Source organism: Kangiella aquimarina DSM 16071, assembly GCF_000374105.1.
Lineage (GTDB): Bacteria > Pseudomonadota > Gammaproteobacteria > Enterobacterales > Kangiellaceae > Kangiella > Kangiella aquimarina.
The window spans coordinates 402,244-459,914 of record NZ_KB893651.1 but is presented as its reverse complement, the minus strand read 5'-3'; the positions used below and the strand labels follow the sequence as shown (position 1 = coordinate 459,914).

The window sequence follows — 57,671 nt, the reverse complement described above, 5'->3', positions numbered from 1 at the left end:
TTTTGAAGTGATTCTGCTTAACCGCGCCAATGCGTAACTTTTTATCGTGACGTGTCGCTTTCAGGACTGTCACTTCATCATCATTAAACTCAGTCCAGTCAATCTCTTTTAATAAAGGCAATTGAACACTGAACCATTGTCTGGCAATGGCGAAGCGATCTTTTTTTCCTGCATAGCCAATATCGGTTGTATTAACTTCAGCAAAGCGACGTAATTTGTGACACACGATGTCAGTATTGATATTCCGCTTTTCGATGAGCAGTAAATGGTGTGCGCCCTCTCCCGAAGGTTCGAAGCGAAGCTCCTCGTCTACACAAAAGTCGCTAAGCTGTTGACGAAAAGTCGCTGAGGCTAAAGGAGCGCCATAGGCTCGAGGCCAGTCGTATAGTTTGAGTTCCATCTTAGGCTGCGCTGCTTTTCGATTGCAGCAAGCATACCGAATGAACGGCAATACCTTCTTTGCGCCCGACAAAACCAAGCTTTTCGGTCGTGGTCGCTTTCACATTCACCTGGTTTAATTCCACTTTGCAGACATCCGCAATAACTTTACGCATATCAGGAATTTTTGAAGCCATTTTAGGAGCTTGCGCCACAATGGTGACATCCAGATTACCTAATTCATAACCTTCGTCCTGAACCTGCTGCATGACAGCGACTAATAGCCCGCGACTGTCAGCACCGGCGAATTTCTCATCGGTATCTGGAAAATGATGGCCAATATCACCTTTAGCAATAGCTCCCAGCAAGGCATCACAGACAGCGTGCAAAACGACATCGCCATCCGAATGAGCAAGTAAACCCTGCTCACCCGGAAACTCAACGCCGCCCAAAATTAATGGGCTGTCGCCACCAAATTTATGAACGTCATAACCATGACCAATTCGAAACATAACCATCCCAACAATCGCGCTTAAAGAAAATTCGTTGTTAGGATCTTACCTGCATACTGCGTTCATGCCAAACCAATTGCTCCGCCTCAGCCAGCGGGCGCCCAATCTCTGCCAATTGTCGACGGCCCTGATCGGTAATTTGCTGGTAGGACTGGATATTCATGAAGCTCTGCACACATAAGCCGCTGGAACGATTGGCGCTCCCCATAGTGGGTAATGTGTGGTTGGGGCCAGCGCAATAATCTCCAAAAGCGACGGCACTGTTTTGCCCGATGAACAGTGAACCATAATGTTTCAAACTTTCTGCTGAAATCCGTTCATCCGCCAGTAAGAGGTGTTCAGGCGCATAGCGATTACTGAAGCGGATCATTGCCTCACTGTCATTGGCCTGCAATAAAACAATCTGCTCGCTCTGTAAAAGCGTATTCAATTCATCATCAGCAACAAGCTGCTGCTCAATGGCTTGTAGAAATTCCACATCATCGCTAACCAGTACGCTTTGTGCCTGCGGATCATGTTCAGCCTGCGCCGCCATGTCCGCAATCAGCCATTCCTGATTAGCCTGCGAATTGGCCAGAATCAGCAGTTCACTGGGACCAGCGGCAACGTCAATTTTGATTCGACTCTGCAACAGTTGCTTTGCCACGTTGACATATTGATTGCCAGGCCCCACTACCATCTGCACTGGTAACATCGTTTGATAGCCATAAGCCATTGCCGCCACCGCCTGGGCACCACCGATGTGCCAGAACTCAGTCGCTCCAGCTAAAGAGGCAGCTGCTAAAATTGCCGGGTGTACTGATGGCGAACAGGCTACTCGACGTTCACAGCCTGCAACTCGTGCTGGAATTAACGTCATTAAAGCGGTGGAAATCAGCGGAAAACGCCCCCCCGGAATATAAGCACCAATTGCTTCAATTGGACTATATTGAAAACCAAACACGCCACTATCTTCTTCAATCTGCTGGGGCTGTAATGAGTCTTTTTGTAACTGGCAAAAAGCTTCAATACGTTGCGCCGCCTGCTCAATCGAGTTTAGTAGTTGCGGTTCAAGCTCGTACTCACGATAAGGTTTCAGCGTGATTTTACGAGGCTGATAACCATCAAATCGCTTACTGAGGTTATCAATCGCCAAGTCACCACCGGTCTCAATCTCTTTTAATAATTTTGCTACCTGCTGGAACAGCTCTGGTGACTGAGTCAGGTTCGGACGCTTCCAGTTAGAAGCGCATTGTATTAAAGATTTATCCGCCATTACGCGCTCCTAGTTCATTGATGATATCGCTGGCTGCGACGCCTTTAGATTTGGCTCGTGCCAATGCAAAGAATATTAAATCGGCCGCTTCCCAGCGCACTTCATCCTGCTCATTAGCTTCGATCAGCTCTTCGCATTCTTCGCGCAATTTCTCCTGCTGCAAATCATCGCTGGCAAGAAGCTTCTGACTAAAACTAGTCAGTTCCTGACTTTGCATGCGCTGTTCGAAAACACGATCGAGTGTCGCCAAATCAAAATCCGCAGACTGACCAGCAAAACAGCTATAGCGATCAAAGTGACAGGCATTGCCTTGTTGTTGCACTTTAAAGATCAACGTATCGCCATCACAATCATAGTCGATATTGATCAACTGCTGTTGATTGCCGCTGGTAAGTCCTTTCTCCCACAATTCGTTACGTGAACGGCTGTAATAAATCCCCTTGCGCTTGCTCATTGCTGCCTGTAAGGATTGCTTATTTGAATAAGCCAGCATAAGAATCTTATCGGTTTCAATATCCTGAACAATGGTTGGAATTAATGGCGCCTTATCAAAATCCAGACAAGCCATAACAGCTTCATCCAGTTTAAGTTTGCCGGTATATATCGACATGCCTAGCTGACTGTTTGCTCCCAACTTGTTGATGAATTGAATATCATCCAGATCAGTAATACCCCCGGCAACAGTAACTGGAATTTTCGATTGCTCAACAACCTGCTTAATACGCTCGCGATCGATACCTTGCATCATGCCTTCTTTTTCTACCTGGGTATAAAGAAACTCTGAGCAGTTGCTCTGTAGCTCATCAATCATGGCGGCCACTTTATTATCAGAAGAAGACTGCCAACCGTGGGTGACCCAATCATCGCCTTTGGCATCAATGGCAAAAATCAGTTGAGCACGAGGTAGCTTTTTGACAAAGTCCTCGCGACAACTGGTGCCCAGAATGATTTTCTTAGCACCGCTAGACAGGTAGTCCCGCGCCGTTTCATAGTTACGAATGCCGCCGCCTACGCGACACGGAAATTTTTTAATCAGCTGCTTTATTAGCATTTTATTATCGCCTCTGCCTAGTGCAGCATTTAAGTCGATAATGGCTACTTCTCCATACAAAGAAAACTCTTCCAGCAATTCAAACAAGTTTTCTTTTTCAACAATTTTCCGAGAGGCATCACCCTGCTGTAGCTGCACAGCTTTACCATCGAGAAGATCAATACTTGGAATTAACATTACTTTTATCCTTTAATCATTTTGCTTTTCAATGCGAACGGCTACACCGTTATTGAACAATTCTTGTTTAACCTGCCCCACCGTAAATTCACCACGATGGAACATACCGGCTGCTAATGCAGCATCACTACCGGCCAGAAACGTTTCAGTAAAGTGTTCAGGCTTACAGGCGCCACCGGATGCGATAACCTGGATTCCCAATTGCTTGCTCACTCTACCCATCAGTTCATTATCAAAACCAATTCCAGTTCCATCACGATGCATGGCTGTCAATAAGACTTCTCCTGCGCCGCGTTGCTCAACTTCCGCAAGCCATTGCATGGCATCCAATTGAGTGGATGTATTGCCACCATTGATATAGACCCGATAATTGCCATCAGCAATTTCTTGATCAAGATCGACTGCAACAACAACACACTGCGAACCAAAACCTTTGGCAATCTGATCGATTAACTCAGGTTTTTTAACAGCCGCACTATTGAGCGCCACTTTGTCGGCACCGGCATTCAGAAACTGAGCAACATCAGTGTAGGTATTCAGTCCGCCACCGACGGTAAATGGTATCGACAGGTTTTCAGCAACGCGGGTAACGGTTTCCAACGCATTAGCTCGTTGTTCCAGGGTTGCCTTGATATCAAGAAACACAATCTCATCGGCTCCCTGTTCCTGATAACGAATAGCCAGTTCCACTGGATCACCCATGTCCTGCAGGCCTTTGAAATTCACCCCTTTCACCACACGGCCATGTGCTACATCGAGGCAGACAATGACGCGTGATTTGAGACCCTGCTCTATTTTGTTGATCAACTCAGACATTGCTTTAACACCTCTTCGCCTGCGATCCCTGATTTTTCAGGATGGCATTGGAATGCCACTAACTGGTTACTCGCGATAGCAGCAACAAAAGTTTCGCCATAAGTAACACTTGCTATAGCCTGCTCACTTTCCGTTACGCCGTAACTGTTGACGAAATACAGCGTTGTTTGATCCAGCCAGTTTTTTTCAGAGTCCACATCAGCCCAACCGACCATTGGTTGCTTTGGGCTTTTTAAACGAGTGACCTTGCCTTTAAAAATTCCGAGTCCCTTGATGCCCGGATCTTCCTCAGACTCTTCAAATAACACCTGCAGGCCAACACAAATACCGACCACTTTCTTGTCGCCCTGATACCAGTCACTGATGAGCTTATCGAGTCCACTGTTTCGCAAGTTTGACATCACAGTACCGAAGCGACCCTGTCCCGGAATAATCAAAGCCGATATATCCTTACCTTGCATATCTGCTGGCGAGTTAATGGTTACAGGTTCAAAGCCAATACGCCTCAAGCAACCGTTCAGACTGTACAAATTGCCTGCTCCAGTATTGATGACCCCAACTTTTGGCATCACTTCTACCACCATTGAGTCGCTCATAAGCTACCCTTAGAACTATTAGCACCCTGTTTTGGAGTAAGTGCTTCCCGCAGTGCAAAAGCAAGTCCTTTGAAACTGGCTTCGATTAAGTGGTGATTATTGTCAAAATACTCAGCCTTAATGTGCAAACTTATCTGCGCATTAATCGCAAAGGTATAGAAGAAGTGTTTCCACATTTCGGTCGCAATATTGCCAATCATCTCGCGTGTAAAAGGCAAGTCGGTAATGCCATAACCACGTCCACAGACATCGACCGCGACCATGATCAGACTGGCGTCCATCGGCAACAAACGCTGGCCATATCGGGTTATCGACTCCTGCTCCCGCCAGGCCTGTTGCAATGCCTGACCTAAACAAATCGCAACATCTTCAATTAAGTGGTGATCATCAACTTGTAAATCACCATTGGCTTCAAGGTTGAGATCCCAACCCGCGTGCAATGCTAGCTGAGTCAGCATATGGTCGAAAAAAGGTAGACCAGTATTGATCTTCAGTTTCTGTTGGCCATAAACATTAAGCTCCAAACGAATGGCCGTTTCTTTTGTCTGACGGACAATGGAAACTATCGAGCTTTGCTTCTTTGTGTCACTCATAACAACCTCTCTAATTCATTCACCGATGCCACGACCAGATCGGCACCCGCTTGATATAAGTTTTGTTCGTTCTCTTTATTGCTAACGCCAATGGCTAATGCACCAGCCGCCTTTGCAGCCTGAATGTCATCGGGAGTATCACCCAACATCCAGCAGATAGTGGCTCCATAATAAGCTTTGCATTGATTGATCCCCTCTGGTGCAGGTTTAGACTCAATAACGTCACAATCACTAACCAGAAATGTATTTCGAATGCCCAGCAACCCTAAGCCAATTTCTGCCTCACCACGCGGGCGCCCAGTGACTACTGCTGTTTTTATTGACTTACTGTTCTGCACAAAAATCTGTGTGCACAACTCTGAGCTGAGAATACCTTCTTCCAGTTGGTTCAAACCTGCGTCACCATTGCTGCCTAGATACAAAGTCTGAAACTGTTCTACAACCTGCTCATACTCTGGAACAGCATCATTGGTGTTTTGCTTGATCAGTTCATAAGTCAGTACCCAATCATTATTAAATCCACCCTGTGAACGTAATGTGTCGATGGCCTGTTGGGCGGGTTGCGTACCCACAAAATACTCAACCGTTTGCTTGATGGCAGCGTCATAGCTTTTGCTGGTATCAATCAAAACCCCATCCATATCAAAACAGATGAGCTCCGGTTGAAGTGCAAGGCTAAGTGCCTGGCGTAATGGCTGTAACTCATAAGGGATAGCAATACGAATCGCTGACTGCTCTGGTAAACCCTGCTTATTTAATTCAAGCCCCACCAAATCGGTTTTAATTTGAATATTATTTAGCTCACAGGCTGCTTTTATTAATTTCAAACGGTCGGGTGCATCGATAATCAGAATAAAATTTGCTTCGCTATCTAATACGTTCAACCCTCTTTGCCGTAACAATTGCACTAACTGATCGCGGTTTTGAGCAATTTGCTGGCAGAAATCAGCCACATCATTTTGAGCTTCTGGTGAGAATGCCTGACGTGCAATTTCCAAAGTAGGCCGAGGAACATTAAACGGCATCTTGCGATCTGCAAAACGTTTAATGAGGGATTCACTACCCAACAGATAACCACAACGGATACCGGCCAGTCCGTATGCTTTTGACAGTGTGCGGAGGAGAATGAGGTTATCGAATTCTTCAAGCAAAGAAAGTGACTGTTCAGCCTGTCCCGTAAATTCGATGTAAGCCTGATCGAGAAATACTTCCGCACCCTTTTCTTTAGCTTTTCGGCAAGCATCTCTGATCACATCCAACGCAAGCGTTTCACCGGTTGGATTATTGGGACTGGTTAAAACCAGAATGCTGTTCTTGGTTAAAGCTCTGAGGCTCGATTCAAGATCGATTGACTGATTATCCTGAGCTGGAATAAGTTGTGCTTTACTGTTCCATACTTTAATTCCGGACAGATACTGACTGAATGCCGGCATCGGAATGATCAACTCTTTCTGCTCAAGACTGGCAACCTTAAACATTATTTCAATCGCTTCATCACCACCATTAGTCACCATTATCTGCTCAGGTAGCAGACCAAACTGATTACTCATCTGCTGCTTGAGTTCAGTCTGGTCCGGATAACGCCAATAGTTTTGCGGTGTTAGCTTAGTCATATCAAGCCAGGCTGGGAATCGATCCGCCCGCTCATTAAAATCGAGCTTTAAAGGCTCTATTCGAGTTTCTTGCATATTCATGACCCTAATCCTTTTCCTGTTGCTTAAAGCACTTTGCGGATTGGCGTTTCCAGAATATCGGTCGCCCCCGCAGTAATCAGTTTCGGTAATAAGTCTTTAATCAACTTACGCTCAATCGCCGCTTTAATCGCAAAGCCATCAGCGTTATAAAGGCGACTAACCGTTGGAGCTCTCATTGCAGGTAACAAATCCACAACCTTGTCAATGCTGTCTTCTGAACAGTTCATCTCCAGCAACACACGCTTACGACCATTCAAGACACCGCGCATCAACAACAGAAGATCATCAATCTGTTTACGTTTCTCAGGGTCATCCAGTACGGATTTGTTGGCGATAAATTGAGTTGAGCTTTCCATAACCGTATCGACAATCTTTAAACGATTAGCACGTATAGTTGAGCCGGTACTGGTATTGTCGATAACCATGTCAGCATCTTCAGGTGGAAAGACTTCCGTCGCGCCATAAGCTCTAAGTAACTGATACGGAACCCCAAGTTGATCGAGGTATTTAGCCGAAATTTTCTTATACTCTGAAGCGACAATGATTTTCCTTTGCTTCACTTCGTTCCAATCCCACTCTTCGGGTATGCAGGAAACCAGCTTCACAGGGTTAAATCCTAAGTCCTCAAGCACCTCAACATCAGCCTCCTGTTCCAGAATCCAGTCCATACCTGCAAACCCAATATCGTGTTGGCCCAACGCTACCATCTCTGGAATGTTCTGACTTTTCAGCAACTTCACCTCAATATCACAGCCAAACAGTTGCGGACGGTAGTTACGGCTATCACCGACCAGCGTCAGACCAATATCCGACAGCAACTCAGAAACCTTGTCATACAACTTACCTTTTGGGATTACCATTTTTAAAGCCATGTCATTTCTCCTAATATCTAAAATTTAAATTTTCAAATCGTTAAACCAATAAAAAACCCCGTTGACCTTTCGGAGCAACGGGGTTCTTAAATCTGGGTGTCTTAGCTGTTTCTTACAAAAGTCTCAAACATAAGCACCACCACCGTCGCTCGCGCAGTGTATGATGATGGTGATGATGTAAGCTCTTGTTTAAAAACATCTTTTTGTCTCGTTTAATCAGTTAATTTATCAGTTTTAAAAATTGTAGGCATAAAAAAAGCCCCGCTGGTTGGCGGGGCTTCTTAGAAATTCTTAACAGCAAATTTCACACATAAAGCAACACCGCCAATCGGTCTGAATGGTGGTGATGGTGGTGAATTTGCGTCATTACTGTATTCATGAGGCTGATTAAAACCTATTCAGTGATTAGAGTCAACAGTGTCATTAATATTTAATAATGGTTCTGATGGTAGCTTGTATGGGCTCACACCCAGCCCTCACCACAATTGGTGAGCCAAGGCCCCTAACAGGCTTGCTCCAATAATTCCCCTTAGATTGAGCTGAGTAGTAACCAAGACATAGCAATTCAAAACAGGAAGTTTTGAATAGTAAAATTCGGGCCAAGGATGGAACGTATTTTACGGTGCGTTAAGTGGCTTGGTGAATACGAAGGAAGTTGAGCAGAGCGAAACCTCAATCTCGGGGCGCGCTTCTTTTTGCCTTCTTTTTCTTACGCGAATAAGAAAAAGAAGGTCGCTGAAAAGCGAAACAACAAATTAAACTAATGACCTTTAATTAAAAGAGTAACTTAAGATTAAAGGGTGTACTTAGGACTACCCAAAACAATAAAGAATCACATTCCCGCCAACCAAACCGATGCTAACATCATGTCTTCCGGCTGAGTGACTTTGATATTTTTACGAGTGCCAATGACTAACGCGGGATGCATGCCTTGAGCTTCAATGGCGGAGGCTTCGTCGGTGATTGCTAAACCCTGTTCCAATCCTGTTTCTATGGCGTCAGCCAGAATTTGCACAGGAAAGTATTGAGGGGTCTGTGCCAGCCAGATCTGTTCGCGGTTAAGCGTTTTGTCGATCGTTTGATTGGCATTTGCTAGTTTAACCGTATCCACTGAAGGTATAGCCAGAATAGCACCATGTTTTGATTCTTTGCCTGCCTGTATCAGTGCATCGATGCTTCCTGCATCAAGGCAAGGTCTGGCTGCATCATGCACCATTACCCAGTCATCTTGCTGATGCTGCTGTTGAATTGCTTTTAAACCATTAAGCACTGACTCTGCTCGAGTCGCACCACCTTCAACGGTGATAATTTTAGAGTGATTTGCAATTTTGATCTTTGCCCAATGATTGTCATTAGGGTGTAAGGCGACTACAACTTTATCAATGGAAGGATGTTCAAGAAACTTGGAAAGACTGTGCTCAAGAATGGTTTTACCATCGATTTCAAGATACTGCTTGGGTAATTCAGACTTCATGCGAGTACCAATCCCAGCAGCTGGAATCAGAGCCCAAATCTTGGTTTTATTGTTATTCATAGGGTTTGAGTCTTAACGCTAGTCTTTGGGGGTCTCTTGACGAGAGCCCTCTCTTGAATCGAGGATGCGGAAAAAAGTTTCGCCTTCTTTGATCATACCCAGCTGATAACGGGCACGCTCTTCGATGGCATCAGTGCCTTCTCTTAAATCATGGATTTCAGCGAGGATTTTTTGATTACGTAGCGCCAGTTCAGCGTTTTCTGATTTGACCAGTTCAATTCTGGCTTCTTGCTGCTTTATTTCGCGAAAAGAGGTTTGCCCGAACCACATTCGGTATTGAAGGCTGGTCAAAATAACCAATAATGTCAGGGCTACCCATTTCATAAACGTAACAATGCCAGAAAATATGGGGCAAATAAAGCAATAATGATAGTACTTACTTGCCCCATAAGGCTATAGTTTATTAGAACTTGAAGGCTTTCTTACCAGGGTAAGGTGCTTTTTCACCCAACGCTGACTCGATGCGCAACAATTGATTGTACTTGGCAACACGATCAGAACGGCACAATGAACCCGTTTTAATCTGACCAGCAGCGGTAGCAACAGCCAAGTCTGCAATAGTGGTATCTTCAGTTTCACCAGAACGATGAGAAATCACAGCGGTATAGCCAGCTTTATGGGCCATATCGATGGCTGCCAAGGTTTCAGTCAAGGTACCAATCTGATTTACCTTGATAAGGATCGAATTGGCAACGCCCTGCTCAATACCTTTTGACAAGATCTTAGTGTTAGTCACGAACAAATCATCACCCACTAACTGGCACTTGCTGCCAATCTTATCCGTTAATAATTTCCAACCTTCCCAGTCACTTTCGTCCATACCATCTTCGATTGATACGATTGGGTAACGCTCAACCCAGTCGGCCAAGTAATCAGTAAATTCTGCTGAAGTTAACACCTTGCCTTCACCACTTAAGTGGTACTTACCATCTTTATAAAATTCGCTCGAAGCGATATCCAAAGCTAAAGCAACATCGTCGCCTAGTTTGTAGCCAGCACGATCAACCGCTTCAACAATGGCCTGAATCGCTTCTTCGTTCGAACCCAAGTCAGGAGCGAAACCACCTTCATCTCCTACCGCAGTGTTCAAACCCTTTTCCTGTAATACTTTACGTAAGTGATGGAAAATTTCCGCTCCCATACGCAAGGCTTCAGAGAACGTTGGTGCGCCAACCGGCATAACCATAAACTCTTGAATATCAACGTTATTATCGGCATGCTCACCACCATTGATGATATTCATCATTGGTACCGGCATGGCAAAGTTACCGTCACGGTTGATATGTTCATACAAAGGCTTGCCTAATGCCTGAGCAGCGGCCTTGGCGTTTGCAAGTGACACCGCAAGTATCGCGTTTGCTCCTAATTTCTCTTTATTTTCAGTACCATCCAGATCCAGCATGACCTGGTCAATGGCAGCCTGATCAGTTGCATCTTTGCCCACTAAGGCTGACTTGATTTCATTGTTAACGTGACCAACGGCTTTTAAAACACCTTTGCCAAGATAACGAGACTTATCACCATCACGCAATTCCAATGCTTCGCGTGAACCGGTTGATGCACCTGATGGTGAACATGCCATAGCGCGAACGCCATTTTCCAGCACCACTTCTGCCTCAACTGTAGGATTGCCGCGTGAATCCAATACTTCGCGACCGATGATATCTGTAATTTTCAAGCCAATACCCTCTTAAATTGTTTCAACCAAAACGAAATGAGAAAATTAATCACTAAATAAAAAACGAAAGACATAAAAAAACACTCCTGAGAACAGGAGTGTTTGAGATTTATAGCAAGTTGCCCTTGCCAAATTCGTGGATCGAGTCCTCAATATAGCCAGCCTTCTTAACCACGTCGTCCAGCTCTTTCATGACCCGCAGCATTTCTTCGATACGATACATCGGGAAAGAGTTAGGACCATCGCATTTGGCGACTTCTGGATTTGGGTGCGACTCCATGAAAACACCAGAAACGCCAGCGGCGATAGCAGCACGTGCCAACACTGGGATCACATCACGCAAACCGCCTGAAGAAGAACCTTGTCCACCCGGCAATTGAGCAGAATGAGTCGCGTCATAAACCACAGGACAACCGGTATCGCGCATAATCGACAGTGAGCGCATATCAGAGACTAAATTGTTGTAGCCAAAGGATACGCCACGCTCACACACCATAATGTTTTTGTTACCGGTTTCACGAGCTTTATCCACCACGTTTTTCATATCCCATGGTGAGAGAAATTGACCTTTCTTGATATTGACCGGGATACCAGGCTCACACACTTTACGAATAAAGTTGGTTTGACGGCACAGAAACGCGGGGGTCTGCATGACGTCTACTACGTCTGCTACTTCCTGAATTGGCGTATCTTCATGGACATCGGTTAATACCGGCACGCCCACCTGATCTTTAACTTTTTGCAGAATACGCAGACCTTCTTCCAGACCAGGCCCACGGAAACTTTTACTGGATGAACGGTTCGCTTTATCGAACGATGACTTATAAATATAGGGAATTCCAAGACGATCCGTCATTTCCTTCATGAAGCCTGCCGTATCAATCGCCAGTTGTTCACTTTCGATGACACAGGGCCCACAAATTAAGAAAAATGGCTGAGCCAGTCCTACTTCCCAATCCAGTAATTTCATACTTACACCTTAATTAAAGAATCTAACCTTGATAACTTTTTGATTAACCAGCAGTTTGTTTTGCATGGTAATCTTTCGCCGCATTCACGAAAGCACTGAATAATGGGTGCCCGTCGCGAGGTGTCGACGTAAACTCTGGGTGGAACTGACAGGCTACATACCAAGGATGATCCTTCAGCTCTACCATCTCTACCAACTTCTTCTCAGTAGAGGTACATGATACCACAAGGCCAGCTTCTTCAAGCTTTGGCAGTAAGTTATTGTTAACTTCGTAGCGATGACGGTGGCGTTCGTTGATCACTTCATTTTGGTAGATATCGAAGGCTTTAGTTCCCTTCTTGATATCAGCTGGCTGGGCACCAAGTCGCATAGTGCCGCCTAAATCCGAATCGTCAGCACGTTCTTCTTTAGAACCATCACGGTTAATCCACTCAGTGATAAGGCCGATAACCGGATAGGGGCTGTCAGGATTAAACTCTGAGCTGTTAGCATTTTCCATGCCCGCTTTATGGCGCGCATACTCGATGACCGCCACCTGCATACCCAGGCAAATACCAAGGTATGGAATTTTATTTTCACGCGCGTACTGTGCGGTAGCAATTTTGCCTTCTACACCACGCTCACCGAAACCACCAGGAATAAGAATCGCATCCATGTCTTTCAATAAAACCGTGCCCTTCTTTTCGATATCCTGAGAGTCGATATAGTGGATTTTGACTGACTGGCGAGTTTGTAGACCTGCGTGCTTTAACGCTTCAGTCAATGATTTATAGGCTTCAGTTAGATCCATATACTTACCAACCATGGCGATATTCACTTCGCCCTTCGGGTTGGCTTCGCGGTATAACACCTCTTCCCACTCAGACAAATCAGCTTCTGGGGCTTTCAGTTCAAAGCGCTCAAGAATGAAATCATCAACATGCTGATTAAGAAGGATTGAAGGAATACGGTAAATGCTGTCAACGTCCTGCAAGGAAACAACAGCGCGCTCTTTTACGTTGGTAAATAGCGCAATTTTGGCACGCTCGCCGGCTGGAATCGAACGATCAGAGCGGCAGATCAACATATCTGGCTGGATACCAATCGAGCGTAATTCTTTCACTGAGTGCTGAGTAGGCTTAGTTTTCAGCTCGCCAGCAGTGGCAATAAATGGCAGCAATGTCAAATGCACAAACATGGCATTTTCCTTGCCCACTTCAAAACGTAACTGACGAATCGCTTCCATGAATGGTAATGACTCGATATCACCCACAGTACCGCCGATCTCAACCATGGCGATATCCGCACCTTTAGCACCATCGATAATTTTTTGCTTAATTTCATCAGTGATGTGAGGGATAACCTGAACCGTTCCACCCAGGTAGTCACCACGACGTTCTTTTTTAAGCACATCGGAGTACACACGGCCAGTCGTGAAGTTATTGCGTTGATGCATGCGGGTGCGCACGAAACGCTCGTAATGGCCCAGATCCATATCGGTTTCTGCACCATCTTCGGTTACAAACACCTCACCATGCTGGAATGGGCTCATGGTGCCGGGGTCAACGTTAATATAAGGGTCCAGTTTCAACATGGTCACTTTAAGACCACGCGACTCTAGAAGTGCAGCCATCGAAGCAGCCGCAATACCCTTACCCAAAGAAGAAACAACACCACCGGTAACAAATACGTACTTGGTCATAAGCCTAACCCAACTTAAATAATTGCGAGCAGCTAGCTCTGCTCAAAAACACCATAAACTACAATATAAAATTTTCACCAATAGAAAAACGGGCCTGAAGGCCTTGTATATCGTAGCTTTTCGAATTCTGACACACTTTAAATCGGCCAAGGAACTCGGCCAAATGTCGATGAGAAGAAAGGGTCTCAAGACGGGAAGGCAGTATATCAAAAAGGTCGGAGCATTGGCGAGGAGTTTTTGTAAAATTACGGGTATCAAAAAACATCAATACAGACGCTAAGGCAGTAATCATCACAGAACTCATATAAAATGTGCCATATCTTAAGTTGTTTAGAGACACTTCATGAAAATCTGGGTTGATGCCGATGCCTGCCCCGTAGTCATCAAAGACATACTGTTTCGTGCCGCCGAGCGCACGAAAACACATTTGACGCTGGTTGCGAATCAGTTCATCCGCACACCACCTTCTCCGTATCTGAAGGCGATTCAGGTCAGTTCCGGTTTTGATGTAGCTGACGATGAGATCGTGCAGCGTGCCGAAAAAGGCGACCTCATTATCACTTCAGATATTCCACTGGCAGCAGAAGTGATTGAAAAAGGCTGTCAGGCTCTTAGTCCGCGCGGTGAGCTATTCACGAAAGATAATATTCGAGGTCGGCTTAATATGCGTGATTTTATGGATACTATGCGCTCAAGTGGCATTCACACCGGAGGCCCACCACCTTTAAGTCAAACTGATCGTATGAACTTTGCCAATCATCTGGATAGGATTTTAGCGAAGGGATAAGAGAGTCGGGGATCAGCAATAGTTACTTGTGTAGCTGCTTTGCAGCATTCCAAGCTTCATCAAGCTGCTCCAGAGTCGCGGTATCTACCGTTAAGTTCTGCTGAACAAGATGGTCTTCCAACTTTCTAAAGCGAGCTTCAAACTTTCGCGCGCTTTTGCGCAAAGCAGCTTCGGCATCAACTTTGAGATGGCGTGATAGGTTTACGCAAGAAAACAGTAAGTCACCAATTTCTTCTTCAATATTCTGCTGGTCATTATTGGCAATAGCCTGCTTAAGCTCGGCTATTTCTTCTTCTAGCTTGTCAATTACTCCACTGACTTCAGGCCAGTCGAAACCGTGTCTGCCAACGCGCTTCTGCATTTTCTGAGCTAGCGACAAAGCTGGGAAGTGTTTAGGGAGGTCATCCAACAAACTGGTGTTGGATTCATCTTTGCCCTGACGCTCACGATGCTTCTGTTGCTCCCAGTGCTTTTTCAGCTCTTCATCGGTGGAGAATGCCTTATCACCAAACACATGCGGATGACGGCTGACCAGTTTGTCGGACACCTTTTCAGCAATCGACTCAAAATCAAAGCGCCCTTCTTCCTGCCCAATCTGGGCATAAAAGATGACCTGGAACAGTAAATCACCCAGCTCGCCATGCAGCTCTTCAAAGTCACCTCGCTCAATGGCATCGGCAACTTCATAAGCTTCTTCAAGCGTATACGGAACAATGGTGTCATAGGTTTGTTTGCGATCCCAGGGACAGCCAGACACAGGATCACGAAGCGCCTGCATAATAGTCAGTAAACGATGAGTTTGAGGCAGTGAGGTTAAGACAGTTGTATCGCTCATAATATGTGCTTATCCGCGTCGTCGTTCGACTTTGAAAATATTCGGTAGTTGCTTGAGCAGTGTAATAACGCGCTGAAGATCTTCAAGCTGAGATAACTCAACTTCTATGTTGATCTGGACCTGCTCGCCACGCTTACTGGTTGATAAATCAGTCACACCAGCATTTTCATTGGCCAGCACGGTTGTAATATCTTTCAACAGGCTTTTTCTGTCTAGTGCAGTAATAACCAGGTCAACAGCATAAGCATTAGTCGACTCAGCTTCCCATTGCACAGAAATAATCCGCTCAGGCTTGTCGCGCAACGCCTTCTTGGCATGGGTGCAGTCTTTGTGGTGGATGACGATTCCGCGCCCCTGTGTGATGTAGCCAATGATCTCCTCACCAGGTACTGGCTTACAGCACTTGGCAATACTGGTCAGCAAATCCCCAACACCTGACACCGACACATCATTATATGATTTACGTTTCGATTTTTTACGTAAGGTCGGTTGAATATCACGCTGTGGCTTTTTCGATTCAAGCAACTCTTTAGCACGATTAATTGCCTGCGTAATACCGAGGTTGCCAGTACCGATTTTGGTATACATTTCCACATCGCTGGCCAGATGCAGCTTTTGTGCCAGCTCCTGATGAGGCACATTTGCCAAATCATTTCGGGATAACTCTTTTTCCAATAACTGACGACCAGCGTTAGCATTATCTTCCTGATCAAGCTTATTAAAAAATTGCTGAATTTTATGGCGAGTACGGCTACTGCTAATATAACCATTATGCGGAATTAACCAGTCGCGGCTCGGAGATTCCTCCTTCTGGGTCATAATCTCGATAACTTCACCTGTATGTACCTGATAAGTCAGCGGTACAATTCTGCCATTAATCTTAGCACCCACACAACGATGCCCAATCGAGCTATGAATACGGTACGCAAAATCAATGGGAGTGCTGCCAGCTGGTAAGTCGATAACTTTACCTTGCGGTGTAAACACAAAAACACGGTCTTCAGAAACCGAACTCTGGAATTCCTGCATCAGCTCATCGGCATTAACATCCGCCAGCTCACTTTGCCATTCAAGAAGCTGCCGCATCCAGGCAATTTTTTCATCCACTCCAACCTTGGCTAAATTGGCGCCTTCTTTGTAAGCCCAATGTGCAGCAATACCCTTCTCAGCTTCTTCATGCATCTGGAAAGTACGGATTTGAATCTCGAGAATCTTCCCTTCCGGACCTACAACAGCGGTATGAATCGAGCGATAGCCATTCTCTTTTGGTGTTGCCACATAATCATCGAACTCTTTTGGAATATGTTGCCATTCACCATGCACAATTCCCAGTGCACCATAACAATCCTGCACACGCTCAACCAAGATTCTTACAGCCCGTACATCATAGATTTCTTCAAAGCCCACCTTTTTGCGGGTCATCTTCTTCCAGATGCTATAAATGTGCTTAACGCGGCCTGAAACTTCTCCTTTTATATTTTCTTCTTTGAGCTTTTTCTTTAGAAGTTGAAGAACATCCTCAATATAGCGTTCGCGATCAACTCGTTTCTCTTTCAGGCTTTTGGCGATAGAAAGGTAAGCTTCGGGTTCAAGATAGCGGAAAGCCAGATCTTCAAGCTCCCACTTAAGTTGGCCAATGCCCAGACGATTGGCCAGTGGCGCAAAGATATTCTTCGTTTCGCGAGCAAAGGTCAGTTGAATGTCACGACTGGCATCTTTGATGTGACGTAACGACACCACCCGGTCGGCAAGTTTTAATAACACCACCCGCGCATCGTTCACCATACCCAGAAGCATTTTGCGCAGGCTTTCCACCTGCTGATGATCATTCTCAGCGCCAGTCTGTTGTTGCAGGCTACGCATAGCCTCCATCTGTCCAGCACCCTCCACCAGGCCAGCAATAGTGGAGCCGACCTTATCTCTGATGGTTTCAACTTTTACCGAACCAGCAATCACAGAAGGTAATAAAACTGCAGCCGTCAAAGTATCAAAATCCGCATTGAAATGCGTTAGAACCTCAGCCAGCTCGAGACCAGCCGCCAAAGTATTCAGCTTTAAAACTGGGGTCACAGATACATTCTGCTGGGCCATAGTCACCGCTTTCTCAAGCTTCGACTTCGGCTTACCCTCAACAGTCAGTTGATTCAGCTCAAGCCACTGCTCAAACGAAAACTGAGAATTTTCAACCAGCTCAAATATATCGTGATCTTTGCGTTTCATGACAGATTCTAATTAAGTCCTTGTTTATAAACCTTCATATGAACAATATGGGAAAAGCTATATTAGCAGTATTAGTTTTTATTGGAAGTGGGTAAAAGTAATAAGGGTGTAAGGAATTGTTTTGATGCTCTTAGTTCGGGTGACAGGTTCACATTATTAGTAGGGAGCGCCTTGACACACTTATAAAACAGGCCAGTCATCATTATTAGATGATTAAACTCTCAATCCTTATCGGCTTGTAAAGAGTAAGAATAATGTTTAAATTTGCACACAGGGACTAATATTAACAACACTAGGATACTACCTTGTCAAAAAACTTCGTCTTAATAGATCTTGAGAATGTCCAACCTAAAAACATAAGTTTATTGAAGTCTCATCCTTTTGAAGTATTTGTGTTCGTTGGCTCAAATCAATCAAAGCTTTCTTTTGACTTGGCTTCTGCAATGCAAGAATTAGGTAACTCAGGCAAGTATATTAAAATAGAGGGCTCGGGGAAAAATTCACTCGACTTTCATATTTCTTACTACATAGGAGTTTTAGCCAAAGAAAATCCAGAGGCTTACTTTCACATCATCACAAAAGATAAGGGCTTTGACCCATTAATTAGTCACCTTAAAAAACATAAAATTAAAATTCAACGGGAATCAGACTTGGCGGAAATACCTGTATTAAGAATTTCTTCTTCAAAGTCAGACAAAGAACAAATAGATGCAATCGTTAAAAACCTTAAAGGTAGAGGGCAATCCAGGCCTAGAAAGGTAAAGACTCTCGCCAATACTATTAAATCCCTTTTCACCGAAAAACTTACAGAGAAACAACTTCAATCAATTATTACTGAACTTCAAAACAGTGGTTATATTACAATCGACAACAATAATATTTCATATCATTTAAAGAAGAAATAGCTTAGCACTTGGCCTTAAGCACCTTACATAAAAAGTCACTGGACCCCGTGGTTAAACCACGGGGTGACAAGATAATATGAGGTATTACATAAGTTTTAGCAGCGTACTTACCATTACCTTTACAGGCCAGAAAGAACTAAAATGCTTAAGTTTGCGGCAAAGAGTTGCCAAAGAGCGGAGTGATTTTCTCTCAGCAGACGACACCCTTCCCGACAAGGTTTTAAAGCAGATTTATTATTTCAAGACCAGACTATTGAACCTGAAAGGGAGATAAAATGGCTTTAGGCGAGGCAAAATTAAAAACTGGGGAAGGGAGTTTACTATGAGTAAATGACCGAGCCAGTTTTTAATTTTAACAAAGCATAAAGTTATTTTAGCCCCTTTCAAATAGGGCGATGGACTCAGTGTGAGAGGTATGCGGAAACATATCCATAACCCCCGCCTTCACTAACTTATACCCTCTTTCTTTAAGCTCACCGGCATCACGCGCTAATGTCGCAGGATTACAGGACACATAGACGATACGTTCTGGATTGAAGCGTGTGATGTTTTGCACCACATCCAGTGCGCCACTTCGTGGTGGGTCGATCAGTATTTTATTAAAACCCTGCTGCGCCCACTCTTCCTGTGTGAAGTCATCTTGCAGGTTAGTCGCGTGGAATTCGACATTACTCAGATTGTTATGCTTTGCATTCATCTGTCCGCGTTCAACCATGGCTTCACTACCTTCAACCCCGACCACATTTTGCGCCTGAGTGGCTAGAGGTATGGTGAAGTTGCCGAGACCACAGAATAGATCGAGAATACGGTCCTCTGCTTTGGGTTCGAGCCACTCAATAGCACGCTTGACCATTTTCTGATTGATGCTGGCGTTAACCTGAGTAAAGTCCATCGGGTGGAACAACATTTCCACATCATAATCATCAAAGCGATACGACAACCAGTCACGAGTATCCGGACCATACAGTAAATGCACCGTATCCGGGCCTTTCGGTTGCAGATAAATATAAAGGCCATGCTCTTTACCAAATTCGATCCAGAGGTTCTGATCCTTTTCGGTTAACGGCACCAGATGGCGAACAACCAATGCGACCTGGTCATCACCCATGGCGACTTCCAGCTGGGCCGTTTTATCATTGCTGTCTAATTCACTGATCATGTTTTTAAGCGGTGTAATCAGTTGACCGACTCTTGGATCAAGCACTAAACAGGAATCGATGTTGGCCAGAAAGTTACTACGCTTCTCACGAAACCCGACCAGGGCACCACCTTTCTTGGGTACATATTTCACACCAAGACGTGCCTTACGACGATAACCCAACACATCGGCCTGCAAAGGCTCAACTAACTCATAATCACCATTCTTGTGTGAGTAACCACCGAAGTGTTCAAATTGCTCGACCAGCACATTTTGCTTGTGATGTATCTGAGCTGGATTACTCATGTGTTGGAGACTGCAGCCACCGCAAATGTCTGCATGTTCACAAGGGGGAGTTACCCGATCCTCAGAAGAGCTGTGAATCTCAATGGCAACCCCTTCATCGAACTTGCCGCGTTTTTCGGTGTACTGGAAGGATACATCTTCGCCTTTAAGGGCGTTGTCTACAAAAACCGTTTTGCCTTCTACGCTGCAGATGCCACGCCCTTCGTGTGAAAAGGCATGGATACTTGCTCTTACGGGTTCGGTCGGTAACGGCTTTCTACGACGTCTTCTTGCCATGATTAACTCTCAATGTGATTAGTTTAATTCGATATAGGTGAAGCCTGCTGCTCTCTAGCCTTAAAGGCTCAACTCCAGGCTTCAAGGAATTCATTAAAATGCGGCTGGTTTTCGCTCTTTAGATAGTCACGAAGCTTTTGTTCTTCAACTTCCAGATCCTGCTGGCTTATGTTGCCACGCATCACTTCAAAGCGAAGATACACCAGATAGGTATTTAATACATCCGTCTCACAATAGTCGCGGATCGCCTTAAGGTTGCCCTGATGATAGGTTTCCCAGACTTTGGCACCACTCATACCCATTTTACCGGGGTAACCCAACATACTGGCGATTTTGTCGAGAGGGGCATTAGCGCGCGGATTATAGCTTGCAATGACGTCCATCAGGTCTAAATGTCGGCTATGGTAGCGGCTGATGTAATTGTTCCACTTGAACTGACTATCCATTTCGCCAGTATCCCAATACTTAGGAGCAGCAATGTTATGCTTGATGGCGCGATAATGCAGCACAGGCAAATCAAAGCCTGAGCCATTCCAGGAGACTATAGTTGGCGTGAAACGGTCGATGCCGTCAAAAAAGCGTTGAATGATCTCTTTTTCATCCGCCTGCTCGTCACCTAGTGACCAGACGGTCAGTTTATCGCCATGGCGAAATACCGCTGAAATGGCGACAACTTTTTGCAGATACAAAGGCTGAAATGTCGTGCCAGTCTGTTGATAGCGGAGATGCTCCATTGCAGTAACGACATCTTCATCGGACAAACCTTCAAACTCATTGAGTAAACGACCTGTTTCTATGTCTGGAATAGTTTCGATATCAAATACAAATATGTTCATAATATTGGTCTATTTTTTGCCTTTGTCCGGCCTGTAGCATTTCGGCCAAAGGCCTTTACTTGCCTATATCCATAGGGCAAGGTAGATTATGCAACGAAAGCCCCACATTATAACGACTTTGCCAGAAAAAGCTTGGAGAAATAGCCGCTTGAAATCTTTGCCTTGGTTCAGCATAGCTTCTTTGATACTTGCCCTTGTATTGGCAGTGCCCATGGCTGTGGCAGAACACCCAAGTCGCAAGGTCATATCAGTGGATGTTCTCGGCCCCTATTCCAGCCCACAGGAACAGGAGTTGTTGTTTGGACTGAGACAAACCATGGAAGAAAAGTACGATCTGGGGCTTAAACAAAACCTGCTGTTTTGGCAGAAACAACCTAACTGGGCCAACTATATCAATAACTCAGAAGCAGACTATATCATCACCGTCGGTCAGGAAGCTCTTGAACACATAATGAAGCAGCAGCCTAATCGCCCGGTTATCGCCCTTATGAATACTGCCGATAGCATTGAAGCCATGCGCCAGAATCAGCATGATGACTTTTATGCTATCACCCATGAACAACCTTTATTGCGATACTTTGCACTCATCAAAAGTCTGAATATCTACCAGGCTCAGACAGCCACATTTTTCAGTCAGGATAATTCGCAGATGAAAGGCCGCTATCAAACAATGGCTCGTTTTTTCAATCTGCCCTATAAATCCTTAATTGTTAAGCCCAGGCTGCAAACACAAGATGCTATCAATCAATTGATCAACTGTTGTCGGATCATGCTGCATGACACAGACCGAATCTACCCTCCGGGACGCTCCAGAAAGTCGTTGCTCTACAACAGCTTCCGTCATCGAGTGATAGTGATTGGTAATTCTCCCAGCATGTTGCAGGAAGGGGCGATGCTGGCATTATTCAGCAAGCCCTATACAATAGGCGAACAGACTGCTGGTTTGATTTATCAGATTGAAAATGGGCAGGTTAAAGAGCGGTATCAATACCCCGATAAGTTTGTGCTGGATGCAAACCGCCGAATTGCCAGGTTGCTCGGTTTTTCAGAATTGACTTTAGGCGAGTTAATTGGTCAGATCGAGATGTTAGAAAATGTTTATTATGAAATGGAACAATAGATGAAAGATTGGGGAATCAGTAAACGCATTATGACATTGGCGTTAACGCCAACAATTTTGGTTGCCTTATTGTTAGGAACCCTTTTCATCAGTAACCATATCAATGACAGTAAATATTCGCTGACGGCACGAGGCAAGACCATTGCAACTCATTTAGCCCTTGCTAGTGAGTATGGCCTCATTACCCTCGATGAAAAAAACCTTGCTGAAATGGCTCAGGCTGCGCGGGATAATGACAAGGACCTGATGGCTGTTGCTATTTTTGATCAGAACAACCGCGTCTTAGCATCAGTAGGTTCGGCGGAAACGCTAAGCGTAATGAGCATTGATAACCCTTATTCTCTGGCTCGCTCAGGCTCTTCCAATAATTTAATGCGTTTTGCCCGCACCGCTGAAAGCGAGCAGGGCAAACTGTTTTATGCTCCTATCATTTCAAAGTTTCCCGAAACTTATGAATCATGGCAGAACTATAGTCAGGCCAACGCACAGCTTTTAGGCTATGTCGCGGTCATGATGACTGATGAGTTTTCTGCAATCAGTCGCTATAACACCATTCTGACAACTCTATTCATTACCTTGATCGGTTTGCTGATTGGTGGTTTCTTGGCGCGCAGAATGTCGATGAGCGTTACCACCCCGATTGAGAAAATGGTTGAGGGCATTAACCGCATCAAAGACGGTCGTTTAGATACTCGTATTGAATCAGAAGCTAACGCTGAGCTGCTTACCTTGCAGGAAGGTATTAACCTGATGGCTGAAAATATGGAGCACAATCAGGACGAGATGCAACTGGCGGTTGATCAGGCTACGGAAGATTTGCGTGAAACGTTGGAAACCCTTGAGGTCAACAACCTGGAGCTGGATATCGCGCGTCGTCAGGCACTTGAGGCCAGTAGAGTTAAGACTGAGTTTCTGGCTAACATGAGTCATGAGATTCGAACGCCGATGAATGGTGTGATTGGCTTCACCGAGCTCTTGTTAAAAACTGAGCTTAACAATAAACAGAAAGACTTCCTGTTTGATATTAAGCGTTCCGCCACCAGCCTGTTATCAATCATTGATGACATCCTCGATTACTCTAAAATCGAGGCCGGTAAAATGTCCTTTGAACGCTACCCTTTCGACTTACGCGAATGTGTTGACGACATATTCCGCATGCTTGGCCCGAACGCCAACAAGAAAGGTATCGAGCTTGTATCGCTAATCTATTCAGATGTGCCTAAAGCCTTGCTGGGTGATCCCATTCGAATCAAACAGATCATCACCAACCTGGTCAACAACGCCATTAAATTTACCAAATCGGGCAGCGTTGAACTGTATGCAGAAGTAGAGTCAGAAAACAAAAAAGGACTTAAGCTTAAGATTCAGGTCAAAGACTCAGGCATTGGCCTAACTCAAGAACAACAACGCAACCTGTTCAAAGCCTTCAGTCAGGCCGATAGCTCGACCAAGCGTGAGTTTGGTGGCACCGGTCTAGGCCTGGTCATTTCCAAATCATTAGTGGAAAAAATGGGCGGTAATATTGGTGTTAACAGTAATCAGGGTGAAGGTTCAACTTTCTGGTTCACCCTGCAGTGCGAACGTACCGATGCCTTACCAGAGGATGGCCTGACGGGTGAGTTCCTGGCCAACAAATCCGTGCTGGTATTTGACCCTCACCCATCAACTCGCTTGTCTATTACTCAAATCCTTGAGGAATGGGGGATGTTGGTGCGCTCCTTTGAGAAAATTGATGATTTGATGACAGAAATTGATCTCTACAGTCAAAGTGGTAAAAGCATTGAATTAATCATTATTGGGGGCCAGCGTTTCCGTCGCCGCCAGCAACAGCTTGAATATATTTGTAACAAAGCACAGACACAACTTTACTGCCCAATCATTACGTTCACCACGGCAGGCAATGCAGATTTCCTGGAGCATCTACACTCAATAGGCGTTAATCGAGCTATGACCAAGCCGGTAACACACCGAGCTCTTTATAACTCTTTAATCGAGCTATTGAAAACACCTTCGATACATTCGGGCAAGGAACCTGCTGAAGCACCTGTTGGTGATGCCAGTTTGCTAAAAGATATCTATGTGCTGGCTGTTGATGATAACCCTGCGAATTTGCGCCTGGTCACTACCCTGCTTCAGGATCTCAATATTAAAGTTGATGCAGCAGAAAGTGGCATGCAGGCCGTATCACTGAGTAAAAACAAGGTTTACGACGCTATCTTGATGGATATTCAAATGCCGGAAATGGACGGACTGGAAGCCACCCGCACTATCCGAGCAAATCGCACAAACCTCAATACTCCAATCATCGCTTTAACGGCACACGCAATGGCCAGCGAGCGCGAGCAGCTATTAGAAGCCGGTATGGATGACTACATGACTAAACCTGTTTCAGAACAGGCCTTAGTCAATCTGCTTCTGAAATGGACTCAGGCAGCTTCGGATATCAATCCAACACCAACTGTACAGCAGGAGATCGAGGACGAAAATCGGAATCAATCTCTGGACTGGAGTTTGAGCTTAAAATTGGCTAACAATAATGAACAACTGGCCATAGACATGCTGAAAATGCTAGTAGACTCAAACTTTGATACAGGCCGTAATATTCATGCTGCCTACCAATCTCAGGACTTTGACCAATTACTACAACATGTTCACAAACTTCATGGCGCTAGCTGCTACGTTGGCACACCAAAGTTGAAGCACCTCAGTAATGTTTATGAAACGCTTCTCAAAAAGCAACAATACAACAAGCTGGAAGAGTTACACGAACAGCTATTAGCAGAACTTGAAGTCGTTAACAAAGAAGCTGAGCGATTCCTAAAACCGGAAAAAGCTGATAGCTGAGCTGTTCGAAATAACAATTAAAAAAGGGGCTGCATTAGCCCCTTTTTATATATTCTCGAAAAGTATTAAGCGATAGTTTTCACATCAATAACTGGAGACTCTCTTTGTGGAACCTCGTCAATTATTACTCCATTCAAGAAACCATTTTCAGCATCGACACCATTAATTCGGGTGTTCAAAATCAATCGCTCAGGGCTGAGGTTTGATGGAATTTCAACCGCAACTTTATGGTAGTTGGGTGTGTAGCCAAAATAGCGCTGATTACCATCTTCGGTATACTGATTAGAGCTTTCCCACAACACTGGCACTGTCATACCCACCTGCTGCTCCAACTCCTTGGCCTTCAATTTTGCCGCCAACTCATGTAAACGATGGCTTCGTTCCTTTTTAACGTCTTTACTAATTTTGCCAGGTAGACGCGCGGCCTTGGTGCCTTCACGGTCTGAATAAGTAAAGATATGAATATGTCCGAAGCCAACCGCTTCAATGTATTGCATGGTTTGTTCGAACTCTTCGTCGGTCTCACCCGGGAAGCCAACAATCACATCGGTGGTTACATTAAAACCTGGAACCTGTGTTCTTGCCTGACGGACCAGCTCGCTAAAAGATGATGTTTTACAGCGACGTGACATACGCCTTAATACGGTATCGGCACCACTTTGGATGGGAAGATGCATATGCGGCATCAATCGAGGATTAGCAAACAGCTCAAAGAAGTTTTCGCCCAGATCCCACGGCTCGACGGATGCGAAACGTATTCTTGGCATTTCGGTTTCCGCCAATATTGTTTCCACTAATTCATACAAGCTGCTATCAATGTCTGAACCATAGCCACCCACATGCACGCCAGCTAAAACTATTTCCTGTACCCCTTCTGCATGCAACTGGTTAATTTCATCAATCAGGTCCTGAATCGTACGGCTTTTCTCTTCACCACGCGCCACAGTGACAATACAGTAGGTACAGCGATAACGGCAGCCATCCTGAATTTTGATAAAGGCCCGCTCACGATTACGGGCAAATAAAGCACTTTCTCCTGGTTCAGTGGCGAATTCTGGCATTGCCGGAATCTCAAGCAACTGCTTTGCTTTCTCGACTAGAATATCTTTATCTTCATTGGCCACCACCAGGTCAACACCCATAATCTGAGCAACTTCCTCTGGCTCCAATGATGCATAGCAACCTGTAACAACCTTGCGGGCCTGTGGGTTGGCACGATGAAAGCGACGAACTGTCTGGCGCGATTTTCTGGCCGCTTCCGCAGTTACCGCACAAGTATTCAGTACAATTAAATCCGCAGCATCAGCCTCCGAAGTCAGGGACAGGCCTAAACGCTGGAACGAATTTGCCCAGTTCTGAAGCTCCGCCTCATTCAATCGACACCCTAGCGCACTCAAATGTACCTGCATAACCACCTGACTCGTAATACTGATATTAGTAAGACCCAACAGCCTTACCTGCTAAAATTTGGACGGTAATTGTACAGTTTCTAGCCTTTATTGGCACTACCTTTTACCTGTGAATTTTCCTCATGTATAAAAAAAGGCACCTTGAGGTGCCTTCATTAACCATTAAAAATGGTTTATTTTTCAACAGTATGCAAATGCACATCTCTTTGTGGATAAGGAATACTGATATTGTTCTCATCCAGCGCCTTTTTAATGGCTTCCAGGTTCTCGAAATACACTCCCCAGTAATCAGCACTATCTGCCCAGACCCGAAGCACGAAATTCACAGAACTATCTGCCAGTGCTGATACAGCGATAAATGGCTCAGGATCTTTATGAACACGCTCATCTTTGTTGATCACACCCAAAATAACATCACGAGCCTTATCAATATCATCGTCATAACCAATACCAATGGTGAAGTCGACACGACGCTTAGGCTGAGTGCTGTAATTAATCATTGAGCCTGTAGAAATTGGCGAGTTAGGAATGATAATAGTTTTGTTGTCTGGGGTGGTTAAAATAGTATTGAAAATCTGAATCTCTTTAACGGTTCCAGAGTGACCCTGCATTTCAACAAAGTCCCCTACTCTGTAAGGACGTAGTATCAGCAGAATGACCCCTCCTGCGAAGTTTTGTAATGTCCCAGATAGCGCCAAACCGATAGCCAAACCAGCAGCACCCAACATGGCAACAAAGGTCGTCATCTGAATTCCAAGCATGCCAATAACAGTGATGGCTAATGCTGCTTTCAGCAAAATACCGATCATGCTTACCAGGAAACGCTGCAATGTGACATCAAACTTTTTCTTTTCAAAAGCTTTGCGAACGCCATTCACAATCATTCGAATAATGATCAAACCAACGAGCAGAACCACAAGTGCAGAAATCACTTTAGGCGCATAATCCATCATCACTTGCCAACTACTTTCGGCAAAGCTAGTTATTTCAGCGGTATCAACAGGTAATTTCATAGCTATCCTCTTGTTTTTAATATCGTAAATTTCTGCCAGCCATTCTAGCGGAGGAAAGACAAAGTTGCGAATTTGCTCAATAAAATTTACAAAAGTGTCACGATATATGGCTTAATTAACAGCAATTACTGGCAAGTTGCCGAAACTTTTGCAACACTCTTATTTATTAAGAGCAGAAACAGGAAGCTGTCATGGTCACAAAATCCTTTATAAAGCTTAGCGTCATCGGCCTCATCCTAAGCGGATCATTATCAGGTTGTAGTACATCTCAACCAGCTGAAATCGATAGCAAACTTACTGCCTGGCAAGGTGCAGAAATTGAAACCTTAATTCAGACCTGGGGTCTGCCAACTGGAGAGCAACAGGTTAATGACCTGACCTACGCTGAATGGAATACCCGCGATATCAAAAACAAGCCATCTATGCGTGTAGGAGTTGGCGGATTTGGTGGTAACTTTTTCGGTAGCATAGGCACAACCTTATTTGGTGGTCGTGAAGAAGTTCATTGTCGAGTACAGGTTGGATATAACCAGGAGGGACGTGTAGTAACAACTAACTGGACAGGCGATCCTGAAGCCTGTGATGCCGCTATCCCTGAGCGCCAGTCGTAATCCCCGAAGCTGTCTGGCTTAATTTCTACTTAAGCCAGACGTTCAAAATACTGAATCAGTAGCTGTAACTCTGGCACATTATAATAATCATTGATATCCGGTTTATAGACTGCCCGAATCTTGCTGGCAGGCTGCGATAACCACTCCTCCACATCTATTCTAAAGGCTATAGCCTGCAGCGCATGATCTTGCTCTGGGCTTCTCAAGGTTAACTTTAAATGGTTCTCACCGACAATCCTGTGATTCAAAACTTCAAACTCACCGTCAAAAGCTGGTTCCGGAAACCCCTGTCCAAAAGGACCAGCAAAGCTAAGCTCCATTGCAGTGTCCAGTGTCAACTCATCAGGGTTCAGCTCGCCATCAGTCTCTATAACGTCCTCAATAGGCTTACCTTTTAACAGGTCGGTAACCGCTTGCTCAAACGCATTCTGAAACGGCTCTAAATTTTCTAGAGCCAGCGACAAACCTGCAGCCATGGCGTGTCCACCAAACTTTTCTATCAACTGCGGATGACGGCTATCCACCAATGCTAGAGCATCTCTTATGTGCACTTCCTTAACCGATCGAGCCGAACCTTTCACGCTGTTATCATCAGCATTGGCAAAAACAATACAGGGCTTGTTCACTCTCTCCTTAATCCGCGAAGCCAACAGACCGACTACTCCCTGATGCCAGTGTGGCTCGTATAAACAAATTGAATGAGCAAACTCTCCACTCTGCCAATCAATGTCATCTAGCTTTGATAGAGCCTCATCCTGCATCTCCTGCTCAACCTGCTGCCTGTCACTGTTAAGACTATGTAGAATCTCTGCAAGTTCAGTCGCTTGAGCTTTATCCTCAGCCAAGAGGCACTCAATGCCAATGGCCATATCATCCAATCGACCAGCAGCATTCAGGCGCGGGCCGACTGCGAAGCCCAGATCCATGGCGGTAACTTTTGCCAGCTGACGTTTAGCTAACTGCAATAATGCATTAATACCAGGACGACTGCGGCCAGCTCTTATCAGACGCAATCCGTTATGAACCAGAAGCCGATTATTAGCATCAAGAGGTACCACATCTGCAACAGTTCCTAATGCAACGATATCCAGATAGTGCGCTAAATTTGGCTCCTCTAAGGACTGACTTTCGAACCAGTTTTCTTCTCTTAATCGAGCTCTCAGCGCCAATAACACATAAAAGACTACACCAACACCTGCCAAGTTTTTACTGGGGAACGCATCGCCTGGCTGGTTCGGATTCACAATCGCATCCGCTTCTGGCAATTCTTCACCTGCTAAATGATGGTCAGTAACCAATACCTTGATTCCATGTTCTCTAGCTGCTTTGACTCCAGCTATACTAGAAATGCCATTATCTACAGTTATTATTAAATCTGGTCGTGACTCTTTGGCAACTTCAACTAACTCAGGGGACAAGCCATAACCAAACTCAAATCTATTTGGTACCAGAAAATCCACATGCTTCGCACCAAAACTGGTTAAAACCAGTTTCGTCAAAGCGCTGCTGGTCGCGCCATCTGCATCGAAATCGCCGACTATCAAAATGCGCCTTTGCTGATGAATAGCCTCAAACAAAAGGTTCACCGCGGCTTCAATTCCTTTCAATTGATGGTATGGCAAAAGTTTCGTTAGGCTGTAATCCAGCTCATCAGGATCTTCAACACCGCGAGAGGCGTATATCCGATTGAGAACCGGACTGGCAGTTAGAGGCTGAACTTCTTGGTTGAGCTGGCGTTGTCGAATGAGTTTCTGCATATTAATTATTAGTTGTTGAGAAATTGACGCTTTGATCAGGCATTCAATGAGTTGCTATTATAGAGACACATCACAACTGATTAAAACCACCTATGGATTTTTCGCAGGACAAGACCAGTGGCCGCTACACCATACGATCCTATCGCAATGGTTCTATTATCATTAATGATGCGACATATCAGGTCCCAATTGTTCTTGACCTTGAGCACATACAGGCCAACGTTTTGCCAGATAATGTCTCAAAGCTGGATAAGCAAACTTTGACTGAGCTTGATATTGCAAGTTACGAAGTCGTTATTCTTGGGACAGGGGCAAAACAGGACTTTCCTTCCTGGGATTTACTGGAAGTAGCTCAGATGATGGGAACACCGCTCGAAGTAATGGCAACCGATGCTGCCTGCCGCACCTATACTATTCTGGCAAGTGATGGCAGGAATGTACTGGCTCTGCTCTACCCCTAAGACATTAAATATAAAACGCTCCCCTATAATGAAAAAAGCCTGCTTTATCAAGAACAATGCAGGCTTTTAGTAGGCTTTCAGCAGGTTTCGAGCTAACTTATTTTTGCTCTTTCTTTAGCTGGTCGAGACGTTGACGCATAATCTCAGCTGGCAAATAACCACCAATTAAGTCACCATTTTCCAGAATAATCCCTGGGGTTCCGCGGATACCGAATTTACGAACCAGACTCATTTGCTCTGCAAATGGCGTTTGACAATTGCCTTCTCGATACTTGCGTTCAATTTTGGCTTCCGTCATAGCTGTCTGCTGATCTTTTGCACACCAAATACCTTTTAGCTTGTCAGCAGAGGAAGAATTTAAACCTGCTCTGGGAAATGCCAGGTATTGGATAGTAATGCCTCGACTTAAATAATCTTCGCGCTCACGATGCATTTTCTGGCAGTAACCACAATCAATATCCGTAAAAACACTTATAACATGCTCTTCATTAGGTGATTTGAATATGACCATATCTTGATCTTTAACTTTGGCCATTTCTCGCTTGCGCATTGGTGATTTCATCTGATCAATCTGACTCATGCGTTCCATGGAGATATTACGAATTTTTTCTTCAGAAATATCGAGCATCTTGCCATCAATCAAATACTTACCATCATTGGAGATGTAATAGAGATCGCCTTGCAATACGAAAGAATAGAGGGAATCAACTTCAGATGGAGACACATGCTCGATAACCGCTCCTGGGAAGCGAGCCTCAAGCATAGCTATGATTTCCTCTTCGCTGAGAGCTTTAGTGGCTGCAGTAGCAAGTGGCATACAAAAGCTAACGATTAAAAGAACAAACAGCTTTTTCATTGAATAAGAACTCCAAGGCGTCAATTAATATTAAGAAGGTTCACCCAAAGATTGCGAGCGCACCATTAGTTTTTTCATTCTAGCGAGCCGAAGACAAGGAATTAAGCCGATTTACAAACTTTTACACCCTAAAATGATAACCTGACTATCCTCGGGGATGGTGTTGGCTATGTAGTTGTTTGAGACGTTCTTTAGCAACATAGGTGTAGATCTGCGTGGTAGATAAGTCACTATGACCAAGCAGCATCTGCAAGGTTCTTAAGTCAGCACCATGGTTGAGTAGGTGCGTAGCAAAAGCATGGCGCAAGGTATGGGGCGACAGGTGTTTTCGAATTCCTGCAGTTTTGGCATAAAACTTTATCCGATGCCAAAAGGTCTGGCGGGTCATTCGCTGACCCCTTGTACTTAAAAATAACCAGTCAGTTACTTTTTCTTTGGATAATTCGGCCCGCCCGTATCGTATGTAGTGTGCTATCGCCTGCAATGCTTCCTCACCTATAGGTACGATACGCTCTTTATTGCCCTTGCCAATCACTCGCATCACACCCTGCTGAAATCCTATTTGATTCATTTCAACAGAAATAAGTTCGGTTATCCTTAAACCACTGCTATAGAGTAATTCCAACATAGCTTTGTCACGTAAACCAAGAGCTGTATCAAGATCAGGCTGACTGAGCAAACTATCAACCTCATCCTCACTCAGTGACTTTGGTACGGGGGGTTGTATTTTAGGGCTTTCAATCTGTTGGGTGGGATCCACTTTAATGTGATTAGACTGTAGCAAATAACGGTAAAATTTACGTGCAGAAGATAAAAACCGAGCTGTCGAGCGACTGCTATATTGCTTGCTATACCGTTCAGCAAGATATTGTTGAATATCCGAGGCGCCAGAGTTAGTTAAAGTTTTGCCCTGTTTCTGTAACCATTGGTTAAATAATTTAAGATCACTACGATAACTGGACAATGTTGCATCAGATAGACCCTGCTCCATCCAGATCTGATCGCAAAACTGTTCTATTATAGATTCGCTCATAGTGCCGTTATCACATTATTTTGTTCTTTAACTGTACCAGAATAGAAAGTTTCAGCCATAAAAAAAGCAGCCACATAGGCTGCTTTTTTATCGAGAAATCGATATTACTTTTTAATATCCAATTTTTCTTTAATACGTGCAGATTTACCTGAACGCTCACGCAAGTAGTAGATTTTCGCTTTACGAACATCACCACGACGTTTAACTTCAATGCTGTCAATCAATGGGCTGTAAGTTTGGAATGTACGCTCAACGCCTACACCTGAAGAAATCTTACGCACTGTGAATGCAGAATTAAGACCGCGGTTACGCTTTGCAATTACAACGCCTTCAAAAGCCTGTAAACGCTCACGGTTACCTTCTTTAACTTTAACCTGAACAATAACAGTATCACCGGCACCAAATGTTGGTACTTCTTTAGTCATTTGCTCAGCTTCTAATTGCTGGATGATGTTACTCATGGCTGTGTGCTCCTCATTCGAGCTCTCGCTCGTTCAAAATTAATCGTTGGAAGACTACTTGCTCAAATTTGCTTCGTATTCTTCAATAAACTCCTGTAAGAGTTTTTGTTGCTCGTCATTCAATTGCATGGCGTCCAACAAATCCTTACGTCTCAACCAGGTTCTCCCCAGAGATTGCTTCAGCCTCCAGCGACGAATGTTATCATGATCGCCACTGAGCAATATGGGCGGGACCTGTTGACCTTCGAAAACCTCAGGTCTTGTATAATGCGGATGATCCAGTAGACCTTCCGCAAAAGAGTCCTCAACTGCAGAGTCTTCATGGCCGAGTACACCCGGTTGCATTCTGACTACTGCATCGATCACAGCCATAGCTGCAATCTCGCCACCACTTAATACAAAGTCACCGAGTGAAATCTCATCATCAATTTCTGATTCAATGATACGTTCATCGATACCTTCATAACGCCCTGCTACTAATAACAGGTTAGGCTTCTCGGCCAATTCCTTAACCACTTGGTGATTAAGTCTGCGTCCCTGTGGCGACAGATATATTTTGTAAACAGGTTGTGATGGTTCCTGCAAACTCATTCGAGTTTCAGCATACCGTATAGCTTCGGTCAGTGGCTGAGTCATCATTAGCATGCCAGGGCCGCCACCATAAGGTCTGTCATCAACGGTTCTATGTTTATCCGTTGTGAAGTCCCTGGGGTTGGTTACCGCAAAGTTCACTTTACCCTGCTTAACCGCCCTGCCAACTACGCCTTGCTCCATCACGCCATCGAACATGGCCGGAAACAAAGAAATCACATGAATGTTCATGCGCTGAACCTCATGTCATTCATGACTGATAGTCTAACTCCCAGTCAACCGTAATCTGCTTAGAGTCCAGATCAACTTTCATCACGCTATACTCAGGCACATAAGGTATTAGCAAATCTTCTTTCGAAGCCGTTTTAACCACTAATACGTCATTAGCACCTGTTTCCATCATCTTTTTGACTGTTCCCAGCTCTTCTCCAGCCATATTGACTACCGTTAATCCGACAAGATCACGCCAGTAATATTCACCTTCCTCAAGCTGAGGCAGTTGAGATTCCTCAATCGCAATCTCAACACCACGATAACTCTCAGCCGTATTTCGGTCATTACAACCTTCAAGCTGAGCCACCACAGTCTTACCCTGTTCACGCCCGTTGATAATTGAAACCTGTTGCCATTGGCCGTCCAGTTTCAAATACCAGGGACTATAATTCAGGATATTCTCCTTTGGGTCGGTATAAGAATAGACTTTTACCCACCCTTTTATGCCAGAAGCTCCGTTTAATTTACCGACAATAAGCGGCTTAAAAGCTTGTGACATAAAAAACCTACTAAATCAGTCTGTTAGGACGATTTAATTAAGCTTTTGCAGCTTGTTTAATTAAAGCAGCAACGCGGTCAGTTGTTTGCGCGCCTTCACCGATCCAGTGTTGAATACGGTCATTATCAAGGCGTAAACGCTCTTCATTACCACGAGCTACTGGGTTGAAGAAGCCAACACGCTCGATGAAACGGCCGTCACGACGTGCACGAACATCAGCAACTACTACATGGTAAAATGGGCGTTTTTTAGAACCACCACGAGCTAAACGAATGGTTACCATATCGTTCAAATCCTCTGTTTTAAGTACAAAACAGCCCTAAAAGCGCCAGAAATCGAGGCTTTTGAAGGCTTTCAAAATTTTAAGAGCGCGAATTTTACATTAAATACACGGCATTTGGAAACGTTTTTACCGAAAAAATCCTTATATTTAGCAATGAATCCAAGGATTTTTTAAATACATGACTACTGGGAGCAAGAGAGCTATTTTTGCTTCTGTAGCGAGGCAAATTACCCCGCGCCTATAGAAGCCTCTAATTCTACTTGAACTTGGACGTATTTACCCAATTATTATCACTACGACTAGCGACCAAAAGGAGGCATCCCACCTGGTCCACCACCCATTCCGCCGCCTGGCGGCATCATACCTTTCATGCCACGCATCATCTTCATCATACCACCGGGTCCTTTAAGCTTTTTCATCATCTTTTGCATCTGATTGAATTGCTTGAGGAGGCGATTCACATCCTGAATTTGAGTACCGGAACCATTGGCAATACGTTTTTTGCGAGAACCCTTGATTAGCTCTGGACGAGCGCGTTCTTTAGGGGTCATGGAGTTAATCATGGCAATCATGCGGTCTGTCATTTTATTGTTCATGGCTTTTTGCTTGGCAGCCTCGGGGATTTGCCCCATGCCAGGCAACTTATCCATCAAACCGGCCATGCCACCCATATTATTCATCTGCAACAGCTGGTCACGGAAATCACCAAGATCAAAGCCTTTGCCTTTCATAATCTTCTTGGCAACTTTTTCCGCTTTCTTCTTATCGACCTTGCGCTCAACTTCTTCAATTAAGCTTAAAACATCACCCATGCCGAGAATTCTTGAAGCAACACGTTCTGGATGGAATGGTTCAAGCTGGTCGATTTTCTCGCCCATACCAATGAACTTGATAGGTTTGCCGGTAATATGACGAATCGATAAGGCCGCACCACCACGTGCATCACCATCGGCTTTAGTTAGAATGACACCCGTTAGAGGTAAAGCATCATTGAAAGCTTTTGCGGTATTAGCCGCATCCTGACCGGTCATGGAGTCAACGACAAAGAGAGTCTCTGTGGGTTCAATCGCAGCATGTAGCGACTTAATCTCTTCCATCATTACCGCATCAATCGCCAAGCGACCAGCGGTATCAATAATAACCACATCAATAAACTGCTTTTTTGCCTCTTTTATGGCGTTATTAGCAATATCGATTGGCTTCTGCTCGGTTGAGCTTGGGAAAAAGGTGGCGCCAACTTCTCCAGCAACGGTTTCCAGCTGTTTAATTGCCGCAGGACGGTACACGTCCGCACTGGCAACCATTACCGATTTCTTTTCACGAGTTTTCAGTAAATGAGCCAGTTTACCGGCACTGGTTGTTTTACCTGCACCTTGCAAACCCGCCATCAAAATAACAACCGGTGGTTTAGCGCTCAGGTTCAAGGCATCATTAGCCTCGCCCATCGCCTTAATTAATTCATCATTTACGATTTTGATGAAAGCTTGGCCTGGGTCAAGCGCCTTACCCACTTCGGCGCCCATGGCACGTTCTTTTACATCGCCAATAAAGGCTTTAACCACAGGCAAAGCAACGTCCGCCTCCAACAAGGCCATGCGCACTTCGCGTAATGTATCCTTAATATTGTCTTCACTGATTTTGCCCTTTCCTTTTAGTGTTTTCAGGGCACCGGAGAGACGATCACTTAAACTGTCAAACATTGTTGCTTATCTCAAATTAATGGCTTTTATAAAATTAGGGGCATTATAACGAAATACAAGCTTCCGTGTTGTAGTATTTGTTGTAGTATTTCTCATAGATAGCGCTTGTTTCAGTGCTATTTTGCTCTAAAATGGCGGTTTAAGAAAATTCCAACAAACAAAAGGCCTTAAGGCAGTGTTAATCGATATAATTACCGGACTTTCTTATCTTGTATTGGCGGTATTTTTTATTCTCCGCCTTAATCACCCGGATAAAGAAGTACCAGAATGGGGAAAATGGCTGCCGCTGGCACCAATCGCACTTCATTTGTACGCACTTTATCTGGCCATTGAAACCGGTGCTGGGCAAAACCTATCTCTGTTCAATACCCTTTCGCTGGTTTCGCTGATCATGGTGTTGCTGATTGCCATTTATCGTTTTAACCATCAAACCCCGCATTTGATGTTATATGCCTGCCTTTTTGCTGGTTTTGTTTCTCTATTAAACATAGCTCCTGAAAAACCAAACATCATAATGCTCAAGGGCAATTCCCTTGCTTTCTGGCATATATGGCTTTCAGTGATTGGTTTCAGCTTACTTCTGATTGCTACTTTCCAAAGTATCCTATTGTTGTTTCTACATAAAAAATTGCGTAGTCGCCCGGCCTCCATCCACCCACTTCTGCCGCCATTGATGCAAATGGAGCAGTTTCTATCGGCATTAGTGCTATCAGGCATTATCAGCCTGGGAGTTGCTCTAATACTAGGCTTTATGCAACCCGATACGGCATTACGAGCTCAATCGCTACACAAAATTGTTCTTTCAGCTCTAGCCTGGTTCAGCTTCTGTACATTTTACCTTGGGTATAAGTTATCCCGTTTAAGTGGTATTCGGTTTGCTCGGCTATGCATTATTGCTTTCGTCATCCTCGCGTTAGGTTACGTTGGCAGTAAACTGGTGCTGGATTATATTCTGCAGCGAGGTTAATTTTTGGAATCTCTGTCGACCAGCACCCTGTTTATCATTCTTGGCCTCCTGATATTCCTGTCTGCATTTTTCTCAAGTTCAGAAACAGGAATGATGTCTCTCAATCGTTATCGATTGAAGCACCGAGCAAAAAATGGCGATCGAAGCGCAAAGCGGGTCTATAAAATGCTCAAGCGTCCGGACAAACTTCTCGGGCTCATATTGCTCGGTAATAATATTGTTAATATTTTGGCTTCGGCCATTGCAACGGTAATTGCTATTCGCTTCTGGGGCGAAGGCGGTATCTTTGCTGCAACCCTGATGTTAACGGTAGTTATTCTGATATTTGCAGAAGTCACTCCGAAAACATTAGCCGCATTATTTCCCGAGCGCATTGCATTTTTTGCAGCACCGATTCTTAAGCCTCTTTCAACATTATTATCCCCAGCAATTAAACTCATTAGCTTTCTGGCAAATGGTTTGCTGCGCCTATTTGGCGTCAATGCTGGAGCCGAAGGAGAAGATCATTTAAGTCAGGAAGAGCTTCGAACAGTCGTGAATGAGGCCGGAGCAATGATACCGCGCCGTCACCAGAAAATGCTATTGAGTATTCTGGATCTGGAAACGGTAACCGTTGATGACATCATGGTGCCGCGCAATGAAATTGCTGGCGTCGATCTGGCCGATGACATGGATTATATTTTAGAACAGATACGAAACAGCATTCACACTAGGCTATTAGTGTTTAAAGAAGAAATCGATCAGGTACAGGGCTTTTTACACGCCCGTAACTTTGGCAGAATTTTAGAGCTTGAAGAGCCTACTATTGATGACATTCTTAACTACCTTGACCCGATTTATTATGTGCCGGAAGGTACACCTTTACATACTCAGCTGATGAAGTTCCAACGCAAGCGCGATCGCGTGGGACTGGTAGTTGATGAATATGGCGATATTGAAGGACTGGTAACTCTTGACGATATTCTGGAAGAAATTGTTGGCGACTTTACCACTGAAATGTCGAACATCAATAAAGAGATTCAAGCGCAGCATGATGGTACTTATCTGGTAGATGGCACCATCACAATTCGTGAGCTCAATCGTGCAATGAAGTGGTACTTACCCACTGATGGCCCGAAAACATTGAATGGCCTAATAACTGAATATCTTGAAACGATCCCTCAGGCTGCCACAGGGTTACGTTTATATGGCTATCCAATGGAAATCCTGCAAGTAAAAGACAACTTAATTAAAACCGTGCGCATCATGCCCAAACTTTACCGCGCTCCAGAAACTGATATCTAAACTTGGAACTCATCCATGACACACAATAAAGAGAATTTCTTTTTCAGGCTATATCAGAAAGTCATTTTAAACCATCCGATAATTGTCCTATCGCTGGTCATCATTCTTTCAGTTATTGCAGCTACCCAGCTCCCTAAGTTTCGCCTTGATGCATCCGGTGAATCATTAACGCTAGAAAATGATAAATCACTCAATTATTACCGTCAGGTCAATGAACGTTACGGCTCAGATGATTTTCTGATTATCACATGGAAACCTAAAGCCGGTTTAATGGATGAGGAATCGCTGGCCTCGTTACAGGATCTGGTGAGTCGTTTACAACAGCTGCCAACTGTTGCCAATATCAATAGTATTCTTAATGTTCCATTATTGGATGGCATCAAACTGGATGCTGAAGCTCTTTCCGCAGAAATTCCAACCCTGATGGATGAAGGTGTTGATAAACAAAAAGCGCTGGAGGAGTTTACCAGCAGTCCACTCTATACAAATCTGCTGGTTGGCGACAATGGCGAAACCAGCGCCATACAGGTCAATTTTGAGCGAGATGAACGTTACTTTTCATTGCTTGATGCTCGCGATGAACTACGTCAGAAGCGTAGCCAGCAGAAACTGACTGATGAAGAAACAAAGCGACTGAAGCAGCTGGAAGATGAATTCGATGCCTACAGTAAAGAAGTATCAGAGCGCACCAGCCAAATCATAGCAGATGTCAGATTGATAATGGATGATTACCGAGATGTTGCCGAGCTATATCTTGGTGGCATTTCAATGATCACCAATGACATGTTGGATTTTATTCAGCATGATATTACGGTATTTGGTATTGGCATCCTACTATTCATCATGCTTGCCTTATTTGTATTCTTCGGCAAAGTGCGTTGGGTCTTGATACCGTTATTTTCCTGCCTGGTCACAGTGCTGGTTTTGGCGGGACTGTTGAGTTATCTCGATTGGCGAATAACCGTCATATCCTCAAACTTCCCTTCTATACTTTTGATTACTGTATTGGCGCTAAATGTCCACCTGGTAGTCTTTTATCGGGACTTTATTTCCGACAACCCTGACAGCTCGCAGATGGAACGCTTAAAGGCCACCATTAAGACCATGTACTGGCCTTGTCTATATACCGCTTTAACTACCATCGTTGCATTTATATCACTGCTCATTAGTGGCATTCGACCAGTAATCGACTTTGGCTGGATTATGACTATTGGTCTGGTGCTGGGTTTCGTTATTACCTTTATTGTGTTCCCAAGCTTTATCCAGCTTCTAAGTACTGAAAAGCATCAAAGTGGCTCAAGCATTACTTACAAAATTACGCACTGGATTTACAACATCAGCGTAAAATTCAAACCAGCTATTTTCACTTTAGCGGTACTGCTTGTACTGTTCAGTGGCTACGGTATTTCTCAACTCAAGGTCGAAAACCGCTTTATTGATTACTTTAAGCCGTCCACTGAAATTTATCAGGGCATGACAGTAATCGATCAGGAGCTGGGTGGTACGACTCCTTTGGATATTGTCATTGATGCAGATCCAAATGAAGAATCGCTATTTGCGGATGATGAATTTGAAGATGAGTTTGGTGATGAGTTTGATAGTTCTACTTATGACCCCGGCTACTGGTATACTCGCAGCAAGCTAGAAACTCTGGAACAAATTCATGACTACATCGATAGTCTCGAGGTAACGGGTAAAGTTCAGTCGTTGGCAACTACAACTAAAGTTCTAAAGGAGATGAATGAAGGGGAGTATCCTGATGAATTGACCCTGTCTCTGGTCCACAAGGAAATGCCTGACGATGTTCGAGCAACTCTTTTAGATCCATACCTTTCAGAGGACGGCGATCAAACCCGAATCAATATCCGTGTAGAGGAAACAAACCCGGAGCTCAAGCGCTCTGATCTTATCGCAAACATTAATGACTTTATCGCTAATGAAACAAACGTAAAGCAGGAGCATGTTCACTTTACGGGTATGATGGTGCTCTACAACAACATGCTGCAAAGCTTATTTGACTCTCAGATAATGACCATAGGTGTTGTTTATCTGGCTATTTTACTAATGTTCCTAGTGTTATTCCGCTCATTTGTTCTAGCTATTCTTGCCACCATTCCGAACGCCCTGTCGGCAGCGTTGGTACTAGGAATTATGGGTTGGATGGGCGTACCCATGGACATGATGACGATTACCATTGCAGCGATTGTAATAGGAATTGCGGTGGATAATTCGATTCACTATGTACACCGCTTTAAAAATGAATTCAAAAAAGACAATGATTATCTGGCAACTATGGAACGCTGTCATGGCAGTATTGGTAAGGCCATATACTACACAGGTGTAACCATTATTGTAGGCTTTGCGATTCTGGCACTGTCTGAATTCATTCCGTCTATCTATTTTGGTCTTCTAACAGGTTTTGCAATGGCAGTGGCTTTATTCCTGAACCTAACCCTGCTTCCGCTGATGCTGGTTACAGTAAAACCTCTTAAAGCTAATAAGGCCTAGTAAATAGAAATACTACACAAAAAAGGAGCTCATCGAGCTCCTTTTTTGTGGACTATCAAGTCTAATCTTTGGGTTTTCGCATTTGAACACACAATACATCACAGGGCGAACCATGTAAGACACCATTGGCGGTTGAGCCCAGCAATAGCTCCCAACCATGCTGTCCGTGGGTTCCTATTACGATAACATCGCAGTTTCTCTCTTCTGCATACTTCTTAATTTCACGAGACGGTTTACCAACCTTAATGTGGCAATGGTCGTCGGCAACACCATACTTCTTTGCAAATTCATTAATACGTTTTGTTTTAGCTTTTATTGCTTCTTGTTCGATATCATCAGTATTGACGATAACGGCCCCAAAAGGTGCACCCGCCCAAAGGCCGGCTTCAATGGGTTCAGCGACATGAATCAGATGAAGATCTCCACCTTCGGCAAGGATATTTTTTGCTTTTTGAATGATGGCCTCGCCTTCTTTACGAAGATCCAATGCCACTAACACTTGTTGGTATGAACCCATAACTCTCTCCTTTGTCTAACAACTGTCTTATTTATACCCTATTCCAACCTTACAGTATTTTGATCCAGATCAAAATGGGGTGAGGTTGATAGATTTAGTCTAGCATAGCAATGTACATAATTTGGAGGTGTATTATGCAACTATCAAAGTGGAAACCTTTCTCAAACATTGAATCTTTCATGAACTTCCCCGTTTCCGGACTATTTGACGAAATGTCCAATGGCTTCGGCAACGAATGGCGTCCAGCTGTAGACTTTATTGAAAAATCTGACGAGTTTCTGGTGAAGGCGGAGCTTCCTGAAGTTAAGAAAGAAGACGTTAAAATTAATATCGAAAACAATATCTTAAGCGTTCAGGGGGAACGCCGTTACGAGGAAAAGGATGAAAAGCAGCATAGATTAGAACGATTTTATGGTAGCTTCACTCGTAGCTTTACCCTGCCTGACAATGTTGACACTGATCAATGCAAAGCCGAGTTTAAAGATGGCATGTTAAACATTCACTTGCCGAAAAAAGCTGGTAGTGAAAAGCCTAAAAAATCAATACAAATTAATTAAGGCTAAGTAGGTAGGTAGTTAACTTAACTCTCTTGGGTTTTGCTTATTCGAGCAACGACACTTAGACCCAAGAGAGTTTCTTTTAGATACTTAGAGTTTAATGGTCACTTTTGCAGCACTGTTACGAGCTTTTGCTCTAGCCTGTTCAACAGAATCAGCTTTTGCTAAAGCAACGCCCATACGGCGTTTACCACTCACTTCTGGTTTACCAAATAAGCGCAACTGAGTATCAGCTTCAAAGATAGCCTTATCCAGATTCCCAAACTCAACTTGCTGCGACTCACCTTCAACCAGGATCACTGCAGAGGCAGAAGGTCCCTGTTGACGTATGGCTGGAATAGGCAATCCCAGAATGGCTCGGGCATGTAATGCAAACTCTGATAAATCCTGTGATATTAGAGTAACCAAGCCTGTGTCATGTGGTCGCGGTGATACTTCACTGAAAATCGCTTTATCGCCTTTGATAAATATCTCGACCCCAAAAATTCCATAACCACCCAGGTCATCGGTCACCGCTTTAGCCATATGTTCAGCTTCAGCCAATGCTTTATCTGACATTGGTTGCGGCTGCCATGACTCGCGGTAGTCACCATCCTCCTGGATATGGCCAATAGGAGCACAAAACTGAGTACCATTGACCGAACGAACCGTCAGCAAAGTGATTTCATAATCAAAATCGACAAAGCCCTCAACAATGACACGACCTTCACCAGTTCGCCCACCAGCCTGTGAATATTTCCATGCAGCATCAATTTGCTCTTCAGTTTTAACCGTAGACTGTCCTTTGCCAGAACTGCTCATTACCGGCTTGATAACAAACGGTAAGCCAATCTCTTCAACAGCCTGCTTATACTCATCATAGGTATCAGCAAAGCGATAAGGCGACGTTTCCAAACCAAGCACTTCTGCTGCTAGCCGGCGGATACCTTCGCGATCCATTGTTAGCCGAGTGGCGCGCGCAGTTGGGATAACGGTAAACCCTTCTTTTTCCACTTCCAGCAAAGTCTCTGTAGCAATCGCTTCAATTTCAGGCACAATCAAATCCGGCTGTTCTTCGACAATAACACGCTTTAACGCATCACCATTTAGCATATTAATAACATGACTGCGGTGAGCAACCTGCATCGCCGGCGCATTGGCATAACGATCAACAGCGATCACTTCAACCCCAAAGCGCTGTAACTCGATAACCACTTCTTTACCTAGTTCACCAGAACCAAGCATCATCACTTTCTTAGCCGTTTTCGATAACGGAGTGCCGATCTTTGACATAACAAATTCCAACAGAATACTGATTTAAAAATTTAAGTGCCGATAGAGTAGCAATTGGGCTGGATTCAGGCAATAAATAGTGCCCATAAAAAAAGCCTCACATAGAGGCTTTTTTAAGAAGTCACTTGCCTAGAGCTTAGCAAAATCATCTAACGCATCACCGGTCAAACGGAACACTGTCCATTCGTCCATAGGTTTTGCACCAATACTTTTATAGAAGTCAATTGCCGGCTGATTCCAATCCAGAACAGACCAGTCAACACGGGCACAATCTTTTTCAACGGCAATTTTGGCTAACTTCTGCAGCAAGCCATAACCGATTTTTTTACCACGAAACTCAGGTTTTACATAGAGGTCTTCGAGGTAAATTCCGTACTTACCCAAAAAGGTTGAGTAGTTAAAAAAGTAAAGTGCGAATCCTGCCGGCTGTCCTTCATATTCTGCTATGAGGCAGTGTGCTCTAGCATCGCTAGCAAATACGGTCTGCTCAATATCAGAAACTGTAGCCACTACTTCATGAGATAACTTCTCATAATCAGCAAGCTCTTTGATGAAACCAAGAATAAGCGGCGCGTCTGCACGCACCGCTTCTCTAATTACGAAATGACTCATTAGCTTTTATACTTCTTAAACTCGTTGCGATACCAGTCAAACTGGTTATAGGTTGTTTCAGCAACTTGAGTCAGTTTGCTGACAACCACAATCGCAATACTGGAAAGGATAAAGCCAGGTAGCATTTCATACAGCTTGAATATTGCAATATCAGTGTTGTTACCTAACCAGTCCCAAACCAGAACAGTTACGGCACCTGTAACGATACCCGCTAAAGCACCATGACGAGTCATGCGCTGCCACAATAACGAGAAGATAATGATTGGTCCGAATGAAGCACCGAATCCAGCCCAGGCCTGACCAACTAGATCTAACACGCTGTCACGCTCAAAGATAGCGACGGTAATACCGATACCAGCAACCAGAATCACTACAAAACGGTTAACCCACACTAGCTCCTTCTCTGAGGCATTAGGACGCATATAAGGTTTATAAACGTCTTCGGTCACAGAGCTTGAAACCGCCAACAATTGCGAGTCAATGGTACTCATAACCGCAGCAAGAATTGCCGCCAGTAAGAAGCCTGCAAGCCACGGATTAAAAAGTGCCTGGGTCAGCAATAGGAAGACTTTCTCACTTCCTCGTTCCGTATTGAGTACCGCCACATCTTCCGCGGTTAATAAGACATAGGCTTTAGCATTGAAGTCACCGCCGAAGAAAGCGATACCGGCGAAACCGATGAATACAGCACCTAACACACAGATAATCATCCAGCTCATACCAATGCGACGCGCTTGCGGCACGGTATTCACACTTTTTACAGCCATAAAGCGAGCAAGAATATGCGGCTGACCGAAGTAACCTAGACCCCAGGCTGCAAGCGACAAAAATCCAATCCACTTAAAGGCGTTATTTTCATCAAAGAAACCTTGGGTAAAGCTCACCGCTTCAGGCTTGATTTCACGTGTTGCTTCAACGATACCGCTTAAGCCGTTGTACTCGACCAATAACACAATAGGAGCGACAATAAGTGCAGTCATGATAATTAGTCCCTGGAAAAAATCAGTCCAGGAAACTGCAAGGAAACCACCAAGGAAGGTATAAGAAATAATAACGATGGAGCTGACCAATAGCGCAGTGTTGTAATCATAGCCAAAGCTTGATTCAAACAGCTTACTACCAGCAACAAGACCTGAACCGATGTAATAGCCAAAGAAAACAATCATGACTAAAACAGCTACGATACGTAACGCTTTGCCTGCATCGTGGAATCGCCCGGCGAAATAATCAGGCAATGTCAAAGCATTGTCCGCAATTTCTGTGTATGCACGCAGACGGCCAGCAATGAATTTCCAGTTAAGATAAGCACCTATAATCAGGAAAAGTGCTAACCATGAGTTAGACAAACCAGTGAAATAAATCGCACCTGGTAAGCCCATCAAAATCCAGCCGCTCATATCCGATGCGCCGGCACTCAATGCGGTTACCGCACCACCAAGGCCACGGCCGCCCAGCATATAGTCACTGGAATCGTTGGTACGCTTATAAGCCCAGATACCAATGGCAATCATAAACACCAGATAGATCATAAAGGCGATCTCAACTGGCCCTACGGTCATCCCCAAAAAATCGAACTTGGTATAGTTCATAACACCTCACTAGGTTAAATTAATTTGTCCAGGGTTCATTCCCCTAGGCGAAATATTGCTTGAGATATTCTTCAAAAGACAAGGAGTCGCTCTCCTCAATCTGCTTTTGCTTCTCAATTGACTGAGCCGCTTCACGCTCGAACAGAGCCTCAACCTCTGGGTTGATGTGCTCAGAAAGAAATTGCTGACGCGTTTTCTTAGAAAGGTCCATTGTGTAACCAAAATACCCTTTCCCATACGCCAACATATTATTGAGAAACTGACCCGACAACGTCTTATCTGGATCTTTTGCCATCTCTATCGCCTCAGCGAGAGCCTGAGTATAGGCCTTAGTCTGATTACTCTTATCGAGCAATACTGCAACTGGGCGCATTTCCTCAAAGATAGCCAATGCTGCCTCTTGTAATGGTACTGCTCGATTAAATTTCAACAGTCCTAGGTCAGGCTTTCGGCCGTAATACACCGTACGACGGAAGTTTTCGTCGTTTTCAGCATTCTCACGATCCGATTGATTACAGCTCTCCTGAAACAGACAGAAGAGCAAAAAGACGTCCAAAAAGTCAATTTGTGACTGACTTATACCAACTGGGTCGAAAGGATTCAAGTCAAGTGAGCGAACTTCCACATACTGAACCCCTCCTCTTTTCAGCGCCTGAGTCGGTCTTTCCCCTGAATTAATGACCCTTTTTGGACGGATTTTTGCGTAGTATTCATTCTCAATCTGCAACAAGTTAGCATTCAGCTGGCGGTATTCTCCATCCACCTTAACACCAAGCTCTTCATAGAACTCATCTTTAGTTCGAATGGCACGTTCCAGCTCACCCACATACTCATCTAAGTCATTGTGGCGTATGGAAAATTTAGACTGAGCATTGTTTTGGTAACCAAGATCACTCATGCGCAAAGAAGTCGCATATTTGCCGTACAAACTGCCATCTCCATTATCTTCCAGCAGTGACCCACCCTTGCCTTTCGTGAAAGAGCGACAAATAGCTGGCGATGCGCCAAACAAATATGGGAGTAACCAGCAATAACGCAGATAATTACGAATTAAGCCTAAATACTGAGTAGATATAAAATCTTTTAAATTACCGCTATCTTTCCTGAACTGTTGATATTTTGTCCAGAAATCCTCTGGAAGCGAGAAGTTGTAATGCACGCCAGAAATAACCTGCATATAACGCCCATAGCGATAACCCAGACCTCGGCGATAGATATGCTTCATCATGCCAACGTTGGAAGTACCATAATTCGCCAAAGGGACATCATCTTCTTTAGTCAAAATACAGGGCATGCTACCAATCCACAGAATTTCATCATCCATGTGCTGATAGATAAACTGATGAATATCGTGCAACCACTGGCGCGGTTTGAGGCGCTCATTACTAACCGGAGTAATCAGCTCAGGAAGAGCCTCAGAATAATCTGTGGTAATAAATTCATTAGTCAGGGCTGAGCCCCAGGACTTGGGATGAGGTTTAGTTGATAGGTATCCATCCTCCGTGACACGCAAGCTCTCTTTTTCAATGCCACGGTTCAAACGAGTCAAACAATCCGCCAACTCGCCTTCCACAAACGCCAAAGCGTCACGATCCAGTTTCGGGTCACGCATATAATAGATTCAGTGTGAATTGAGCAGCCAATACTATGCCACAGGGCTAAGTCATTATAAAGTTTACAATAAATAATCTTGTCAGTAGTATGGAAAGCCAGACTGGCGAGGAGCCAGCACTTAGATTTAAACGAACTAAGAAACAGAATCTTTAAGGAAGGCACTATGAGTAAAAGCCTGGATAACAACTTCGGATGCTCTCGCTGCAATGACAAAGAAGCGTTAGGGTTTGATATCTCAATGGCTTTCCAACCGATCATTAACACCGCCAGCCAAACAGTATTCGCCCACGAAGCACTCGTCAGAGGCACTAATGCTGAGTCAGCTCATGAAGTATTTAAGAACGTTAATGCGGACAATCTCTATCCCTTCGATCAAACCTGTAGAACAAAAGCCATAGAGCTTGCTTCAAAGCTAAATTTTGATCAGAAACTAAGTATCAACTTCATGCCCAACGCCATTTATCAGCCGGAGTTATGTTTGCGCACAACATTAGCCGCAGCAGAAAAATATAATTTCCCAATTGATAAAATCATATTTGAAATTACCGAGGGCGAAAAAGTAGATGATCTGGAGCATCTAAAAAATATTGTTACTTACTATAAATCCAGAGGTTTTCTAACAGCAATTGACGACTTTGGTGCTGGCTATGCGGGACTGACTCTTATTAGTGAAATCCAAACCGATATTGTTAAGTTAGACATGGCTCTCATTAGAAATATCAACAATCACAAAAGCAAACAAGCCATCGTTAAAGGTATTTTAACCGTCTGCAAAGATCTGGGTTCAGAAGTCATAGCTGAAGGAATCGAAACCTACGAAGAATGGGCCACACTCAGAGACTTTGGTGTTGAGCTTTTCCAGGGATACTACTTTGCAAAGCCACAATTTGAGGGCGTTGCGCAGATAAATTTTCCGAAATAAGCTTAAAATTTACAAACCACTTTAAAATAAAACAACAAGGAACTAACCACCATGGACACCTTAATCAGTCTACTCATCGTCGTACTACTTTTAGTCTTACCACTAAAATTCGCCGCCAAATTTATCGGCGCCAAAAACACAGGCTTCTTCTCCTGTTTGTTCGCCCTGATTGTATCAGCGCTCTTTCAATATGGTTTTAATCAAGTATTCCCTGGTTTAGACCAAACCTATGGCTGGATTGTTACCGTTCCAGTAGCCGCCCTAGCCTACATGCTGGTACTCGGCACGACCTTCTTGAAAGCTGTTCTAATTGCAATCGTTCAAGTTATATTGATGGTATTACTGACAGCATTGGTGGCGGGTTTGTTGGCAGGAATTTAACATTTCGTCACTCACAAAATTCCGCAGCTCTATATTTCATAATTATTAAACCATTATTTAAGGGATAGAAATGGCTCCGCTTATCATTGCAGCCTTATATGGCTTGATGTTTCTAGTAATAAAGCTAGTGACATCTATTGAATTTAATAACGAAATCAGATTAATTATTAACATAGTGGTCGGCATTGGCGCACTTGTGTTACCTATTGTCATATACTCATTTATAGACTTTAAATTAACACAGCGAGCAATCAACTTTGTCGGACAAAGTTGGTGTAAAGAGCAAAATGTAGAGTTCAAAAAGGTAGAGATGCATAAAAATCATTTCGCCCTTATTTACCTGCAAGATAATAAGAAAATGCGCAAAAAATTTAGAGTTCGTTTTGTTCCAACAACATGGTTTGTTAAATCCGTAGAGTGGTTGGAGAAATAATTAATCACAAGTGTTGAGCTCAGTATTTGAAATTTTTTATTTGGTACATCACCAAGCACCCTACATTTAACTCAACTTGTAATAGTGGTGTTTTGAAAATAGAATGTTAAAATTTGATTCAAATATAATAACTATGAATACAACAAAGTTTCTTCTAATACTCACGTTCCTTTTTGGTAGTTTAAGCGTACACTCTTTAACTGCAGGAGATAACGTCGCTAGAGTGAGTGTTCTCTCTTCAGGAGAGTTATTACTCAATGGTGAGCCGTCTGATATATCACTTATTGAATCTGCATTTAGAGTTCTTAAAAAGAGTAATGGTACGGTTTATTATTACAGGGAAAGCCCAAACTCTGCAAAAGCACCTGATGGAGCAATACAGGTAATTGATTTGGTCATCAAATATAATTTACCAATCACCTTTTTTACAGAACCTGATTTCTCGGATGATTTCAATCCGGAAAATCATTATCAACCAACCATGAGATAAATTTGCAAATAGCAATACTAAAATGGATATGAATGTAGCTTTGGTTGAGATAATTGCATCGAGTTTACAGTGATATTAAAAGAAACTTGATTTACCCTTCAAAATTGAATAAAACAACATTTTTAACAAGTATTATAAAACTATGGAATGGCTTACCAAACACTATCAAAAGCATAACAAGCACACCTACCCCGACTGGCTAGAGGTTATGACATACGTCGAAAAAGCTTACCCAGAAGAACAAATTGATGCTGTCTGGGATGACATCATTCATCATTGGACTGATACATTAAATGACGAATTCGGACCAACTTATCGAAAAGTAGAAACTGATAATTTCATCATAATTACTGATTTTAATGATGATGAGCTTAAAGAATATATAAGCTGTTGCGAAGATAGCTTAAGAAAAATTCTTTCCAGCTTGAGAAATATAGCTTACAAATACGAAAAGGAAAAACTAGTTGCCATCATTGCTGCGTCCCAAGATGACTACTATAGATACACCTCACACTTTTACCCAGACGGAGAGTTCAGCCTTAGCTCGGGCATGTTTATTGGAGGAGGTGCAGGACATTTTATATTTACACACGTTAATCATCATACAAACTTCCCAGTAGTAAGTCATGAAATGACACATGCACTAGTCAGCCATCTAGCACTACCCAAATGGATTAATGAGGGGCTGGCAACTAACATAGAAGATATGATGTGGGGTAGCTGTCCTCTCATAATGGATCAGGAGATTGCTTATAAACATGCTAACTTTTGGAATAAAGATACCATACAAGAGTTCTGGAATGGACACTCATTCTCAAGACCCGATGAAGGCTCTGAACTTAGTTATAACCTTGCACAATTTTTAATAAGAAAGCTTGCCAGGTCTTATGACGCATTCACTAACTTCTGCAATGAAGCCTCTTTTGAAGATGGTGGAGAAAAATCCTTGGTTGAGAATTTTGGAGTAAGCCCACAGGAGTTGATTGAACCCATGATGGGAGAAGGCAACTGGGCACCTAAGCCTGAACTTTGGGACAAGGATTAAGCGAACCACTATGATGGTTTAACTTAAACAGTCTAGTTCATTACCCAATGTCAGGAACTAATATGAGAACAAAAGGAAAAATCACTACTTGGGATGATAGCAAAGGCTATGGATTTATAACTCCTCTACAAGGAGGAGAAAGAGTTTTCATCCATATCTCAGCCTTTGCAAATAGAAATCGCAGGCCACAGACGAACGAAATTGTTACCTATCAATTATCTCAAGATAACAAGGGGCGTGTATGTGCTACGAAAGCGCGGCTGGCCGGTGACAGCTTACCTAAACGGTCTCAGTCAAAAACAAATCATATAAGGGTTACAGTTGCGATTATTGCCTTTGGGTTTGTCGCTCTATCATTCCTAGCTGGTAAAATACCACTATCGATTTTGACGCTATATGTCATAACTAGTTTAATTACCTTTTTGATTTATTGTAAAGATAAGAGCGCAGCTAAAAATAAAGCTTGGCGTACATCGGAACAATCACTTCATTTTTTATCGTTGCTTGGAGGATGGCCCGGAGCATTGATTGCGCAAGAAAAACTTCGGCATAAAACAAATAAAAAAGCATTTAAAGCTATTTTTTGGATAACCGTTTTTATTAACAGTATTGCTTACATAGTATTTTTGAATAAAGATATAGTCCTTCCCTATATTCAAAGCATTTTATAAAAGCATATCTATGGTTAATAACCAAGTAACTTCGAAAAGACTGTACTTGAGTAGAGGTTTCAATTTATCGGTGCGTCACAACGCACCCTACGTCCCTTAATATATTCACGCCATCTCTAGGCGGTCCAAAGACAATTTTACTTAAAACTTATTTCAATCAGGAGAAAACTAAGATTTTTTACCTAAAACAAGGCTTGCAGCTTTTTAGCTCGCGGAGTGGACTAGTTGTCCTCACCGTAAAATTAGAATTTTTCTTCCTAGACGCGGCGTATCAAGATTTTAAGAGGGGAGTTCACGCTTTTGTGAATGACCTGATTAAAATCTTGATACAACAAAGTATAGGGAGAAAAAGGCAATTTTACCCTATGTGCTTACGGGCGTTATAGAACATCCGCTGCCAAGCTCCATCCTCTCTCCACTCATCCGGTCTCCATGAATTCTGCACCGTACGCGCTACGCGTTCTGGGTGCGGCATCATGATGGTGACGCGGCCATCGGTTGTGGTGAGGCCGGTAATACCAAATGGTGAGCCGTTTGGATTGGCTGGATAGGTATCTGCGATGTTGCCGTAGTTGTTGATGTAGCGTGCTGTGACTAAACCTGATTCGTTGACTTGGTTTGCCAGTTGTTCAGATTTAAATTCTGCACGACCTTCACCGTGTGATACGGCGATTGGTAGGCGTGAGCCTTCCATACCGGTCATGAATAGTGACGGTGATTTTGCCACTTCAACCATGGCAAAACGTGCTTCGAATTGCGCTGACTGGTTGCGCACGAAGTGTGGCCAGTGGTCTGCGCCCGGAATCAATTCTTTGAGGTTTGACATCATCTGACAACCGTTACAGATACCCAAACTGAAGGTATCCTGGCGATTGAAGAAGGCTTCGAATTCATCACGCGCTCTTGAGTTGAAGAGAATCGATTTTGCCCAGCCTTCACCTGCACCCAGTACGTCACCGTATGAGAAACCACCACAGGCAACTGCGCCAGTGAAGTCCTGTAGACTCACGCGTCCTGACAGGATGTCGCTCATGTGAACGTCAATACATTCAAAGCCTGCTTTGGTGAATGCGGCCGCCATTTCTAGCTGGCTGTTAACACCCTGCTCTCTTAACACTGCGACACGCGGACGTGCGCCAGAAGCGATCAGTGGCTTGGCGATGTTTTCATCAACATTATAGGTCGCTACTGGCTTGATGCCTGGGTTATCCAGATCAAGCTTAGTGTCGAATTCCTGTTGCGCGCATTCTGGGTTATCACGCATGGCCTGCATGCGATAGGTTAATTCAGACCATATGGCGCGTAAGTCTTTCATGTCACGAGAGATAACGTCGTTACCGTCTTTGGTAACGCTGAATGTTTTAGTTTCTGCAGGCTCACCGATAAAGTGTGCAAAGTCATTGACCTTGTGCTCTGCAAGAATGGCTTCTACTTGCTCGCGCTTATCAGCGGGAACCTGTAGTACAGCACCCAGTTCTTCGTTGAATAGAATTTCTTCGGCTGTGCCATTAAGCTCTGACAAGTCCACGCTCACACCACAGTTTCCAGCGAAGCCCATTTCAATCAAGGTTGTTAACAAACCACCATCTGAACGGTCATGGTAGGCATGAACCAGATCGTTATGATTGAGTGCTTGAACAGCGTTAAAGAAATTACGTAGATCATCGCTTGAATCAACGTTGGCTGGCTCTGTACCAAGTAATTTATAGACTTGAGTGAAGGCTGTTGCGCCAAGACGGTTTTTACCGCGACCTAAATCTAATAGCAACAGCTCAGTTGCCTCTTTGTCCATACGTAGTTGAGGCGTCAAACTCTTGCGTACATCCGTTACCGGTGCAAAAGCAGTGATAATCAATGAAAGCGGTGCAGTCACACTCTTCTTTTCACCGTTGTCTTCCCAGACGGTTTTCATCGACATTGAGTCTTTACCTACCGGAATGGTGATGCCCAGTTCAGGACAAAGCTGCATGCCAACCGCTTCAACGGCTTTATAAAGATTCACATCTTCGCCTGGAGCGCCAGCAGCGGCCATCCAGTTTGCCGAAAGACGAATCTTTTTGATGTCGTCAATCTTGGCAGCGGCAATATTGGTAACCGCTTCACCAACCGCCATACGCGCGGAAGCTGCACTATCAAGCAATGCTGCTGGGGTGCGTTCACCCATCGCCATAGCTTCGCCTGTGTAGCTATTATGAGTCGAAGTAGTTACTGCACAGTCAGCCACCGGAACCTGCCAGGGGCCAACCATTTGATCACGCGACACCATACCGCCAACGGTACGATCGCCAATGGTGATAAGGAAGGTTTTATCCGCAACCGCAGGCAATGCCAAAATACGGTCAACGGCTTCGTTGATATCATCAACTTGAGGAAGAGCTGTTGACGGTGCTGCCAATGTAGCCGCTTCACGATGCATCTTTGGTGGCTTACCGAACAGAATATCCATTGGTAAATCCACAGGTTTGTTACCGAAGTGTTGGTCATTTAGTTCAAGGTGCAACTCTTCTGTTGCTTCACCAACCACTGCAAATGGACAACGCTCACGACCACAAATTTCTTCGAACTTTGCCAAGCTGTCAGGAGAAACCGCTAATACATAACGCTCCTGCGCTTCATTGCACCAGATTTCTACAGGTGCCATACCTTTTTCAGCATTCGGTACACGGCGTAGTTCAAACTTGCCGCCACGCTCACCGTCATGCACTAACTCTGGAATCGCGTTAGAAAGACCACCAGCACCAACGTCATGAATAAATTCAATTGGGTTTTTCTCACCCATTGCCCAGCAACGGTCGATCACTTCCTGACAACGACGCTCCATTTCCGGGTTATCACGCTGCACTGAAGCAAAATCCAAATCTTCTTGACTGGAGCCCGAGGCCATCGATGATGCTGCACCACCGCCCAGACCAATCAACATCGCTGGACCACCAAGCACAATCACTTTGTAACCCGGTTTAATTTCTTTCTTTTCAACATGCTGCTCACGGATGTTACCCATACCGCCGGCAATCATGATTGGCTTATGATAGCCACGCACTTCCTTTCCATACTCAAAATCAAACTCTTCTTCAAAAGTACGGAAATAACCGTTCACTGCCGGACGACCAAACTCGTTATTGAAGCTGGCGCCACCGATTGGACCTTCAAGCATAATATCCAACGCAGTGACGATACGCTCAGGTTTACCATAATCCGTTTCCCAAGGCTGGATATAACCGGGCACTTTCAAGTTTGAAACCGTAAAGCCAGTCAGGCCAACCTTCGGTTTGCCGCCAATACCGGTTGCGCCTTCATCACGAATTTCACCACCGGAGCCAGTCGAAGCGCCGGGATAAGGCGAAATACAGGTTGGGTGATTGTGGGTTTCGACCTTACATAAAACATGTACCGGCTCTAAATGATATTGATATTCATGAGTTTCTGCGTTGGCGAAGAAACGATGTGCGGTAAAACCTTCAAAAACCGCCGCGTTATCCTTATAAGCTGACAGTACACCTTCAGAGTTAACCTGATAGGTGTTTTTGATCATCTTGAACAATGACATTTCTTTCTCGATGCCATCGATAGTCCAGGATGCGTTAAAAATCTTGTGGCGGCAGTGTTCAGAGTTTGCCTGGGCAAACATCATCAGCTCGACGTCTGATGGATTACGCCCCAGCTTGATGAAGCTTTCGACCAAATAATCAATTTCGTCTTCGGCTAAAGCCAAGCCAATTTCGCTGTTAGCTTTAACTAAAGCTTCACGGCCACCACCTAGAATATCGACATGAGCCAGTGGCTTGGGCTGGTGCTGTTCAAATAAGACTTCGGCCTGACTGTGCTCGGTAAATACCGACTGAGTCATGCGGTCATGGATAAGAGGCTTTAACTGTTCTATCACATCAGCATCCAGTTCAGCGCCATCTTTGGTCTTGAAATAGACCGCAACTGCACGCTCGATACGCTCAATTTTGTCCAGACTACAGTTTTGCGCGATGTTGGTCGCTTTAGATGACCAGGGAGAAATGGTGCCTGGGCGAGGAACCACAATCAGGCGCTGTCCAGAGTGCTCACTGGCAGGTCGACTTGGGCCGTATTCCAATAATCGTTCAAGAATTTTCAATTCTTCATCTGTCAATTCGCTATTGGTGTCGACGTAATGTACGTATTCACCATAAATATCAATAACTTGTGAGCTAATTGCAGAAGACTCTTTGAGTAAATGTGCTTTTTGAAAATTAGAAAAGGCAGGGTTACCGCGTAATATGAGCATACCAATCTCGACTGTAAATCTGGAGGAATTGCGAAAGAGCGCAAATTTTACTCTAAATGGCTGTTATTGATAAGTCCCAAAGGGAAAATTGAATGCTTTAATTTGCACTTTTTGGCTCATTGCCGTCATAATGTTGGCAAACAACCGCTGAGATTATAATTTCCTAAATGAATCAAGGCCTTACAATTAAGTTACTCGGTTTAGCGCTAGTTATCGTGTCTGCTTTGTTTCTGACAAGCTGTTCCGAAGAACCCAAAAACCAGCTGGAACGCGTTCAGCAGCAGGGTTACATCAAAGTTTATACTCGCATATCTCCCACCACTATGTATGTCGGTGAAGAGGGTTTCAGTGGCTTTGAATATGATCTGGTAAAGTTATTCGCGGATGAGCTTGGCGTACGCGTTCAAATCGTTACCGAAAATGATATTGCCAAGATTTTGCGTGAAGTTTCCAGTGGTCGAGCTGATTTTGCCGCCGCTGGTTTAACGGTTACCCAGCAGCGTGAAGAATTTCTCCGCTTTGGCCCTCCTTATCAGGAAATCACCAGCAAGCTTGTTTACAAGCAAGGCAATGATCGTCCTCGCGACTTCAGTCAGGTTGATAAAAACCTGACCGTCGTCGCCAATAGTTCACACTCAGAGGAACTATTGAAAGCGCAAAAAGATTACCCCAACTTAAGCTGGACTGAGCGTTCTGATTTAACGCCTCAGGACTTACTGGATGGTGTATTGGACGGTACATTCGATTACACCATAGTGGACTCTAATGAACTTCAATTAGCGCGCCAGGTACAACCAGAGCTGGCCGTAGCTTTTAGCATAACTGAACCTGAACCATTGGCCTGGGCCTTCCCTAAGGACTCAGACAATAGCTTATATATCAAAGCAATTGAGTTTTTCTCAAAAATACGTGGCGACGGAACTCTGGCTTATTTAACAGAACGTTACTATGGTCACTTGTCGAAGTTCGACTATGTTGGCAACCGAGAGTTTCTCCGAGCCATAGAAGACAAACTGGATAAATATCGTCCCTATTTCTATGAAGCAGCTGCGAATGACCTGGACTGGCGTTTATTGGCAGCTATGGGCTATCAAGAATCTCACTGGGAGCCTCACGCCCGCTCTCCAACCGGTGTACGCGGTTTAATGATGCTAACCCTCAATACCGCTAAACAACTTGGTGTCAAAAATCGTCTGGATGCCGAGCAGAGCATTTTGGGTGGAGCCGATTACCTCCGTCTGGTGAAAGAAAAAATACCTGATCGCATTGAAGAGCCGGATCGTACCTGGTTTGCACTGGCTGCATATAATGTTGGGTACGGTCACCTTGAAGATGCACGTCGCCTGGCTGAAGGGGATGGGGCCAATCCTGATAAATGGCTGGATGTAAAAGAATACCTGCCTCTGCTGCGGCAGAAAAAATGGTATTCCAGAACCCGCTATGGATATGCTCGAGGTGATGAGCCAGTTAAATACGTGAACAATATCCGCATGTACTATCAGGTACTTAAACAAGTCGCTGAACCTAAAGCAGGTGGTTCGGAGCTGGTAGACCCTGAAACAGAATCAATGCAGGAAGATGAAGACATTGGAGACCATCGTCAGGATGGAGAAAATGTAGTGGGTACTGATGAAGCTATTGCTGAAACGGAAAGCGACAAACCTGAAGATGACACAGAAAAATAAAAGGCTGATACCTGCATCAGCCTTTCTAATCTAATCAGTATCCAGTCAAAAGCTACTTGGTATCTCTAGGAGCTACTCTTAAAACCTCGTCAATGGTTGTCAAACCCGCAGCCACCTTGTAGGCGCCACTAACTCTTAACAAGTTCATACCATCCTCAATACCCTGTTTTCGTAATTGACGAATTTGAGCCCCTTCATACACCAATGTTTTAAGATCGTCGGTAACCTTTAATAACTCATAAATGCCCTGCCGACCCTGATAGCCGGTATGACGACAACGATCACAGCCAACGGGATGAAATATTTTTTCCGGCATTGGTACTTTTTGGTTTTCTCCTACCATTGCTTTCCACGCCAATGGATCGGTTGAGACTTCTTCTTTGCAATATTTACACAATGTACGAACGAGGCGCTGCGCCATCACCCCGAGCATGGTTGCATTTAACAAATAGGGCTCAACGCCAATTTCGATCAGACGAGTCATCGCTGAAGGAGCATCATTCGTGTGCAGAGTTGAAATTACAAGGTGTCCGGTCAAAGCAGCCTGCACCGCCATTTGGGCTGTTTCTTTATCACGGATCTCACCAATCATAATGATGTCGGGATCCTGACGAAGCAAAGCTCTAACACCCGCCGCAAAGTCCAAATCAATATCATGATGAACCTGCATCTGGTTAAGATTCGGATCGACCATTTCAATAGGATCTTCAATGGTACAGATATTAACTTCAGGTGTGGCCAGCAGTTTAAGAGATGTATACAGGGTTGTTGTTTTACCTGACCCTGTTGGCCCTGTGAGCAGAACAATTCCTGTTGGCTGGCTGATCAAATCTCGCCAGGTTGCTTCT

General features: G+C 44.2%; 52 protein-coding genes (2 of these 52 only partly in view). 17 read left to right on the top strand and 35 right to left on the bottom strand.

Features of this window, described 5'->3' with window-relative positions:
• The 14 genes from truD to B158_RS0111425 all read right to left on the bottom strand — a co-directional run.
• Positions 1-400: the beginning of a tRNA pseudouridine(13) synthase TruD gene (gene truD / locus B158_RS0111490; RefSeq protein WP_018625530.1), read on the bottom strand. The gene continues 665 nt to the left of window position 1, outside the view; the window shows 400 of its 1,065 coding nt (coding positions 1-400); it begins with the start codon at positions 398-400; the stop codon falls past the left edge of the window.
• Between the two features lies 1 nt (position 401).
• Entirely contained in the window at positions 402-890 is a 489-nt protein-coding gene (gene ispF / locus B158_RS0111485) for a 2-C-methyl-D-erythritol 2,4-cyclodiphosphate synthase (protein WP_018625529.1), read from the bottom strand.
• Between the two features lie 37 nt (positions 891-927).
• The gene (gene hisD, locus B158_RS0111480) at positions 928-2,145 is read right to left on the bottom strand and encodes a histidinol dehydrogenase (protein ID WP_018625528.1); all 1,218 of its coding nucleotides are present in this window, start codon (positions 2,143-2,145) and stop codon (positions 928-930) included.
• Positions 2,135-3,373: a phosphoribosyl-AMP cyclohydrolase gene (hisI, locus tag B158_RS0111475; RefSeq protein WP_018625527.1), complete on the bottom strand. Its 1,239-nt coding sequence runs from the start codon at positions 3,371-3,373 to the stop codon at positions 2,135-2,137. Before hisI ends, hisD begins: the two co-directional genes overlap by 11 nt.
• Positions 3,374-3,385: 12 nt before the next feature.
• Positions 3,386-4,189 carry an imidazole glycerol phosphate synthase subunit HisF gene (gene hisF, locus B158_RS0111470; protein WP_018625526.1) on the bottom strand — a complete coding sequence of 268 codons (804 nt, stop codon included), beginning with the start codon at positions 4,187-4,189 and terminating at the stop codon, positions 3,386-3,388.
• Complete coding sequence (gene hisH / locus B158_RS0111465) at positions 4,177-4,785, bottom strand: imidazole glycerol phosphate synthase subunit HisH (RefSeq protein WP_018625525.1); 609 nt, start codon at positions 4,783-4,785, stop codon at positions 4,177-4,179. The genes hisF and hisH overlap by 13 nt, the downstream gene beginning before the upstream one ends.
• Positions 4,782-5,378 (bottom strand): imidazoleglycerol-phosphate dehydratase HisB, encoded by a 597-nt coding sequence (hisB, locus tag B158_RS0111460; protein ID WP_018625524.1) that lies wholly within the window; start codon positions 5,376-5,378, stop codon positions 4,782-4,784. The genes hisH and hisB overlap by 4 nt, the downstream gene beginning before the upstream one ends.
• Positions 5,375-7,072, bottom strand: a complete 1,698-nt coding sequence (locus tag B158_RS0111455; protein WP_018625523.1) for an aminotransferase class I/II-fold pyridoxal phosphate-dependent enzyme — start codon at positions 7,070-7,072, stop codon at positions 5,375-5,377. The genes hisB and B158_RS0111455 overlap by 4 nt, the downstream gene beginning before the upstream one ends.
• 23 nt (positions 7,073-7,095) lie before the next feature.
• Complete coding sequence (hisG, locus tag B158_RS0111450; protein ID WP_018625522.1) at positions 7,096-7,944, bottom strand: ATP phosphoribosyltransferase; 849 nt, start codon at positions 7,942-7,944, stop codon at positions 7,096-7,098.
• 832 nt (positions 7,945-8,776) lie between these two features.
• Positions 8,777-9,478: a 2-C-methyl-D-erythritol 4-phosphate cytidylyltransferase gene (gene ispD / locus B158_RS0111445; RefSeq protein WP_018625521.1), complete on the bottom strand. Its 702-nt coding sequence runs from the start codon at positions 9,476-9,478 to the stop codon at positions 8,777-8,779.
• Positions 9,479-9,496: 18 nt separating this feature from the next.
• Positions 9,497-9,802 carry a cell division protein FtsB gene (gene ftsB / locus B158_RS0111440; RefSeq protein ID WP_018625520.1) on the bottom strand — a complete coding sequence of 102 codons (306 nt, stop codon included), beginning with the start codon at positions 9,800-9,802 and terminating at the stop codon, positions 9,497-9,499.
• Between the two features lie 79 nt (positions 9,803-9,881).
• Positions 9,882-11,156, bottom strand: coding sequence for a phosphopyruvate hydratase (gene eno, locus B158_RS0111435; protein ID WP_018625519.1), 1,275 nt, complete (start codon positions 11,154-11,156; stop codon positions 9,882-9,884).
• A gap of 109 nt (positions 11,157-11,265) precedes the next feature.
• Positions 11,266-12,126, bottom strand: a complete 861-nt coding sequence (gene kdsA / locus B158_RS0111430; RefSeq protein WP_018625518.1) for a 3-deoxy-8-phosphooctulonate synthase — start codon at positions 12,124-12,126, stop codon at positions 11,266-11,268.
• 43 nt (positions 12,127-12,169) lie between these two features.
• Positions 12,170-13,807 carry a CTP synthase gene (locus tag B158_RS0111425; RefSeq protein ID WP_018625517.1) on the bottom strand — a complete coding sequence of 546 codons (1,638 nt, stop codon included), beginning with the start codon at positions 13,805-13,807 and terminating at the stop codon, positions 12,170-12,172.
• A gap of 343 nt (positions 13,808-14,150) precedes the next feature.
• Between B158_RS0111425 and B158_RS0111420 the strand changes: the two genes are divergently transcribed.
• Positions 14,151-14,594: a YaiI/YqxD family protein gene (locus B158_RS0111420; RefSeq protein ID WP_018625516.1), complete on the top strand. Its 444-nt coding sequence runs from the start codon at positions 14,151-14,153 to the stop codon at positions 14,592-14,594.
• Between the two features lie 22 nt (positions 14,595-14,616).
• Here B158_RS0111420 and mazG read toward each other — a convergent pair whose 3' ends face one another.
• Together mazG and relA are read right to left on the bottom strand one after the other, a co-directional pair.
• On the bottom strand, positions 14,617-15,429 hold the full coding sequence (gene mazG, locus B158_RS0111415) for a nucleoside triphosphate pyrophosphohydrolase (RefSeq protein ID WP_018625515.1): 813 nt from the start codon (positions 15,427-15,429) through the stop codon (positions 14,617-14,619).
• Positions 15,430-15,438: 9 nt separating this feature from the next.
• Positions 15,439-17,649, bottom strand: a complete 2,211-nt coding sequence (gene relA / locus B158_RS0111410; protein WP_018625514.1) for a GTP diphosphokinase — start codon at positions 17,647-17,649, stop codon at positions 15,439-15,441.
• Positions 17,650-17,954: 305 nt separating this feature from the next.
• On the opposite strand from relA, the gene B158_RS0111405 reads away from it, so the two are divergent.
• Positions 17,955-18,554: a PIN domain-containing protein gene (locus tag B158_RS0111405; RefSeq protein WP_018625513.1), complete on the top strand. Its 600-nt coding sequence runs from the start codon at positions 17,955-17,957 to the stop codon at positions 18,552-18,554.
• A 373-nt stretch (positions 18,555-18,927) separates the two neighbouring features.
• Here the strand turns inward: B158_RS0111405 and rlmD are convergent, their stop codons facing one another.
• Complete coding sequence (gene rlmD / locus B158_RS0111400; protein ID WP_026309378.1) at positions 18,928-20,274, bottom strand: 23S rRNA (uracil(1939)-C(5))-methyltransferase RlmD; 1,347 nt, start codon at positions 20,272-20,274, stop codon at positions 18,928-18,930.
• Positions 20,275-20,342: 68 nt separating this feature from the next.
• Positions 20,343-21,110, bottom strand: a complete 768-nt coding sequence (locus tag B158_RS0111395) for a 3'-5' exonuclease (protein ID WP_018625510.1) — start codon at positions 21,108-21,110, stop codon at positions 20,343-20,345.
• 211 nt (positions 21,111-21,321) lie between these two features.
• On the opposite strand from B158_RS0111395, the gene B158_RS0111385 reads away from it, so the two are divergent.
• Positions 21,322-22,230 carry a type 1 periplasmic-binding domain-containing protein gene (locus tag B158_RS0111385; protein ID WP_018625508.1) on the top strand — a complete coding sequence of 303 codons (909 nt, stop codon included), beginning with the start codon at positions 21,322-21,324 and terminating at the stop codon, positions 22,228-22,230.
• Complete coding sequence (gene barA, locus B158_RS0111380; protein ID WP_018625507.1) at positions 22,231-25,074, top strand: two-component sensor histidine kinase BarA; 2,844 nt, start codon at positions 22,231-22,233, stop codon at positions 25,072-25,074. It begins immediately after the preceding gene.
• Between the two features lie 65 nt (positions 25,075-25,139).
• Here barA and mtaB read toward each other — a convergent pair whose 3' ends face one another.
• Complete coding sequence (gene mtaB / locus B158_RS0111375) at positions 25,140-26,483, bottom strand: tRNA (N(6)-L-threonylcarbamoyladenosine(37)-C(2))-methylthiotransferase MtaB (protein WP_026309377.1); 1,344 nt, start codon at positions 26,481-26,483, stop codon at positions 25,140-25,142.
• 173 nt (positions 26,484-26,656) lie between these two features.
• Complete coding sequence (locus B158_RS0111370) at positions 26,657-27,496, bottom strand: mechanosensitive ion channel family protein (RefSeq protein WP_018625505.1); 840 nt, start codon at positions 27,494-27,496, stop codon at positions 26,657-26,659.
• 191 nt (positions 27,497-27,687) lie between these two features.
• Here B158_RS0111370 and B158_RS0111365 point away from each other — a divergent pair, with 191 nt between their 5' ends.
• Positions 27,688-28,107 (top strand): hypothetical protein, encoded by a 420-nt coding sequence (locus B158_RS0111365; protein WP_018625504.1) that lies wholly within the window; start codon positions 27,688-27,690, stop codon positions 28,105-28,107.
• A 29-nt stretch (positions 28,108-28,136) separates the two neighbouring features.
• Here the strand turns inward: B158_RS0111365 and recJ are convergent, their stop codons facing one another.
• Entirely contained in the window at positions 28,137-29,864 is a 1,728-nt protein-coding gene (gene recJ, locus B158_RS0111360; protein ID WP_018625503.1) for a single-stranded-DNA-specific exonuclease RecJ, read from the bottom strand.
• Between the two features lie 92 nt (positions 29,865-29,956).
• On the opposite strand from recJ, the gene B158_RS0111355 reads away from it, so the two are divergent.
• The gene (locus tag B158_RS0111355) at positions 29,957-30,325 is read left to right on the top strand and encodes an Mth938-like domain-containing protein (protein ID WP_018625502.1); all 369 of its coding nucleotides are present in this window, start codon (positions 29,957-29,959) and stop codon (positions 30,323-30,325) included.
• 97 nt (positions 30,326-30,422) lie between these two features.
• Here B158_RS0111355 and B158_RS0111350 read toward each other — a convergent pair whose 3' ends face one another.
• The 7 genes from B158_RS0111350 to ffh all read right to left on the bottom strand — a co-directional run bounded on the left by B158_RS0111350 (position 30,423) and on the right by ffh (position 36,021).
• The gene (locus tag B158_RS0111350; protein WP_018625501.1) at positions 30,423-31,181 is read right to left on the bottom strand and encodes a thioredoxin fold domain-containing protein; all 759 of its coding nucleotides are present in this window, start codon (positions 31,179-31,181) and stop codon (positions 30,423-30,425) included.
• A gap of 145 nt (positions 31,182-31,326) precedes the next feature.
• Positions 31,327-32,214: a site-specific tyrosine recombinase XerD gene (gene xerD / locus B158_RS0111345; RefSeq protein ID WP_026309375.1), complete on the bottom strand. Its 888-nt coding sequence runs from the start codon at positions 32,212-32,214 to the stop codon at positions 31,327-31,329.
• 104 nt (positions 32,215-32,318) lie between these two features.
• The gene (gene rplS / locus B158_RS0111340; protein WP_018625499.1) at positions 32,319-32,675 is read right to left on the bottom strand and encodes a 50S ribosomal protein L19; all 357 of its coding nucleotides are present in this window, start codon (positions 32,673-32,675) and stop codon (positions 32,319-32,321) included.
• 54 nt (positions 32,676-32,729) lie between these two features.
• On the bottom strand, positions 32,730-33,497 hold the full coding sequence (gene trmD / locus B158_RS0111335; RefSeq protein WP_018625498.1) for a tRNA (guanosine(37)-N1)-methyltransferase TrmD: 768 nt from the start codon (positions 33,495-33,497) through the stop codon (positions 32,730-32,732).
• A gap of 19 nt (positions 33,498-33,516) precedes the next feature.
• Complete coding sequence (gene rimM / locus B158_RS0111330; RefSeq protein WP_018625497.1) at positions 33,517-34,038, bottom strand: ribosome maturation factor RimM; 522 nt, start codon at positions 34,036-34,038, stop codon at positions 33,517-33,519.
• Positions 34,039-34,075: 37 nt separating this feature from the next.
• On the bottom strand, positions 34,076-34,321 hold the full coding sequence (rpsP, locus tag B158_RS0111325; protein ID WP_018625496.1) for a 30S ribosomal protein S16: 246 nt from the start codon (positions 34,319-34,321) through the stop codon (positions 34,076-34,078).
• 299 nt (positions 34,322-34,620) lie between these two features.
• Entirely contained in the window at positions 34,621-36,021 is a 1,401-nt protein-coding gene (ffh, locus tag B158_RS0111320; RefSeq protein WP_018625495.1) for a signal recognition particle protein, read from the bottom strand.
• A 175-nt stretch (positions 36,022-36,196) separates the two neighbouring features.
• Here ffh and B158_RS0111315 point away from each other — a divergent pair, with 175 nt between their 5' ends.
• The 3 genes from B158_RS0111315 to B158_RS0111305 are packed head-to-tail and all read left to right on the top strand — an operon-like array spanning position 36,197 to position 40,780.
• The gene (locus B158_RS0111315; protein WP_018625494.1) at positions 36,197-36,988 is read left to right on the top strand and encodes a cytochrome C assembly family protein; all 792 of its coding nucleotides are present in this window, start codon (positions 36,197-36,199) and stop codon (positions 36,986-36,988) included.
• Between the two features lie 3 nt (positions 36,989-36,991).
• Positions 36,992-38,272: an HlyC/CorC family transporter gene (locus tag B158_RS0111310; RefSeq protein WP_026309374.1), complete on the top strand. Its 1,281-nt coding sequence runs from the start codon at positions 36,992-36,994 to the stop codon at positions 38,270-38,272.
• Between the two features lie 15 nt (positions 38,273-38,287).
• On the top strand, positions 38,288-40,780 hold the full coding sequence (locus B158_RS0111305; RefSeq protein WP_018625492.1) for an efflux RND transporter permease subunit: 2,493 nt from the start codon (positions 38,288-38,290) through the stop codon (positions 40,778-40,780).
• Between the two features lie 61 nt (positions 40,781-40,841).
• Here the strand turns inward: B158_RS0111305 and B158_RS0111300 are convergent, their stop codons facing one another.
• Positions 40,842-41,297 (bottom strand): universal stress protein, encoded by a 456-nt coding sequence (locus B158_RS0111300; RefSeq protein WP_018625491.1) that lies wholly within the window; start codon positions 41,295-41,297, stop codon positions 40,842-40,844.
• Between the two features lie 134 nt (positions 41,298-41,431).
• On the opposite strand from B158_RS0111300, the gene B158_RS0111295 reads away from it, so the two are divergent.
• On the top strand, positions 41,432-41,854 hold the full coding sequence (locus B158_RS0111295) for an Hsp20/alpha crystallin family protein (protein ID WP_018625490.1): 423 nt from the start codon (positions 41,432-41,434) through the stop codon (positions 41,852-41,854).
• 90 nt (positions 41,855-41,944) lie between these two features.
• Here the strand turns inward: B158_RS0111295 and purT are convergent, their stop codons facing one another.
• The 4 genes from purT to gshA form a co-directional block, all read right to left on the bottom strand.
• Positions 41,945-43,126, bottom strand: coding sequence for a formate-dependent phosphoribosylglycinamide formyltransferase (gene purT, locus B158_RS0111290; RefSeq protein WP_018625489.1), 1,182 nt, complete (start codon positions 43,124-43,126; stop codon positions 41,945-41,947).
• 129 nt (positions 43,127-43,255) lie between these two features.
• Positions 43,256-43,738: a GNAT family N-acetyltransferase gene (locus B158_RS0111285; protein ID WP_018625488.1), complete on the bottom strand. Its 483-nt coding sequence runs from the start codon at positions 43,736-43,738 to the stop codon at positions 43,256-43,258.
• Positions 43,738-45,327, bottom strand: coding sequence for a sodium/proline symporter PutP (gene putP / locus B158_RS0111280; RefSeq protein ID WP_018625487.1), 1,590 nt, complete (start codon positions 45,325-45,327; stop codon positions 43,738-43,740). The genes B158_RS0111285 and putP overlap by 1 nt, the downstream gene beginning before the upstream one ends.
• A 43-nt stretch (positions 45,328-45,370) precedes the next feature.
• The gene (gene gshA / locus B158_RS0111275; protein WP_018625486.1) at positions 45,371-46,939 is read right to left on the bottom strand and encodes a glutamate--cysteine ligase; all 1,569 of its coding nucleotides are present in this window, start codon (positions 46,937-46,939) and stop codon (positions 45,371-45,373) included.
• Positions 46,940-47,104: 165 nt separating this feature from the next.
• On the opposite strand from gshA, the gene B158_RS0111270 reads away from it, so the two are divergent.
• From B158_RS0111270 to B158_RS0111245, 6 genes are all read left to right on the top strand, one after another.
• On the top strand, positions 47,105-47,863 hold the full coding sequence (locus tag B158_RS0111270; protein ID WP_018625485.1) for an EAL domain-containing protein: 759 nt from the start codon (positions 47,105-47,107) through the stop codon (positions 47,861-47,863).
• A gap of 51 nt (positions 47,864-47,914) precedes the next feature.
• A complete protein-coding gene (locus tag B158_RS0111265) occupies positions 47,915-48,244 on the top strand; it encodes a hypothetical protein (protein ID WP_018625484.1) in 330 nt (109 codons plus the stop codon).
• 70 nt (positions 48,245-48,314) lie between these two features.
• Positions 48,315-48,677, top strand: a complete 363-nt coding sequence (locus B158_RS0111260; protein WP_018625483.1) for a hypothetical protein — start codon at positions 48,315-48,317, stop codon at positions 48,675-48,677.
• 103 nt (positions 48,678-48,780) lie between these two features.
• Positions 48,781-49,167: a hypothetical protein gene (locus B158_RS0111255; RefSeq protein ID WP_018625482.1), complete on the top strand. Its 387-nt coding sequence runs from the start codon at positions 48,781-48,783 to the stop codon at positions 49,165-49,167.
• Positions 49,168-49,309: 142 nt separating this feature from the next.
• On the top strand, positions 49,310-50,212 hold the full coding sequence (locus tag B158_RS13110) for a hypothetical protein (RefSeq protein ID WP_018625481.1): 903 nt from the start codon (positions 49,310-49,312) through the stop codon (positions 50,210-50,212).
• A gap of 62 nt (positions 50,213-50,274) precedes the next feature.
• Positions 50,275-50,883, top strand: coding sequence for a DUF1294 domain-containing protein (locus B158_RS0111245; RefSeq protein ID WP_018625480.1), 609 nt, complete (start codon positions 50,275-50,277; stop codon positions 50,881-50,883).
• A gap of 358 nt (positions 50,884-51,241) precedes the next feature.
• Here the strand turns inward: B158_RS0111245 and purL are convergent, their stop codons facing one another.
• Positions 51,242-55,138, bottom strand: coding sequence for a phosphoribosylformylglycinamidine synthase (gene purL, locus B158_RS0111240; RefSeq protein ID WP_018625479.1), 3,897 nt, complete (start codon positions 55,136-55,138; stop codon positions 51,242-51,244).
• A gap of 167 nt (positions 55,139-55,305) precedes the next feature.
• Here purL and mltF point away from each other — a divergent pair, with 167 nt between their 5' ends.
• The gene (gene mltF / locus B158_RS0111235) at positions 55,306-56,823 is read left to right on the top strand and encodes a membrane-bound lytic murein transglycosylase MltF (RefSeq protein ID WP_018625478.1); all 1,518 of its coding nucleotides are present in this window, start codon (positions 55,306-55,308) and stop codon (positions 56,821-56,823) included.
• Positions 56,824-56,875: 52 nt separating this feature from the next.
• On the opposite strand, the gene B158_RS0111230 is transcribed toward mltF, so the two are convergent.
• Positions 56,876-57,671, bottom strand: the final stretch of a protein-coding gene (locus B158_RS0111230) for a GspE/PulE family protein (protein WP_018625477.1). 968 nt of this gene lie beyond the right edge of the window; only the last 796 of its 1,764 coding nucleotides appear in the window; its start codon lies beyond the right edge, outside the window — the gene reads right to left on this strand; the stop codon is at positions 56,876-56,878.

Bases quoted from the DNA above. Each gene is read 5' to 3' on its own strand.
- ispF (WP_018625529.1), bottom strand. From the start codon at position 890: ATGTTTCGAATTGGTCATGGTTATGACGTTCATAAATTTGGTGGCGAC.
- hisD (WP_018625528.1), bottom strand. From the start codon at position 2,145: ATGGCGGATAAATCTTTAATACAATGCGCTTCTAACTGGAAGCGTCCG.
- hisI (WP_018625527.1), bottom strand. From the start codon at position 3,373: ATGTTAATTCCAAGTATTGATCTTCTCGATGGTAAAGCTGTGCAGCTA.
- hisF (WP_018625526.1), bottom strand. From the start codon at position 4,189: ATGTCTGAGTTGATCAACAAAATAGAGCAGGGTCTCAAATCACGCGTC.
- hisH (WP_018625525.1), bottom strand. From the start codon at position 4,785: ATGAGCGACTCAATGGTGGTAGAAGTGATGCCAAAAGTTGGGGTCATC.
- hisB (WP_018625524.1), bottom strand. From the start codon at position 5,378: ATGAGTGACACAAAGAAGCAAAGCTCGATAGTTTCCATTGTCCGTCAG.
- B158_RS0111455 (WP_018625523.1), bottom strand. From the start codon at position 7,072: ATGAATATGCAAGAAACTCGAATAGAGCCTTTAAAGCTCGATTTTAAT.
- hisG (WP_018625522.1), bottom strand. From the start codon at position 7,944: ATGGCTTTAAAAATGGTAATCCCAAAAGGTAAGTTGTATGACAAGGTT.
- ispD (WP_018625521.1), bottom strand. From the start codon at position 9,478: ATGAATAACAATAAAACCAAGATTTGGGCTCTGATTCCAGCTGCTGGG.
- ftsB (WP_018625520.1), bottom strand. From the start codon at position 9,802: ATGAAATGGGTAGCCCTGACATTATTGGTTATTTTGACCAGCCTTCAA.
- kdsA (WP_018625518.1), bottom strand. From the start codon at position 12,126: ATGAAATTACTGGATTGGGAAGTAGGACTGGCTCAGCCATTTTTCTTA.
- B158_RS0111425 (WP_018625517.1), bottom strand. From the start codon at position 13,807: ATGACCAAGTACGTATTTGTTACCGGTGGTGTTGTTTCTTCTTTGGGT.
- B158_RS0111420 (WP_018625516.1), top strand. From the start codon at position 14,151: ATGAAAATCTGGGTTGATGCCGATGCCTGCCCCGTAGTCATCAAAGAC.
- mazG (WP_018625515.1), bottom strand. From the start codon at position 15,429: ATGAGCGATACAACTGTCTTAACCTCACTGCCTCAAACTCATCGTTTA.
- relA (WP_018625514.1), bottom strand. From the start codon at position 17,649: ATGAAACGCAAAGATCACGATATATTTGAGCTGGTTGAAAATTCTCAG.
- rlmD (WP_026309378.1), bottom strand. From the start codon at position 20,274: ATGGCAAGAAGACGTCGTAGAAAGCCGTTACCGACCGAACCCGTAAGA.
- B158_RS0111395 (WP_018625510.1), bottom strand. From the start codon at position 21,110: ATGAACATATTTGTATTTGATATCGAAACTATTCCAGACATAGAAACA.
- B158_RS0111385 (WP_018625508.1), top strand. From the start codon at position 21,322: ATGGCTGTGGCAGAACACCCAAGTCGCAAGGTCATATCAGTGGATGTT.
- barA (WP_018625507.1), top strand. From the start codon at position 22,231: ATGAAAGATTGGGGAATCAGTAAACGCATTATGACATTGGCGTTAACG.
- mtaB (WP_026309377.1), bottom strand. From the start codon at position 26,483: ATGCAGGTACATTTGAGTGCGCTAGGGTGTCGATTGAATGAGGCGGAG.
- B158_RS0111370 (WP_018625505.1), bottom strand. From the start codon at position 27,496: ATGAAATTACCTGTTGATACCGCTGAAATAACTAGCTTTGCCGAAAGT.
- B158_RS0111365 (WP_018625504.1), top strand. From the start codon at position 27,688: ATGGTCACAAAATCCTTTATAAAGCTTAGCGTCATCGGCCTCATCCTA.
- recJ (WP_018625503.1), bottom strand. From the start codon at position 29,864: ATGCAGAAACTCATTCGACAACGCCAGCTCAACCAAGAAGTTCAGCCT.
- B158_RS0111355 (WP_018625502.1), top strand. From the start codon at position 29,957: ATGGATTTTTCGCAGGACAAGACCAGTGGCCGCTACACCATACGATCC.
- B158_RS0111350 (WP_018625501.1), bottom strand. From the start codon at position 31,181: ATGAAAAAGCTGTTTGTTCTTTTAATCGTTAGCTTTTGTATGCCACTT.
- xerD (WP_026309375.1), bottom strand. From the start codon at position 32,214: ATGAGCGAATCTATAATAGAACAGTTTTGCGATCAGATCTGGATGGAG.
- rplS (WP_018625499.1), bottom strand. From the start codon at position 32,675: ATGAGTAACATCATCCAGCAATTAGAAGCTGAGCAAATGACTAAAGAA.
- trmD (WP_018625498.1), bottom strand. From the start codon at position 33,497: ATGAACATTCATGTGATTTCTTTGTTTCCGGCCATGTTCGATGGCGTG.
- rimM (WP_018625497.1), bottom strand. From the start codon at position 34,038: ATGTCACAAGCTTTTAAGCCGCTTATTGTCGGTAAATTAAACGGAGCT.
- rpsP (WP_018625496.1), bottom strand. From the start codon at position 34,321: ATGGTAACCATTCGTTTAGCTCGTGGTGGTTCTAAAAAACGCCCATTT.
- ffh (WP_018625495.1), bottom strand. From the start codon at position 36,021: ATGTTTGACAGTTTAAGTGATCGTCTCTCCGGTGCCCTGAAAACACTA.
- B158_RS0111305 (WP_018625492.1), top strand. From the start codon at position 38,288: ATGACACACAATAAAGAGAATTTCTTTTTCAGGCTATATCAGAAAGTC.
- B158_RS0111300 (WP_018625491.1), bottom strand. From the start codon at position 41,297: ATGGGTTCATACCAACAAGTGTTAGTGGCATTGGATCTTCGTAAAGAA.
- B158_RS0111295 (WP_018625490.1), top strand. From the start codon at position 41,432: ATGCAACTATCAAAGTGGAAACCTTTCTCAAACATTGAATCTTTCATG.
- purT (WP_018625489.1), bottom strand. From the start codon at position 43,126: ATGTCAAAGATCGGCACTCCGTTATCGAAAACGGCTAAGAAAGTGATG.
- B158_RS0111285 (WP_018625488.1), bottom strand. From the start codon at position 43,738: ATGAGTCATTTCGTAATTAGAGAAGCGGTGCGTGCAGACGCGCCGCTT.
- putP (WP_018625487.1), bottom strand. From the start codon at position 45,327: ATGAACTATACCAAGTTCGATTTTTTGGGGATGACCGTAGGGCCAGTT.
- gshA (WP_018625486.1), bottom strand. From the start codon at position 46,939: ATGCGTGACCCGAAACTGGATCGTGACGCTTTGGCGTTTGTGGAAGGC.
- B158_RS0111270 (WP_018625485.1), top strand. From the start codon at position 47,105: ATGAGTAAAAGCCTGGATAACAACTTCGGATGCTCTCGCTGCAATGAC.
- B158_RS0111265 (WP_018625484.1), top strand. From the start codon at position 47,915: ATGGACACCTTAATCAGTCTACTCATCGTCGTACTACTTTTAGTCTTA.
- B158_RS0111260 (WP_018625483.1), top strand. From the start codon at position 48,315: ATGGCTCCGCTTATCATTGCAGCCTTATATGGCTTGATGTTTCTAGTA.
- B158_RS0111255 (WP_018625482.1), top strand. From the start codon at position 48,781: ATGTTAAAATTTGATTCAAATATAATAACTATGAATACAACAAAGTTT.
- B158_RS13110 (WP_018625481.1), top strand. From the start codon at position 49,310: ATGGAATGGCTTACCAAACACTATCAAAAGCATAACAAGCACACCTAC.
- B158_RS0111245 (WP_018625480.1), top strand. From the start codon at position 50,275: ATGAGAACAAAAGGAAAAATCACTACTTGGGATGATAGCAAAGGCTAT.
- purL (WP_018625479.1), bottom strand. From the start codon at position 55,138: ATGCTCATATTACGCGGTAACCCTGCCTTTTCTAATTTTCAAAAAGCA.
- mltF (WP_018625478.1), top strand. From the start codon at position 55,306: ATGAATCAAGGCCTTACAATTAAGTTACTCGGTTTAGCGCTAGTTATC.